The sequence below is a fragment of the Mucilaginibacter segetis genome (genome assembly GCF_016522075.1).
GTDB classification, from domain to species: domain Bacteria; phylum Bacteroidota; class Bacteroidia; order Sphingobacteriales; family Sphingobacteriaceae; genus Mucilaginibacter; species Mucilaginibacter segetis.
In genome coordinates, this window is record NZ_JAEHFW010000001.1 from 1,438,857 (window position 1) to 1,496,527 (window position 57,671).

A 57,671-nucleotide genomic window follows, 5' to 3' on the forward strand; every position below is an offset into this window, starting at 1 on the left:
AGATAACCAAACCCTTTGAAAACGGGGAATTCGAGGCTAAATTTAAACCAACCTTTAAAAACGAACTTACCAACTTTGGGTTCGGGTTATTGATCTATGCGGTTATTGATCTGATAATAGCTGCCATCATTAAAAAACGGCCACCAATGTTTGCCCCGGTTGTAGAAGATGATTTAGATACTGACCCGGTAGTTTAAATAAGAGTACTTTATACAGAAAAGCCGCTTTATGATTAATAAAGCGGCTTTTTGTATGCAATTGTATAGCTTACTCCAGGCAATTAATGGCATTGGTAATAGCCTCGATAAGTTTTTTATTTAACGAATTGCCGAGTACAATTTCCCATTTGCCGTCTTGACGCTGTAGCCAGTGTACTTGTGAGCCATTATTAATACTGCTTGTTAAAGCTATTTTGTAAATGCTTTCTGTATTGCTATAGATCACTTTTAAAACCTTGGCGCGGTAAGCCTTTTTTAAATGGCTGAATGATATGGTAAATACTTTGGATACCGACAAACTGTTACTGGTATTAGTTTGCCGTTCCTTGTTTACTCTGACAACTTTTAGTTGTACGGGTTTTGGTTTTTGTTGTGCTGTGGTTGACATATTATTGATAATAAGTTATTGCAGATTTTGTAATTCAGTTGTTTGGTATCGGGAAGTTATTATCAATTGCATGCGTTATATATATCTGAATTAAATATTAAACCACAGGTTAAATAATATGTTTTAAAAGCTGCTTGTTTTTTTCCTAATTCAAAAAAAAGGTCGGATAATCTTTATCCGACCTGCTGAGTAACTATTAAATATTAACTGGTTTGTATTATTTGCTTTTTTTGGTATAAATGTAAACTACGCCATATTTAGCTTTGTCGCCATATTTTTTTATAGTATCGGCACCGGTGGCAATATTCATCCTGTCTATATCAAAAGCAGATAATTTTTTAAGGTCTTTTATAGTTGCCTCCTTGCCATCAATAATGATCAACTTATCTGATATCCTGTTAACACCTGAATTATAATTTACGCCAACCACATGATCAGTAGATAATTTATATCCCTTAACAGTTACTGCGTTTAACGATGCTTTGCCATTAATCTTAATCGGATCTAAGTTTTTATCACTGCGGCTAATATATACCTGATCTCCCTCCATTTTATATCCCTGTACTACTACATCCGGCTTAATGGGTTTTAACTGCCCCTGAACGGTGTATAACATGTTACTATTGCCATCAAGCCGTAAAGTATCCCCTTTAACTCTGTTGAGCCGTAATCCGTTTACAGTATGAGATAAATTACCTCTTCCTGTTATTACGATATCAGTTATTTGGCGTTTATGACCCAGTTTTTCCAAGAGTTTTTTGCCTTCTTCAGATCCTTTGGTCGTAATAAACACCACTTTATTTTTGTTTTCGAATCTAAGCTCGCGGTCGGGGCCAAGTAAATTATCTAAACCATCAGCAGATACAATATTTATAGCCTCAATCTGGGTAGGGTCAATGGTTTTGAATTCGGTGCTGTTTATTTTTTTACCATTCAATACAAAATTCATAGAGTCGGTACCTGCAACATGATCAGTTAGAATTATCGACACTCTTTTAGCTGTATCTTTTGATAAACGCAGGGTATCCAGTTTAATGTTAAACTTCTGAATTTTCTTTTCATTGGATAACAATACCCTGAAGTTTTGAGTAACAATGGTATCGGCCTTAGCGATTGTATTTATAGTTGCCTTTTTTAGAGCCAGAGTAACAGGCTTAATAGCATGGTTGAGCCTGATAGATATTGGTTTTGCTACCTCAGCCTTTGTTAAGGTGAAAACTAATAACAATGCGGTTACCGCGGGTATTATTAATACATACCTAGTAAGATTGTAATTGGAAGATCTTTGAGTGTTCATCATAATTATACGTTTTTTTATTGTTGATATATTAAAGTGGTTTACTATGCCGGGGGTGCTATTATTAAAACTTACATTGAGCAGACTGTACTGATAAGCTTTGCTATCGAATCCTTTGTTAAGGATTTTTCTATCGGTTATAAATTCTATGTTTTCTCTTACGGCTTTCTTTATCAGCCAAATTCCCGGGTTAAACCAATAGAAGATACTGCTTAGCTCAGCTATCAGAATATCAATAGAATGCCATCCCTTTACGTGTACCTGTTCGTGTAATAAAATGGCTTTTATATCCTCAGGTTTATGGTTGGCCGGATTGATATAAATACTTCTCCAGAAAGAAAATGGCGCCGCTTTGCCACTTATTACCCTGATATTGTGTCCATGCAGATTGTCCGGTTGCGACTCATGGTATAATTTTAGTAAGGATAGTAACTGTATTGCAAGCCTGATAAAAAGAAAAGCCGCGCCAAGCCAGAAAATTATTGTTGCAACCAACCAATAATCAGGATGGGCTATTTGTTTTACCACATTTTGAGCGGGCAGCTGTAAATTAAGAATAGCATTTTGCACCGTACCGGTAATATCCTCATGTTTCTTTGCAAAGCCGGCGAGGTCTATTTTAGGATAAACCGATGCAAACAATATAGCCGTTACCAAATATACCCTGTTAAGCGAGTAAAAAGTTAAGCGCCTTAGTACAAAATAATAGCCTGCACAAAAAAGCAGCAGGGCAATATTTACTTTAAATAAAAATATAAATAAAGCTGGCATGTCTTAAGATTTAATGTTTCTCTATAAGTTTTATGATCTCTTTTAATTCTACTGCGCTGATCTTTTTTTCGTTAGCGAAAAATGTAACTAAGTCTTTATAAGAGTTTTTAAAATAGTCGCTTACAAAGCCGCTCATAAAGCGTTTTTTGTATTCCTCTTCGTTGATGGCAGGTGTGTAACGATAAGAGTTACCTAATTTTTCGCTTTTTAAAAAACCTTTACGTTCCAGGTTTTTTACAGTTGATGCCAGTGTAGTATAAGGTGGTTTCGGTTCATTTAACTGATCCAAAAAATCCTTAATAAAACCGCTTCCGGTTTGCCATATTGCCTGCATGGCTTCTTCTTCTTGAATTGATAATTTTTCCATCTTTCTACGAATATTTCGTAAATATACGACGTGTTCGTAATAATCCAAATTATTTAACATTTTTTAAGAAAATATGCGCATTACCAGCTTACGTAACTACATAATCAACTTGGTACTTATTCAGATTAATATTAGTTTTGAGGTGAGCTAAAACTTATTAAAACTACTTATCATGCCCTATATAACTACGGTAATAACAGGTGCTACGTCTGGTATAGGCAGAGAAACAGCTTTAGCACTGGCAAAAAAAGACCATGCAGTATACATGCTTGTTCGTGATGTAAAAAAAGGGGAGTTGTTAAGAGATGAAATAACAGGTATAACAAAAAATTCACATGTATATGTAATTGAGTGCGATCTTGCTGATATGCAGAGTATAAATTCAGCTGCCAATACCCTTAAAAGTGGTTTAATGGCAATTAATGTGCTGATAAACAACGCCGGAGGTATTTTTGCACAACGGCAGGAGAGTAAAGACGGTGTTGAACTGACCCTGGCTGTGAATCATTTGGGTCACTTTTTACTTGTACAAAATTTATTGCCCCTGCTGGAACGCGGACAGGCACGCGTAATTAATATAAGTTCGGAAGCGCACCGTATGGGTAAACCAAATTTCAGGGATATACAATCTACTATCGCATATTCGGCATTTAAAGCATATGCCATGAGTAAGTTATTCAATATTTACTTTGCGCGCTCTTTAGCCATAAAATATGGTCCAAAGGGAATATCATCATTCGCCTTGCATCCGGGTGTAGTGAATACTTCTTTTGGTGCCGACCTTAAGGGCCTGGGGAAAATCTTGTTATGGTTTATGCGTCCGTTTATGCTTTCAGCGGAACAGGGTGCGCAAACAAGTGTTTATTTAGCTACCGCGCCACGTATTGATGCGAAAAGCGGCAATTACTTTAAAAATAAACATGTAGTAAATCCTGCGAACATAGCAACCAAAGAAAAAGCCCGAGATAAATTATGGGATATAAGCATGGAAATGGTTGGCCCGTTTTTACAATAAGGGATCAAATTGTAACATTTTTAAGAAGGGTTGCAGTTTTAAATAAATTAAATTAGCTTAGTTGTATTAAATCCTTACCTTGATGAATATAAACAAGAAATTATTAGCTACACTCAGTTTGCTGTCCATAGTGATATTTATGGCTATGTCGCCGCCACAGGCGGAAGAAAAGTTTAAAAATTTAAAGGTTCTTCCTAAAAATATTTCTCATGATGATTTACACCGCGTTATGGACGAATGGGAACACTCATTAGGTGTACATTGTAGCTTTTGTCACGCACGTAATGAAGAAACCAAGAAAATGGACTTTGCAAGTGATGCGAAGCCTGAAAAAGAAATGGCAAGGCATATGTATAAGATGATGACCATGCTCAATAAAAAGTATTTTAAAGCTCAAAAGGATAGTATCGGCATGTATACGGAAACAGGTGTTAATTGTTATACCTGTCACCGTGGAGATGCTCATCCGGAAGTGGTTAGCCCGCCAGAAGAGAAGCGAGGCCCGCGTGGTAATGCTCCCGAAGGAAATCGGCCGCCGCCACCTCCACCCGTAGCGCCAGCTAATTAAATTAAAAGATAAGATATTTCCCCGCCTAAAACGCGGGGATTTTTTTTATTTTCATAGTAAATTACAATCCATCCTTTAAAAATCATTTTTGTTATGAAAAGAGATCATTTATATACGGTATCAAATAACGCTGTATACGACAGAAGAAAATTTATAACGAATACCATTACTATAGCCGGCGGATTAACGCTGTTAGGTACCAATATCTCCTGTGCGGCAAACGGTTATTCGGGTAAAATATATACCGTACAACAGATTATAGATCTGATATTGAAGGAAGGAAACTTGTTGCCAATACCAGATACAGTAGACACTATAAAAGCCGGAAGCGCTGATATGAAGGTTACAGGTATAGTTACAACTATGTTTGCAACAGTAGATGTGATAAAAAAAGCGGCAAAACTAAACGCGAATTTTATTATAGCGCATGAACCTACATTTTATAATCACCGCGACGATACGGATTGGGTGAAAAATAATTCAGTAGTTAAACAGAAGGAGGATTTATTAAAGAAACTTAATATTACTGTATGGCGTTTTCATGATTACATTCATTCATTAAAACCTGACGCGATATATTACGGTGTAGTAAAGAAAGCCGGATGGCTGCCGTATTTTAAAGCAGGCGAGTTGGAGTTGGATATCCCTGCTATTTCGTTACAAAAGCTGGTAGAGCATTTAAAGACATCGTTAAACATATCGCATTTACGTATCATTGGTGATCCGCAACAGATATGCAAAAAGATCGCGTTGTTTCCCGGTGCACCGGGAGGGCAGCGTCAGCAGGCGCTGGCCGAGTCAATAAAGCCAGATGTGTTGATAGTAGGAGAATTGTCGGAATGGGAAACAGCCGAATATATAAGGGATGAACAATTATTGGGTGGTAAAACCTCGCTTATTATTTTAGGCCACGCGGCAAGCGAAACACCCGGAATGGAGTATTTTGTTGATTGGTTACAACCCAAATTGCCTGATATGAAAATCACCTACATCGCATCCGGTGATCCGTTTACCTGGTTGTGATTATAAATTTTGCGCTATTACAAATCCGCTTGCCCAGGCCCACTGGAAATTGTAGCCGCCCAACCAGCCGGTAACATCAACACATTCGCCACCAAAAAATAGTCCGGATATTTTTTTTGCTTCGAGGGTTTTTGAGGATAACTCATCGGTATTAACACCGCCGCTCATTACTTCGGCCTTGTCATAGCCTTTTGTACCTGCGGGTTTTACCTTAAATTCATGTATCAAACTACCAAGACCATCTAACTCTGCTTTTGATAACGATGCCAGGTTTTTTTCTGCTGGTACATAATCGCTTAATGCCTCGGCGAATTTGCGGGTAAATAATCCGGACAGATAAGCAAGCAACATCTTCTTGCCATTCTCTGCTCTTTCTGTTATTATCATGTCAATAATGTCCGCACCGGGCAGCAGGTCTATATAAATATATTCTCCGGGTTTCCAGTAGGATGATATTTGTAAAATAGCCGGGCCGCTTAAACCCCAATGGGTAAATAAAATGTTCTCTTCAAAACTCGCCCTATCATTCCATACCCTGCAAAAAACGCTGTTACCTGATAGCTTTTCGTACCAGGGCTGATCTTTGCCCGTGATGGTAAGCGGGACAAGCGCCGGGTTGGTCTCTGTAATATCTAAGCCAAATTTACGTGCAGTTCTTAAACCGAAATCTGTTGCGCCCATTTTGGGTATTGGTAATCCGCCTGATGCGATCACCACTTTTTGGCAGGTAATATTTTGCTGTTCACCGTTTTTATTAAATTTTACAATAAATCCGTCTTCAATTTGTATAATATCGGTTACCTCGGTGTCGCACCAAATCGGCTGCTCCATATCCCGGCATAGGTCGGTAAATACCTTTACAATATCTTTAGACTTATCACTAACCGGGAAAAGCTGTCCTAATGTTTTTTCTTTGCCGCTGATACCGTAGGTTTCAAAAAAAGATATGGTATCATCCACTGTCCATTGTGCAAAGGCCGATCTGCAAAAATGTTCGTTTTGTGATAGAAATTGCGCCGGTGTAGCATACAGGTTGGTATAATTACATCTGCCGCCTCCGCTTATTAATATTTTGGCACCGGGTTTATCATTTTTTTCGAGTACCAAAGTTCGCTTGCCTAAAAATCCTGCCTGCACGGCACACATTAAGCCACAGGCGCCTCCGCCAATAATTATAGCATCAAAATGGGTTTGTTTTGTTAAATTTGCTGTCATGGATGATGTTTCGCAAATATCAGAATTTGGAAAGATATTTATCTTTTTAATTACAGGTGCTATTTTGGTGGGACTTTTGTTCTTCACCAACAGGATATTGGCGCCTCGTAACCCTACATTTGAGAAACAAACTACCTACGAGTGTGGCGAAGAACCCACCGGCAATGCATGGCTGCCCTTTAATTCGCGGTTTTATGTAATAGCACTGGTGTTTTTGTTGTTTGATGTGGAGATGATCTTCGTTTTTCCATGGGCCACCGTTTTTGGAAATCGTGAGTTATTGGCAAATGACGCCAGATGGGGCTGGTTATCGCTTACAGAAATGTTTGTTTTTTTAGGGATACTGATATTAGGGCTTGTATACGTATGGCGCAAGGGAGACCTTGACTGGATAAAACCCAAACCTGTTTTGCCGATATCAGGAACACATATCCCACAATCTCTGTATGATCAAATAAATATGGATCAAAGTACTTTTAAGGTTAGGGAGTTTGCTTTAGAAACATCGCAGCCTATAACTGAACAACCGGTAGCTGCTAAAACTCCTACACGAAAGCCCATGTTTAAACCAACCTTTAAAAAGCCGGATAATGACGCCTGATATAACTAACGAAAGCGGCGGCGTAGTTGTCACCAAGATGAACGATTTGCTTAACTGGGCGCGCTTATCATCCTTATGGCCGTTAAGTTTTGGCATAGCCTGTTGTGCCATTGAAATGATGGGCTCTATGGCATCTACATATGATCTGGACAGGTTTGGTGTGTTTCCCCGGCCTTCAGCCCGGCAGGCCGATGTTATTATTATTGCCGGAACGGTTACCTTTAAAATGGCGGAGCGTATAAAAAGGCTTTATGAGCAAATGCCCGAGCCTAAGTATGTCATATCAATGGGATCGTGCTCCAACTGCGGAGGCCCGTACTGGCAGCATGGCTACCATGTAGTGAAAGGGGTAGACAGGATAATTCCGGTGGATGTGTATGTACAGGGCTGCCCGCCCCGCCCCGAAGCCCTGATAGGTGCTATACTGGAACTGCAAAAGAAAATAGAGCAGGAGCAACCTGCATAACTTATTTCATAATTGAACTTTCCTGAAACCCAATGCCGCTATTAATGTTTAATTAATAAATTAAACTAATTAGCTATGTTGTTACCATTCGCCTTTATGATCATCGCCGTATTTGTGGTGCTTGCCATCTACTTAATTATCAGAAAATCTAACGGAAAAAAGGAAAAGCGTTAGGCTTTCTTCACCTTAAAGGTATTATTGCTATTATCGGCATCTATAAATATTCCGCCGTCAGCAGCAACGGATACTACAGTTTTATTGTTTTTTAAATTGACAATGGCCTGCTTTTGATTTGTTTTCCATATAGCCGGGTTCATGTGAATGGTTCCTGTAGTGCCATCGCTGTAGGTAAGCTTAACATCAAACGGAATGGCAAAGCCGCCAATATTATCAATAACTATTTTATAACCCATCCCAATTTTGGTTACGTTTTTTATGGCAAGATCAATATAGCTATAGGTAAAGAACCAATTGTTAAAAAACCAGTTCAGGTTTTGACCTGTTGCTGTATTAATAGAATTGAAATAATCCCAGGGGATAGGGTGCTTGCCATGCCAGTTATTCATATAAGCATGTAAGGCTTCTTTAAACATTTCATCGCCAAGCAAATCTTTCAGCGCAAGATAGCTTAAAGATGCTTTGCCGTAGGCATTGTGCGCGTAACCATCCTTTAATTCGCTTGTTGGCGTTATCAAAGGCAGATCTTCCGTTTCTGAATAATCTTTCATCCATCCGGCTATTCTGAACTTTTTATAAACCTCCTGCGCTTTTTCTTTGCCTACCTCAGTTTCGTTAATAAAATGTTCAAAAGTCGTTGCCCATCCTTCGTCCATATAGCCAAAACGGGTTTCATTAATACCCATATAAAACGGGAAATAAGTGTGTGCCATTTCATGATCCTGTAATAATTGCGCATCGGCTAAATCAGGGTCATGGGAGTCGTTAACCATCATTGGGAATTCCATATCCGCGAAACCTTCAAAAGCGGTCATTTTTGGAAAAGGGTAAGGTACACCCGGCCAATTGTGCGAGAAATAATCAAGCGAATGCAACCCGAATTTAACCGATTGATGAAACTCCGGAGAGGTGTCATTATAGGCTGCCTGCATACTGGCACGTCGTCCGGTTGCATCATCAACAACAACGCTGGCGCCATCCCAGTCGTAATGGTTACTTATACCAAATGCCATATCGCTGATGTTATCAGCCTTCCATATCCAAGTATTGGTTTCGTTTTGTGCGGTAATGTTGTTTTTTGCAATATCCGCCTGTGTAACAATATGGATCACCGAGTCGCTGCTGAGTGAGGTTTGCAGCTTTTTAGCATATTCAGGCTGTAAAACCTGTTGGGGATTCTGTAATGTGCCTGTAGCCCAAACTATATAATTTTTAGGTACGGTGACATTTAACGTATAGTTATTGAAGTCGTTGTAAAACTCCTGCCGATCGTTAAATTCGAGTTTATCCCATCCATTATAGTCATCATATACCGCGACACGCGGGTAAAAATAAGCTATGTAAAAAGTAGATGGATCTATAACTCCTTCACGACCAGCCCCCGTGGCCAGCTCATAATGCCATGTAATGTTCAATTTTATAGAACTGTGAGGTAGTAAAGGCTTGGATAAACGTACCTCATAGTTAGTTAAATGTGCCTTTTCGTTATCCCAGGGCTTTTTTTGGCCATCGGCAAATATCGAATCTACCTGTATGCCGGATGTTATATAATCCGGTGTAGTCGCTCTGAATCTGGTAGCGCCTGCGCGATGCACATTCAATATCAGTTTCATATTAAGTTGCTTAAGCGTATCCGGACTGTTATTAAAATAAGTGATCTCTTCTACGCCTTTAACCGTGCGGTCGGGCGGCATTACTGTAACTGATATGATATAGTTACTGGTGTTTTGCCAATATTTAGGGCCGGGCTTACCGTCCATAGATCGGGTTTTATTATTATAGGCTTTTTGAATATCGCGTGGGATATTAACTATCTCTTGCGCATTTGCCTGAGTAACAAAAATGAATAATGCCGCGGAAATAAGGAATGATTTGAACATAACGGGGAAATTTGAAGCCAATAGATAGTTAATACGCTAAATATAGGAAACATGTATTAAACGCAATGTAATTTTTAGGCGATAAACTATATAGTACAAAATGAAATGCGGATGGTTCATTATTTTGTGCTTTCCGCAGAATAATTACATTTGTTATCTATGCAAAAAATACTGGTAGCAAACCGCGGCGAAATAGCATTGCGTGTAATGCGTTCTGCCCGAGAAATGGGTATTAAAACTGTTGCGGTATACTCCGCGGCCGATCGTGATGCTTTACATGTGCGCTATGCCGATGAAGCCGTTTTTATTGGCGAGGCGCCTTCTAATCAATCATATTTGGTTATCGAAAAAATTATTGATGCCTGTAAAAAAACAGGTGCCGAAGGTATTCATCCGGGATATGGATTTTTAAGTGAGAATGCAGAATTTGCAAGAAAGGTACGCGAAGCCGGCCTGATACTCATAGGCCCGTCACCGGAAGCTATGGAGATAATGGGTAATAAATTATCCGCAAAAGCTGCTGCCTTAAAATACAATATACCTATGGTGCCGGGTACCGAAGAGGCTATTACCGATATAGATGAGGCAAAAGCACGAGCTGTAGAGGTTGGTTTCCCGATATTGATAAAAGCAGCAGCAGGGGGTGGCGGCAAGGGTATGCGCATAGTTGATACCGCAGCTGATTTTGAAGAGCAAATGAACCTGGCTGTATCCGAGGCCACATCAGCCTTTGGCGATGGTTCGGTTTTTATTGAAAGGTATGTGTCGTCACCACGACATATTGAAATTCAGGTACTGGGAGATACACATGGTAATATTGTTCATCTGTTTGAGCGCGATTGCTCGGTACAACGGCGGCATCAAAAGGTGATTGAAGAAGCCCCATCATCAGTACTTACACCCGCAATCAGAGAGCGAATGGGCCGTTGCGCTGTAGATGTTGCCCGTTCGGTAAATTATACGGGAGCAGGAACAGTAGAGTTTATTATGGATGAAAAATTAAACTTCTACTTTCTGGAAATGAATACCCGCCTGCAGGTGGAGCATCCGGTAACGGAGCTGATTACAGGCATTGATCTGGTAAAGGAGCAAATACAAATTGCAAGGGGAGAGGCCATTAGTTTTAAACAGGAGGATCTGGCGATAAACGGCCACGCCATGGAACTAAGGGTTTACGCGGAAGATCCTGCTAATAATTTTCTGCCGGATATAGGAACATTGCAAACCTACCTTACGCCAAAGGGGCCGGGAGTTAGAGTTGATGATGGTTTTGAACAAGGCATGGAAATTCCGATATACTATGACCCTATGATAGCCAAGCTGATAACCTATGGCAAGGACAGGACTAAGGCTATAGAGCGCATGATACGTGCTATTGATGAATATAAAATTACCGGCATAACTACTACACTGGGGTTTGGCAGGTTTGTTATGCAGCACGAGGCGTTTATATCGGGAAACTTTGATACTCATTTTGTTAAGAAATATTTTACGCCGGAAGTTTTAGAAAGTACAGATGAGAGCGAAATGGAAGTAGCCGCATTGATCATGGAAAGATTGCTTGCCGCAAAAAAATCAGTATTAACTACAACTACGACATCTGATATTTCAAACTGGGTAAAAAACAGAAGTAATAATTTATAAACTCTTTTAAGAGGCAGATAAAAGCTGTTCTAATTCGTCAATGAAAGGTATTTGCGCGGGCAATATTTTTTGTCTTGCCATTTTCAGGTCGAACCATTCGGCACGGTCAACTTCGGGGAAACTGGCCATTTTGCCGGAGCGCGGCGGCCACTCCATTTCAAAAAAATTACTTTTAACAAGGCCGGGTTCTGGTTTTCCTTCCACAGCCCAGGCATTTACAATTTTTCCGCTTTTATATTTTATGGGTTGCAGTGTTATAAAGTCCCCGTCGATGGTTTGCCCGGTCTCTTCTTCAAATTCACGCTGCGCAGCTTTAAGCGGATCTTCTGAGGTGTCATATTCTCCTTTTGGTACCGACCAATTCCCATTATCCTTATTTCGAAAGAAAGGGCCCCCGGGGTGTACCAAAAAAACCTGTACAAGATTATTTAAGGTACGATATACTAATATTCCGGCACTTTGTTTTGGCATATATTTGGTAACGGCAAAGTAGCTAAACATAAAGTATTATCATTAGTTTTATATCAAATTTTCAATAAATGGATACCAGGTGGCAAAAGTTTAAGGTGACCGGAGATTACCATGTGAATATGCGAGCCCTTTACCTGGCATGGGCAACTCCTGCCGGTCTTGAAAAATGGTTTCTGCGTAAGGCTGATTTTTATACTGTGCCTAAACGTTTAAGAGCTGCTGATGAGGAAGTAATGAAAGAAGATACCTATGAATGGTACTGGCATGGATATAATAATAGTTTAGTGGAAAAAGGGGCTATTTTAGAAGCTAACGGTAACGACCTGATCAAATTTACCTTTGCCGGAAATTGTATAGTAACCGTTAGATTTTCAACCACTAAGGGGCTCACGATTATTGATCTGATACAGGAAAATATTCCACCCGAAACCGATCCTGAAAAAAATTTATTTGTGCAATGCCAGTTAGGCTGGGTTTTCTACCTTACAAATTTAAAATCTGTGTTTGAGGGAGGGAAAGATCTGCGCAATAAACGGGTTGACCTGACCAGTAATTTTAAGTAAAAAGTAACATCATTATAGGGGAATTTCGTATTAAGCTATATAAGCTTAAAGTATTGATTAAGTTCATTTTAACCTTGCCCCGTATACAGAATTTATTTTTTAACTGCTATTGTTTATTGTTTTAATTGCTCTATTTTAGCGGCCAAATAAAAGGACGATTTATGTTAAAAAGAACACGATTAAAAAGCGTATTTATTTTACTCACAGCAGTAGCTTTTACCTATACATCATGCCAAAAGGCTGCAACAAATACTAATTCTTCTAAGCCGGATAACGCAACTATCAGCGCGCAAATAGCACTTAATCTATATAATTCCATAAACGGAACTTACGGAGGTGTAAATGTTGGAGACGGCCTTCCGGTTATTCACGGTGCATCATCAAATGGTTTAAAGGTAAATGATATCAGTTGTGGTACAACTACTGAATCTCCCATAAGTTATACAACCAATTCAGGCGATACTGTAAAATCAACAGTTACAGGGCATAGCAGCTACACTATCAATTGTGATGAGACCAACTTCAGCATACTTGGTTATACACTTGTTGATAGCACAACTACTATAGGCACTGCCCCCGGATATAATTTTCATTATATTATAAAGGAAAATTATGATGTAGCAACTCTTAATTCAACCTATACGCTGGTTTCTTTGAAGGGAACGCAAACATCTGTTATCAGCACAGCATCCACTACGTCGGCAGATGAATCAACATCGCAAACTAACGAATACACATTAAAAGATTTTCAGATAAAAGGTCATGACGGTAATCCTACAACCATTATAGCAGGAACCGCGCTGTTTGTTGTAAACGGTACAAAAAATGGTGAATCATATAGTTTTACCGGCAGCATAGAATTTATGCCGACTGATAAAGCAAAACTATCTTTTGATGGTAAGGTGTTCATGGTTAACCTGCTTACCGGAAAGTCAACCCAGATATAAAATTACAGAACGATTAGTTTTTGGAAAGCGGATAGAAATATCCGCTTTTTTTATGATGTTTTAATAACACAAGGCAATAGCAAAACCTGTATTTTTGCGGAATATGTTTACCGGTATAATAGAAATTTTAGGAAAGGTAACTGATCTGACAAAGGAGAATGGCAATTTGCACATTACAGTGGAATCGGCTATAGCTCATGAATTAAAGATCGATCAGTCTATAGCGCATAATGGTGTTTGCCTTACTGTAGTTGCTTTGGCTGATGGCACTCATACCGTTACGGCCATTGAGGAAACCCTGAGTAAAACTAACTTAGGTGGGCTAAAAATAGGAGAACCTGTAAACCTGGAACGTTGCATGCAAATGAACGACCGGTTAGATGGTCATATTGTGCAGGGGCATGTAGACCAGACCGCTACCTGTACAAAGTTTACCGAACTTGATGGCAGTTGGGAATATACCTTTACTTATGATGCGTTAGCGGGTAACGTTACGGTGGAAAAAGGATCGATATGTGTTAATGGCATCAGTTTAACCGTGGTTAATTCCATAGCTAATAATTTTTCTGTCGCCATTATTCCTTATACCTATGAACATACCAACCTGCATAACGTGCGTGAAGGATCAGTCGTTAATCTGGAATTTGATATCATAGGGAAATACGTTGCACGCCTCATGCAACGCTAACGCCTTAATGCGGCCACCCTGCTTTTACAATATTTGATCAGGTCTTTTTGCTCTTCGGGCGGATGAGAGGACAGGTATTTCCTGTAATATTTAAGCGCATTTGCCCTGCTTTTGATGTGTTCATCATACAATAATGCTATGGAATAGAAAAGCAACGGACTTTCTTTAAACTGCAACCCTTTCTGATAAGCGGTTAGTGCGTTACGGTATCGTTTTAGCTTTTCGTTACTATTGGCTATTTCTCCGTAGTAGGACGCTATACTGGGCGATATGCCATCAACTATTGCCTTGTTTAAATAGTAGATAGCCATTTTTTGATCATTTAAAGCCTTATAGCACATCGCAGCATAGTAAAAACTAAATTCGTTTTGAGCATTAGGCTCTATATCAGCAAAGGTTTCCGCACCGCAGGCAAAGTTCTTAAGATTATAATACGCCACACCTAATTTGGTTAGTACCATTCCCGAAGTATTGCCATTTTGCATCAATTTCTGGCATAGGTCTGCGGTTTGCTGCCATTTTTTTTGTGCGTAGGTGAGCTTCATCAGGCTCAGCATTAGTACTGTATTTTCCGGGTCGGCCTCTATCGCCTTATTTAATACTTTTTCTGCCTGATCGTTTTGTTGCAGGCTAATGTATATTTCACTCAAATCAGATGCCACATCCGGGTCGGTGGTATTTAACTGATTTGCTTTTTGCAAATTGACCAGATAAGAAGCAATGTTACCATTGTCTTTGCTTATTTGTGCGAGTTGCTTATATACCATAAAATTAGTACTGTCTCTTTCTGCTATTTTTTTATAATAAATCTCTGCCTTTGCTGAATTACCCCGCCTTAAATTAATACTGCCTAAACTGAAAAGAACACCTGTGTTGGTTGAATCATTCTCGTATATCCGCTGGTAATATTTTTCTGCATCCGCCAACCTTCCAGACATTTGAGAAGTATAGGCAAGTTGCGCTAAAGCTTTAGGATTGCTTACGGGTTCAGTATAGATCTGCTTCAGATAATCGGCAGCTTCGGTAAAACGTTGGTTTTGGTAATAGTCAAGTAATAAATCCTGATCTATTTGTTTTGGTTGCTGTGCAAAGCAGGTAAATGCTTCAAAAACTAAAAGTAATGTGAATATACATTTCATTCAACTAAATTATTAGTTATAAATGAAATATCCAAATAGTAAACAAAATTATGTTTTTGGGTGTTATAATAACTTAACAACAATTATGATATTATGGATAAGATAAAGAAATATGGATTGATGGAGAAGATTGTCCATGAATTGGAAGATTTAAAAAACAGTCAGCAGGCAATTATCCAGAAACTGGGTAAAATAGAGGTTGACAATATGGAACTTAATGATAAGGATCTGGAGAAAGAACTTCCGGATATGCATCAGCGGGTTTCTGACAATTTAGATTCCATCGCATCGTTATTACAAGCATTTGAAACCAAGAAAGATGCTTACAGCGATAAGAATAATATTGATGCTCTCAGAGAACAGGAAGCTATTAATAAATTATAGGAAAAGGCCCGTTAACGGGCCTTTTTTTAGTTTAAGATTTCCTTGAAGAATTTTACTGCCAATGACCCCACCTTAGTGTGAACAGCATGCCTGTCAACCGTTGGGTCGTCATTAAATATAGGTTCGCCACTTTGCTTTAGCATAGGTGTTGCTTCGTTTAAAAAAACGTAATGTCCTGCTTTTCCCGGTAAAACATACAGTTTTGAAAACAGCATCATTTTATGATAATGTGCGGCATTAGTTTCTACCGGTGTAATTTTATCAGATTCTGCATCTACTATATATAAAGGAACATTAACTTCTTTAAATTGCTTTTTTTCGGGAAAACCCTGGCCAATAGCAGGACACATGGCAAAAACTGCTTTAATTCTTTTATCTTTAAGGGGCGGACTTTTTGTAAATGAAGCCATTACAGAATCCCGGTTTATTGAGTTTGCCAATTCAGGAAACTCGGGAATATCCATTTCCTGTTTACCCTTTGCAGATTGCATGAAATTATCTAATGCCTGCAGGTTAAGTTTAGCTCCGGCCAAAGCTATCACTGTATATCCGCCTATTGAAAACCCCGCTGCTCCAATTCTATTTTGATCAATACATGCATTGGTTTCAGGTTTATTTAAAAGTTGAGTAAGTACAAAACTAATATCTTGTGCCCGTTCCCATGGGGTTACAAAGTCAATGGCTATTTTATTATCATACGTATTTCCCCAGTGATCTACAGCCGCTACTATAAATCCATTTTTAACCAGGTCATCAGCCAGCCATTCTAATGTCATGCGGCTACCACCTGTACCATGAGAGATAATGATGAGTGGCTTCTTGTTAACAGGAAGTTTTGCGTTCCAGATAGTAGGGGCAACTATATACGGAAAGTTCTTTTTTGGTTCAGGCGAACGCTCATCGGTAGTGGGGTACCATATTTCGGTAATTAACGGGCGTTTTCTTGTTGTGTCGTTAAAATGAAATGTTTGCTCACCAATATTTATTGTTTTTGTTTGTGCAATTCCGGCGAAAGGTAATATTAACAGAATTAAAAGATTTCTTACTCGCATAATTTTATTTTATATGCAAAGCAAATCATTTAACAGATAGAGATTGTTGACATTTGTCAATAATTTATTTTTTTGATTTTAATCTGCTCAGTGTTTCCTGTGAAATGCCGAGGTAATCAGCAATTATTTTGGATGGTAAACGCTGTACAAGGGTAGGATTGGTTTTAATTAATAACTGGTAACGTTGTTTAGCATCCATAGTGATAAGGCTTTCTATACGTTTTATTGATGCTATGTAATCTGCCTGCAGACCAAGTCTGGTGGAACGCTCCCAACCGGGCACGATATCGAATAACGACTGATAATCAGAATAACTGATATAAAGTAATTGAGAAGGTTCAATACTTTCTATGTAAGCTAAAGAGGGTTCTTGCAAAGTAAAGCTGGGAAATGCTGTTCCGAATCTGTTTTCTGTTATTAAAAAACGGGTGAATTCCTTACCGGCAGCATCAAGCAGATATACACGGAGACAACCTTGATTTACAAAATAAATATACGGGCACACTTCATCGGCATGTAATAGTATCTGATTGCGCCTGGTTGCTTTATATCTAAATTTATTACATATCAAAGCTAACAACTCGTCCTCAATAGTTATTTGATTGGTAATGAACTTTTTAAGCTGAGTATGCGTGTCGGACATTGCAACCATTCTATAAAATTATGCAAATAGCACTTATCCCACAACCCGGAAATAATTACTGGTATTGAATATAAATAGGGGCGGGTGTTAGCTTAAGCACTTCTTCGGGAGTCATTAGGCGGTGCGGTGCATTTTTAATATCGTTCTTATAAAAAAGCTTAAAGCCGGTAAATTGTACCGGCTCATTTGCTACAAAGTATTTATAAGTACCTTTTTTTAATTCCGGGCCACCCCAGCCATCCATATCCATCACAAATTGCACTTCGGAGTGTAATTTAATATCCTGATAATTAGTAACCATGTGCTTAGTGAAACGGTGTACAACAAATACTTTAGGAGGCAAATTGTATTTCTTGCACAGAGTGCTTAGATAATCGGTTACGTAATTGATGTCTTTAGCATCAAATGTGCCAATTCGTTTTCCGGGTACACTCCCGCCCTTCATAGAAAATTCAGGATCTATCCCAAAGTGAACGTTAGGCAGTTTCAGGTATTTTTCTAATAGCGGGAGCTCAGTTTGTACGGTGCTTAAACCAACCTGAATGTCTAGAAATACCAGCGCGTTTATTTGTTTGGCCATTTTAAGCACGCTATCAATCTGGCTGAAAGGCATCCTTAAACTATAGGTGTTGTTTCTGCCCGGTGAACCTTGCGCGGTAACGCAAATATAATGCAGGGCCGGTTTAACGGGTATCAATGTGTCTGCAGCCTCCCAGTTTTTAACTTCCAACTGCAATTTGGCAAGCATTTGTTTGGGCGGCAACTGGCCTAATATTCCCATATTTTTTGAATACATATTGCCGTAAAAAGCAACTATACGGTTAAATGGAAGTATGGCACCGGGCAGGGGATAAGGGGCATTTTTTACGGGCCATTTACCTGTTTTATCGCCGTTAGCCAAGTGCAACATCAACGAATCATAGAGCATGGTATCCAATACCGGTTTATTAACAGTACCAGTATCTGTTAAAATAACACGAGGTCGAATTTTTGCTTCGGTATTAAGTGTTATTGTGATAAATGCAGTAAGCAATACCGCGCAGAAAAATGTTTTCAATTGATAGGATTTAGTTTATGCTTTTGCCTTTCATGGCGGTACTGATAGCTTCGTCCATTACACGCTCGGCAAAGGGGCGGGTAAAGTCATTCAAAGCATCTACTTTTTTTAATATCAGATCCTTGTCACCGCTATGCAGGGTTTCCTTAAGGGCGTTAAGGTGTTTTACTGTTTCAGCATTTTCTTCTATAGATAATAGTATGCCATTCTTTTGCAGAAACCGTTCAACTGTGTAAACCATTTGTTCACCTTCGGTACGTGCTTCTATCAGCATGCGCTGACTTACATCATCTTGAGCATGGGTTATGCTATCCATAAGCATTTGTTCTACCTGTTCATCAGTAATACCATAAGTAGGTTTAACTTCTACCTCTTGTTTTACACCAGAGCGTAACTCCATAGCCTGTATCTTTAAAATACCATCGGCATTCAGCAAAAAGTTAATATCTACCTTAGGGAAACCTGCAGGCATCGATGGAATTCCTTTTAGTTCGAACTCCGCCAATTTGCGGTTTTCCTTGATCAGATCGCGCTCACCCTGGTAAACAGCTATCTTCATATTCACTTGTCCGTCAATGGAGGTAGTATATTGCCGCCCGGCCTTTGTAGGAATTTTTGAATTGCGTGGAATAATGGTATCCATCAGGCCACCCATAGTTTCAATACCTAATGAAAGAGGTGTTACATCCAGCAACAGGATGTCCTTACGGTTGCCTGCCAAAATATCAGCCTGTATAGCTGCACCCAGAGCTACCACCTCATCAGGGTTTAATTCATTATGTACCGCACGTCCAAAAAACTCAGATACCATTTTAATAACAAGCCCCGTGCGTGTGCTACCGCCTACCATTACTACTTCATCTATCTGATCAACAGTAAGTTTAGCGTCCTTAAGCGCGTTTTGGCAACTGGTTATGGTTTGCTGTACTTTAGGTAATATCAAACTCTCGAAAGTATTACGATCTATGGTGCACCAGATGTCACCTATCTTTTCGTTAAAAATACTTTGGTGAGCGAATGCTTTTTTGGCTTCTTCGGCCTTTAGCCTTAGTTGCTGTGTAAGTTCACGGTCAGTAGCCACAGCCGTTTTATCCAACTTGTTTTTTTCTATCCAATAATCAGCAATGGCGCGGTCAAAGTCATCGCCTCCTAAAAAAGTATCGCCATTGGTAGAAAGTACTTCAAATATTCCACCTTGTATTTGTAAGATAGATACATCGAATGTACCACCGCCCAAATCATAAACAGCTATAGTTTTAGTTTCTTCCTGATTTAGCCCTATACCATAAGCAAGGCTGGCGGCAGTAGGTTCGTTAACTATACGTAAAACATCCAGTCCGGCAAGTTTCCCTGCATCGCGGGTCGCCTGGCGCTGAGAATCATTAAAATAAGCAGGTACTGTAATAACCGCCCTGTTAACAGGTGTTTTTAAAGCATGCTCAGCACGTTCTTTTAATTCCTTTAATATCATACCCGAAAGTTCGATAGGAGTATAATATTTATCACCAACATTTATTTTAACCAGACTTTCGGTATCATCATCAATTATTTTGTAAGAGAAAAAGTCCTGATAATTCTTTACATCTGCATAAGAACGGCCTAATAAACGCTTAACTGAAAATACCGTGTTTTTGGGATCGGTAATTAAAAACTCTTTTGCCTCATTGCCTACTTTTATCTCACCCGCTTCGCCAAAATGCACAACCGATGGTACCAAAACACCTTTTCCGGTATCGTTTATAACTTTCGGATCTTTATCAGGGTTAATAAATGCTACCAGTGAGTTGGTGGTACCTAAGTCAATGCCTACAATAATATCTTCTTTTTGTATGGAACCTGTTGCCAGGTTGATAGAAACTTTAGCCATAGTAAATTATAACGAGTGGCAAAGGTAATTAGTTTTAAGGCAAGGTGTGTCATATTACAGTTCAATTTAGGATTAAGCTATAGTAGTTATCCCCTGGTTTGGCTCCGTAATTAATGATTCCCGTACCCAACTACGCTCATCATAAAAGAAATAGCATTAGAAGAATGAAGTAATTCGGTTGATTTTAATGACATATCTGCGGCTTCGGAGGCACGCGAACGCATTTGTGTCTCATAGGATTCAATAGCAGATATTAAATCAGGATGATCTTGACTGGTTAAATTTTTACTTAATTCTAATGCGTCCAGCATTGCCATATTTACACCTTCGCCGGCATAAGGCGGCATTAGGTGTGCAGCATCGCCCAACAGGGTTATATTGCCTTTTGATTTCCATGTTTGATCTATGGGCATACTATAAATGGGGCGGGGAATAAAGTTACCACTTGCGTTTTCAAAAAGGTCCAGCCAAATATCTTCCCATCCTGCATATTCCTGTTTAAACCAAGCAAGTACCTCAGCTTTCTTGGTAAAATCAATTCCTGCGGTTTTGCTCCAAAATTCGTCTGTTTTGCAGCCGGTGTAAAATACTAAACTGCCATCTCCTTTTGAACTTACTATCAGCGTTTTTTCATCGCCCATAGCAAATATTTTACCTCCGTTCAGTAATTTATGCATTTTCGGGATGGCGGATGCCGAATCATTCACATAACCCTCAATTCCTGTGACACCAGCGTAAAATGGTTTAATATCGGTAAGGTAAGGGCGCAACCTGGAGTTGGCGCCGTCGGCGGCTATCACTATATCAGAAAAAACCTTTTTGCCATTCTTGAATTCTATTCTCCAACCTTCATTCATAGGTGATATACTCACGAATTGGCTGTCCCAAATAACTGTGCCTGGTGTAAGAGAATCTAATAATAGATTTTGTAATGGCCCGCGGTCTATCTCAGGTCTTATAGTTTCAAGCCTTGGATTTTCGGCATCATCCAGCAGGATAGTTCCGTGTTTATCAATAATGCGCAGCATGTCGGCTCCGGGGCGATAGCTGGCATTAAACGCATCCATGAGTCCGGCTTCCTGCAGCGCCAATAACCCAGATTCTTCATGCAGGTCAAGCGTGGCACCTTTTGGGCGGGCATCTTTGTGCGCATCTCTTTCATAAACCGTTACCTTGGCGCCTTTCATCTGTAAAAGCCGGGCAAGTGTTAAACCACCCGGACCGCCACCTATAATTGCTATTGTTTTGTTTTCAATGTTATTCATCATAGTTGTTTTATAATTAGTAATGTGTTTAATAGGATAGACGATCCAGAAGCTACATCCTTTTAAACAGATAAAATTTTTATACTGAACAGCAACGCTGCTTTTGTAGATGTATAAATTCAGAGCATATTTGAAATTCGGGAAGAAAACATTTTTACTTACTTTCATGCCGATGAAACGCGTGTTGCTGCCAATTTTACTTTTTACGTTTACGTCGCTTAAGGCGCAGCAATTTGGCGGCAACCCACCATCAATAAAATGGCGGCAGGTTAATATACCGGCAGCCCGAATTATATTTCCGACCGGACTCGATTCTTCTGCTACAGAAGTAGCTGATATTATTCACCGGATGAATAATGCCATAAAACCAACCATAGGCTTTAAGCAAAAAAAAATAAACATCGTATTACAGGATCAAACCATCATATCCAATGCTTATGTAGGGTTGGCCCCATTTCGTAGCGAGTTTTATTTAACACCCGAACAAAATAGTTTTGAACTGGGAAGCCTGCCATGGCCGGATCAGCTGGCAATACACGAGTTCAGGCATGTGCAGCAGTACAATAATTTTGATGTGGGCATTTCGCATTTATTGAGGGTTTTATTCGGCGAAGGAGGACAAGCTTTGGGCAATGACCTGGCTGTTCCGAACTGGTTTTTTGAGGGAGATGCTGTTTTTAACGAAACTTTAGTAAGCAACCAAGGCAGGGGAAGGCTACCATTATTTCTCACGGGCTATCGTGCTTTGTGGATGGCTGATAAACAATACAGTTGGATGAAGCTGAGGAACGGGTCGTATGCTGACTATATACCCAACCATTACCCTTTAGGTTATATGCTGGTGGCCTACGGCCGAGAAAGGTATGGCAATATGTTTTGGAAAAATGTTACTCATGATGCCGCGGCATATAAGGGGGGATTTTATCCATTTCAAACAGCAATTAAAAAATATGCGGGAATAAGTTATAAGGATTTCAGAAATGATGCTTTAAAATACTTTAAGCAACAGTTTGCATTGGATAGTAGCTTAATACAAGAGAATAGTAGTAACAAGCATTTTACAGCTGATCGTGAATTTCCGGCTTATGTAAATGACAGTACATTAGTTTATCTGAAAAGCACTTATGACCATGTACCCGAATTTGTAATAAAAACCGCAGGCAAGGAGCGAAAGTTAGCTGTACAGGATATCACCATTGATAATTACTTTTCTTATCACAATGGTAAAATAGTATATGCGGCTTACCGTCCGGATATACGGTGGGGTTACAGGAATTATAATGAACTGGTAGTGATAGATATAAAGACTGGCCAGGAAAAGCGTATCACCCGTAAAACAAAGTATTTTTCCCCGTCATTTAGTGACGATAGCAAATCAATAGTAGCGGTACAATTGTCACCAACAGGCAAATGTGAACTGCATGTGCTTAACACAATTGACGGTGAGCTGATAAAGGCGATTCCTAATAAACAACAACTTTTTTTTACTTGCCCTAAGTTTTATAAAGGCGGGAAAATAGTTTCGGCTGTGCGCAACAAAAAAGGGCAAATGACAATTGCCACAGTAGATGCCGCAGGGAAGGTTAATTATTTACTCCCCTTTACTTATGAACCCATTGGCTTTTTACTGGTTGATGGTGACGCAATATATTTTACCAAAACCTCCGGCAAAAACGACAGGCTTTATGTGCTGTCGGTAAGTTTGAACAAGGTGTTTGAGTTGAAAAATACACCTAAGAATGGCTCTATCGGTTTTTATCAACCAGCAATCAGCACAAATAAACTTTCGTGGGTTGGTTTTACGGCAAATGGTTATCAAATTAATGAGTTTGATCGTAAGTTACTGCAATTTGTACCCGTAGATATTAGTAAAGATAACCAGTTGGACGATTTGGGTGTGAGTGCTTTAACAACCGACTCTTCAGCAAACCTGCTTGCGTCTGTGGAACGCACCCCGTTAACCGTAAAAAAATACAGCAAGGTGCACGGCTTGTTTAACTTTCATAGTATCATTCCAGATATTAACGATCCTAATTTCTCCATTGCTTTAGAGGGGGAGAATATTTTGAATACTTTTCAGTCGCGTTTATCGCTTAATTATAACCGGGATGAAGAGTATAAACGTATTGGTTATTCTGCAATATACGGAGCTTTGTTTCCCTACTTGTCGGCAGGTGTAGATTACACTTTGGACCGTAAGGGATTTTATAAGGGCAATAGTATTTATTACAACGAGACCGATTTACATGCGGGATTCACTGTGCCGTTAAATTTAACAGCAGGTAAGTATATTACATCAGTTTCTGCCGGTTCTGCTGTTTATTATAGTCAGAGTACTTTTCAACAGGCTTATCGTAATTTATTTGCCGACAAACATTATACTTACGTTAATAATAGTATTAGCTTTAATAATCAGACACAACAAGCCAAACAGCAAATTAACCCGCGATTTGCTCAAAGCATAAGTATTAATTATAAAACAGCAATAGCCGGGCTAAATGCCAGTCAATTTTTAGTAAGTGGTGCATTTTATTTTCCCGGCATTGGTATAAACCACAGTTTGGTTATCAGTGCCGCGCATCAGCAAAAGGGACAAAATAACGCTATCGGTTTTTCGAATGATTTTCCTTTCTCTAAGGCGTATACCGCACAAAATCTGGATAACATGAATAAGATAGGGGCGAGCTATCATTTCCCTATTGCATATCCGGATGCAGGTTTTGGTAACCTGATTTATCTGCTCAGGCTGAGGGGATATTTATATTACGATTATACTCACGCAACCGCGAATAATTTTTTTGCTGATGGGAGTAATTTTAAGCGGAATTTCCGTTCGATGGGTGCGGCGCTGTTTTTTGATACTAAATTCTTTAATCAATCATCCGTTTCATTTGGCATACGATACAGCTATTTGCTCGACCCGGACTATTTTGGGGGAAGTGGAAGAAATAGGATAGAATTAGTATTACCGGTTAGCATTTTTTAACCGATCAGCCATTAGCTGCTTTTATGATAGCTTTTACTCTTTCGGCACCTGTTTGTTGAATAGTATATTCATCTCCATAGCCGTTACTCATTAAAATGTGATCATTCCTGTAGTCCATTCTACCCGGCAAACTAACCCTTGCAGATGAGTGCACCTCCCTGACGCCTGTAAAATGCACAAGGTCGGCAACGTTTGTTTCAGATATACCACTTCCCGGCATGATAGATATTCTTCCGGCTGCTTTTTCTACTAAGTGTGTTATAACATTTGCGCCCTCCATGGCTGTACTTTTACCTCCCGATGTTAAAATACGGTCGCATCCGATCGCTATTATATCTTCAAGGGCCTGATATTGGTCAGCGCACATATCAAATGCGCGATGGAATGTAACCCCCACTCCCCATTGCCGTGCGGTACGTACCAATTCGGTGCAACGTTCTTTATCAACAGTGCCATCCGGATTAAGTATTCCTATTACAATACCATCGCAACCGGCTTCTATACAATTCCTTATATCGGCCTGCATTACCTCAAACTCCAGATCGGTATATAAAAAATCGCCGCTTCTGGGGCGTATAAGGGTAAATAGTTTAATATGAAGATGCTTACGTGCAAGTAGGATCTGTCCGAATGATGGAGTAGTGCCACCTTCATCAAGATTTTCACATAATTCAACACGTGCTGCACCGCCTTCCTGTGCGGCAATAGCGGATGTCACCGAATTGGCGCAAACTTCTAATGTTATCATTCAGTAAAATAAGATTGAGGCCTTTGTGTATATAAAGTTAAGTATAACAACAAAGCAAAAGGAATTTGTTTTATCCTTTATAAATACTTTTTCCGGGTATAAGCAAATCCTGTTTTTGTGCGTTGCATACCGCGAATGAAAATCCCTGTTGTATGGCATAAGCCCCATATTCCCCCTTTTTGTTAATTGCTAAAAAGCCAACCTGTATTTTCTTAGCTGTTTCGGGTTTCTTTTTAATAATACGTTCAACAGCGGCCTTGCATGCCTCCTCCGGTGAATAGCCCTGACGCATAAGTTCAACAACTAAAAAGCTGCCTACGTTACGTATAACTTCTTCACCCACACCTGTTGATGTTGCGCCGCCAACCTCGTTATCTACGTAAAGTCCGGCACCTATAATAGGACTGTCGCCAACCCGGCCATGCATTTTAAAGGCCATACCACTGGTAGTACAGGCACCGCTTAAATTGCCTTTAGCGTCAATAGCCAGCATACCAATGGTGTCATGGTTATATTTACCACCCGGCCGGTGTTGCTGGTTCTCTATATTCATAACCGGTGAGTATTGTGCCGTTTTAAGCCATTCTTTCCAGGCTTTTTCTGATTCGGGAGTTAATAGTTTTTCCTTTTTAAAACCATTCTCTACCGCGAATTGCGTGGCTCCGTCACCAACAAGCATTACGTGCGGCGTTTTTTCCATTACCATGCGTGCAACCGAAATAGGATGCGCTATATATTCAATAGCACCAACTGACCCGCAGTTGCCAAATTCATCCATTATGCAGGCATCTAATGTTACATGTCCGTCACGGTCGGGGTAACCCGCACGACCAACCGTATGGTTATGCATATCAGCCTCTGGTATTCGCACTCCTGCTTCTACCGCATCAAGTGCCCTTCCGCCTGCAGAAAGCGTTTTCCAAGCTTCTTTATTAGCTACAATACCAAAATCCCATGTAGATATTACTATCGGTAAGGTGGGGGCCAAACTAAGATTGGCTGCACTTGCAGGTGTGTATTTTGAAAGCGCTGCCAGGGATGCTCCGGCAGCAGATATTTTAAGAAATTTACGACGGTTATACATAGGTGATAAATATAATTATAGCATTCAAAACAGATACAATTGTATCTGTTTTGATACAAGTATAAGTATTAGAGCTCAGGATGGCAATATTTATCTACTGTGTTTTTAGTTTATAGTTTACTGATATGCGTTTGATGTATGTATTTTTGGATGCTACTCTTTAAATGAAAAACAGGAAGTTGATATACTTTTACTTATTTTGATCTATGAACCGTATCGACCGCATATCTGCCATTTTAATTCAGCTGCAATCGCGCAGGATTGTCAAAGCTTGCGACATAGCGGAAAGGTTTGAGATAAGCTTACGAACCGTTTATCGGGATATCAGGACATTAGAAGAAGCCGGGATTCCAATTATTGGAGAGGCAGGAGTGGGGTATTCCCTAATGGATGGTTATCGTTTACCACCTGTAATGTTTACCCGCGAAGAAGCCACAGCTTTTCTGACTGCCGAAAAATTTATAGATAAACTTACTGATGCCTCAACCGCTGCTCAGCATAAATCGGCTATGTATAAGATAAGAGCGATATTAAAAACCGCTGAAAAAGATTTGCTGGATAGTATGGACAATAATATTGAGGTGTTTAAAAGCCGTATCCAGCGGCGCATAGACAATAACAATCATCTGCAGTCGATTCTTGATGGCATTGCTAATAAAAAAGTGCTTTGTATTGATTACATGGCGGGTTACAGTCAGCAAAAAACCAAAAGAGAAATTGAGCCGGTTGGAATATTTTACCTGGATAGCTACTGGCACCTGATAGCTTTTTGCCGCATGCGTAATGATTACAGGGATTTTAGAGCCGACAGGATAAAGTCACTATTGGACACCGGTAAAACTTTTGGGGGCAAACATCCTACTTTAAAAGCCTATATAGCCCAAACCGCTCAGGAGCATAAGCTTGAAACCATTGTAATTAAGATAGAAAGTAGTGCGGCACGGTTTATAGATGAACAAAAATATTATAACGGTTTTGTATCTGAACGGATAGTGGATACTTATACTGAAATGACTTTTTTAACCGTGTATAATGAAGGTTTTTGTCGCTGGTTTATGATGTTTGGCGATCAGGCCGAAGTAGTTAGCCCACCCTTTATTAAAGAACGTGTAAAAGCACTCGCTCAACTCGTACTGTTGAAAAATTAAACTTACCTACACCGCCTTAATGGCCTTTAGGCTTGCCTAAACTACACATTCATGGCAACGTTTTTGCTGATGTTAATAGTTATGTACTTAACATGTAAGTACTTATCAAATGATTTATTATAGTAAATAATTTACGCCAACAATAATAAAACCAGATAATAATTGAAAACATGGAATTAACAACCTCGATAATTATTGATGCTCCTGTAGCGGAAGTTTGGAAAGGCCTTACCGATCCGGTATTAGTAAAATAGTATTTTTTTGGAACTACTGTGAGTTCCGATTGGAAAAAAGGCAGCCCGATAACATTTAGCGGAGAGTGGGAGGGGAAGAAATACCAGGACAAGGGTACCATACTGGAAATTACACCCGGAAAATATGTAAAATACAGTTATTGGAGCAGCATGAGCGGCACCGAAGATAAACCCGAAAATTATGCCAATGTTAGTTACACGATTTCTCCAAAAGATGGGAAAACATTTTTAGAGCTTACACAGGATGGTATAAAGGATGAAGCTTCAAAAGAACATTCTGAAAATAACTGGCAAATGGTTTTTGGTGGTTTAAAAAAGATACTCGAAGAGGGCAAAAATTGATCGGTGAAGAAGAAAACTACCGGAACAGTATGGCTTATCCTGAACCTAACAGTTGATAACTGAACGAATTATGAGCGCGCTTTAAAGGTAAATTTTTTGTTTAATTATAATTATCATATAACTGATAATAAATGTTTTATCGATCATTATAACTTTTAATGATAATCAGTTTTGGCTGATTTACCTGTTAAATAATAATCTTTTGCCGTTTATACTTTCTATCAATTTTCCATTTGCATACACTACATTACCAGATACGATGGTATAAATTATACTTGAGTTGAAACTGGTATCTTCAAATGGCGACCAGCCACATTTATACAAAATATTATCACTGCTTACCTTCCAAGGTTTGTTCAGGTCAACAAGCACCAGATCTGCCCAATAACCCTCTCTGATAAAGCCGCGTTTTTCTATATTGAAACAAATCGCCACGTTGTGTGCCATCTTCTCCACTATTTGTTCAAGGGTGATTTTTCCCTGATGGTAAAGCTCGAGCACAGCTACCAAAGCGTGCTGCACTAACGGCCCACCTGATGGTGCCTTTAAATAGTTTTGTGCTTTCTCTTCTTTTGTATGCGGGGCATGGTCTGTAGCCAACACATCTATCCGGCCATCTAACAATGCTTGTAAAACACCCGCCCTGTCATTTGCGGTTTTAACCGCTGGGTTCCATTTAATGTAATTGCCTTTGGTTTCATAATCCTCGTCACTAAACCATAAATGATGAATACAGGCCTCGACTGTTATTCTTTTCTCGTTCAGTGGGATATCATTTCTGAACAGATGTGTTTCTATTTCTGTTGATATATGCAAAATATGTAAACGACTGTTGTTCTTTTTAGCCAGTTCAACCGCCATTGATGAGGATAGATAACAAGCCTCGGCGTTTCTTATTTTCGGATGAAGTTTAACCGGGATATTTTCACCAAGTAATTGCTTGTAATGTGCCAGATTGTTTCTGATTGTCGCTTCATCTTCGCAATGCACAGCTATCAGCATGGGCGATTTGGCAAATAGGTTTTCCAAGGTATCGGGATTATCTACCAGCATATTCCCGGTTGAGGAGCCCATGAATACTTTTACACCACAAACGTTTTTTACATCCGTTAAAAGAACCTCATCTATATTATCATTAGATGCCCCCATATAAAATGAATAGTTAGCCAGTGAGTTATGCGCGGCTATCTGATATTTATCTTCAAGTAATTGTTGAGTTAAGGTGTTGGGGATAGTATTAGGCATTTCCATAAAGGAAGTAATTCCTCCTGCTACCGCCGCTCGCGATTCGGTATAAATATCAGCCTTATGGGTGAGTCCCGGTTCACGAAAATGAACCTGGTCGTCAATAAATCCGGGGAGTAGGTACAAACCTTCTGCGTTTATGACTTTATCCGCAGTCACATCAATAGCGCTATCAATGCGTTCAATAAACCCATCTTTTATTAAAAGATCGGCAATAACTTGTTTATCCTCATTTACTATGGTGGCTGATTTTATAAGAATACTTGACATAATACAAAGATAGGTTTTAGGAAACAGTACCAAAGTATTTAAAAGCTAATGAACTATAATCTGTTAATTCGCCAACTTCATTTTATGTTTCCCATAAAACAAAAAGCTTATCTTTGCGCCCATGAGCGTATCCTTTGAAGATTTTAAATTTAACCGGCAGATATTGAACGCGATAAGTGATGCCGGTTATACCGAAGCTACGCCTATACAGCAAAAGGCCATCCCTCCAATATTAAATGGGCAGGATGTAATGGGTATTGCGCAAACGGGTACAGGTAAAACTGCTGCTTATGTGTTGCCTATTTTAATGAAGTTAAAATATGCACAGGGTGATAATCCACGTGGACTTATCATTTCACCAACGCGGGAGCTGGCTATGCAGATAGAGGAGAATATAAAAACCTTTGCTGTAAATACCGATTTAAGGGTAGTTGTACTGTATGGGGGCGTAGGTCCAAAAACTCAGATTGAACAAATAACAAAGGGAGTAGATATTATTGTGGCAACCCCCGGCCGCTTTATGGATATTTATCTGGCAGGTCATATTATTACCAAAACATTACAGGTACTTGTGTTAGATGAAGCTGATAAAATGATGGATATGGGTTTTATGCCACAGATAAACCGCATTTTGGAAGTGGTGCCCGTAAAACGGCAAAATTTATTGTTCTCGGCTACCATGTCAGATAAGGTGCATAGTCTATCGGCTAATTTTTTAGAATTTCCTATAGTGATAGAGATTACCCCGCAGGCAACTCCTGCACAAACGGTTAATCAGCAACTTTATCATGTACCTAATAATAAAACCAAGATACATCTGCTGAAAGCTTTGCTTGATAAAGAGGGGGACATTAAAAAGCTGATGATATTTTGCAAAACACGTATCGCGGCAGAGGATGTTTATAAATTTTTGGTACGGAAATTTGGTGAGAATGAAGTGAAAGTAATGCACGCAAATAAAGGGCAAAACACACGTATCAATTCCATCAATTCATTTAAGAACGATGAAGTAAAAATATTAGTGGCAACCGATGTAGCATCACGTGGAATTGATGTAAGTGATGTGAGCCATGTAATAAATTTTGATGTGCCTGTGGTTATTGAAGATTACGTACACCGCATAGGAAGAACGGGCAGGGCATATCAATCCGGCGAGGCTATTACCTTCTGCAGCCCGGCTGAGGAATACTACGTGCGGAAGATTGAAAAGCTGATAAGACAACAGATCCCGGTTTTTAATATTCCCGATGAGGTTTTTATAGAAGAAACGCCTTATGACGAGCGACAGGCACAGGCCAAAGAGATAGATATGCAGAAGCGCCGTGAGGATCCTGATTTTAAAGGAGCTTTTCACGAGAAAAAAACCATCAACCAAAAAAGAAAATTTGAAGCGGCGAAAGCCAAAAGATCACCTAACTCTAATAAACCAGCTAAACATGGCGGACAAAAAAGATCCGGAAGAAAACGCTAATCCGGACAGAAAATTCAGAATAAGTCCTTTAAATTTTGGTACGGCATTTTTTTTAATATTGGCCGTTTATATTTTTATGAATGGTGCTAAAATAACAGGTTCACCATATGAACATTGGAGTGGTACCATTACCTGGATTTTTATATTGTTTGCCGTAGTTGTGTCATTACTGGATATAATTTTCCGTAATTTCTTTGCAGAAACCAAAAAACTATGGATTGTAGAGGGAAGCTTTATAACTTTGGTGATCATAATATTTTTACTTGTTAAATAATTTTAAATGAAAAGAGCTGAAATAAAGCTGACCATTGACCTGGACGATAATAATGTACCCGAAAATATTCTATGGGAATCCACTGATGCCCAAAACAAAGAGGCATTGCCTGTAAAATCAATGATGCTTGCACTATGGGATCAGAGTTATAAGAATACCCTTCGTATAGACCTTTGGACAAAGGATATGCCTGTAGATGAAATGAAGCGTTTTTTTTACGAAACGCTGCAAACTATGGGCGATAGCTTTTTACGCGCAACGGGTGAAAAAAACATTGTTGAAGATCTGCGAGATTATTGTGCCCATTTTGCAGATAAAATGGAAATAAAAAAATAAGATGCGTCCGTCGCAACTATTAACGCTGTTAGGTTTTATCATCCTTATTGCGGCAACTTATTGCCCTATGCTACGGCCTTTCCATTTATTTAACTGGAATGTGTATCAGCTAAACCGTCCGTACGGGATAGTTATTATGCTCACAGGTGTTATCGGGATACTCGGGACAGTATTAGGTCAACAAAAATTAACACGTTGGTCAGCCTGGGCGGGTTTAATATTAGTGGGTGTATTATTTATAGCTGCTATACTAAAGGTAAAAACAACGTTTAGTTTTATACCCTTTAAATCGGTAAATGCCTATTTATCAAGACAAATAAAATTTAAATGGGGGTGGTATGCGCTGTTTTCTGGAGCATTAATTGCGCTCGCAGGTTCTCTTTTATCAAAAAAGCCAATCTTTAAAATACCAGTTAAATAACTTTTATAGCACAAATAGGTTTATTAGTTATTAATTATTTAACAACTATAAATTTTTAAACATATTTGTATTTTACAAACTACACTAAATATAAATGTTAAAGCTTTCTTTTCGCAACCAGGTATTAGCGGGTTTCGCTGTATCAATTATCCTTGTGCTTGTTGTGGGCATACTATCATATAACAGCATAAACCAGTTGGAAGATGATACTGTATGGGTTGATCATACCCAAAAGGTAATAAAAACCACTGATAATTTATTACAGTTACTTATTGATGGTGAAACCGGCATGCGAGGTTACGGAGCAACGGCCAATAAAACATTTTTAGATCCGTATAACGAAGCCGTTCCGCGTATAAATGAGAATTTGTTGCAGCTAACCAATTTGGTTGCAGATAATCCTATACAAGCTAAAAGGATAGACTCGCTCAAAACTATTGTCAACCGCCAACTTAACATCTTAAAAACTAATATCGAAACTCGCGAAACCAAAGGTTTGGATTATATGGTGGCAAATCACATGTTTTTTAATGGTAAAAAGAACATGGATAGCATACGCGAGATCAATGAAAGATTAGTTGACTCCGAAGCTCAACTGCTTGCAGAACGTAAAGCGAGTTCAAATGAGGCATCAAAAAAAGCAATAAAAGTAATTGTTTTCGGCACTATGGTGTTCCTGCTGATAATAGTTGTTCTATTTTACTATATACAAGCAACCTTTGAACGCCAAAAACGAATAGAAGATGAAATTAGGATAGCGAACCTCGAACTTGAGAAGGTACTTAAGGAAAACGAAGGTAAAAACTGGCTGCTGACAGGCACCGGCCAGCTTAACGAAAAAATGCAGGGCCAGCAAAGTGAAAAAGAATTAGCCGGGAATATACTAACGGAAGTTAGTCGTTATGCCGAAGCGCTGACCGGTACGTTTTATTTATACAATGATGCAGCGGAAACACTTGATCTGCATGCAAGCTATGCTTTTAATAATTCGGACGCTTTAAAAAAGCACATACCTGTATCTGAAGGTTGGATAGGCCAGGCAGCACGCGATGAAAGATCGGCTGTGGTTAAAGGTCGCTTAAATGATAAATTACAAATAGGTTCCTCTTTATTAGAGGACGAGTTGATAGAAACTTTTATAGTTCCGTTCTTTTTTGATAAAAAGCTAAAAGGAGTGATGGAGATAGGTTTCCGTAACGAGATACCTAATCACATCAAGGAATATATTTTACTGGTAGCTAATGATATTGGCATAGCGGTAAACACGGCGCAGGCCCGTACCATTATGCATGACCTGTTTGAAGAAACACAACAGCAGGCCGAAGAACTGGAAGCGCAACAGGAAGAAATGCGTGTAACCAATGAGGAACTGATGAACAAAACAGAAATGTTGCAGGCATCAGAAGAGGAGTTACGTGTACAACAGGAGGAGTTGCGAACCATAAACGCCGAATTAGAAGAAAAAGCGAGCTTGCTTGAAGAAAAAAATCAAGCTATTGAGGAAGCCCGGCAGTCCATTAATCTGAAAGTAACTGAACTGGAAACCACCGGTAAGTATAAGTCGGAGTTTTTAGCCAATATGAGTCATGAGTTACGCACGCCGCTTAATAGTATATTAGTGCTTGCACGTATACTAAAAGATAATAAGCCAGCCAATCTTTCAGAAGATCAGATAAAATATGCCAGCGTAATATTTAATGCCGGGAATGACCTGCTAACATTGATAAATGATATCCTTGACCTTTCAAAAATTGAATCCGGTAAATTGGATATGCAAAATGAGGACATACGTATATCCGAGATTTTAGGAGATATGCAGTCTTTATTTGCGGAGGTTGCCATTAATAAACAAATAAAGTTTACCACCAATACTGAAAACGTACCCGCTACAATTTTTACTGACAAAGTAAGAGTTGAGCAAGTGATCAAAAACTTATTATCCAATGCATTTAAATTTACGCCCGAAAATGGTTCTATATCAATTACTGTTGTGCCCGGCGTTCAGGAAAAAACGGTTAGTTTTTGTATAAAAGATACGGGTATAGGTATTCCTGCAGAAAAACAGAAACTTATTTTCGAAGCATTTCAACAGGCGGACGGTTCAACAAGTCGTAAGTATGGCGGTACCGGCCTCGGTTTATCTATAAGCAGAGAGTTAGCAGTATTGCTGGGCGGTTATATTTCACTAAAAAGCCAGCCTGGTGTAGGTAGTGAATTTATTTTAACCTTACCGCTTGAGGCGAAAATAGTTGATAGCGAAGAAGATAAATTACCAACTGTTGAAACCTTTACCCCACCAACTGAGTTTTTAAAAACAGCAGCAAAGAAATCTGTAGATAATGATCGTGACCCGCTTGTAGTAATTGTTGAGGATGATAAAAACTTTGCTAATATATTGGAGGATTATGCTAAACAACATGGTTACGATGCGTTTTTAGTAAATGAAGGCACAAACGCGGTTGAGTTAATTAAGGAAAAACAACCGGATGCTGTGATTTTAGATATTATGTTGCCGGGTAAAGATGGGTGGCAAATTTTAAAGGAACTGAAACAGGAAGAAGAAACAGTTCACATTCCTGTTCATTTAATGTCAGCGGGTGAAGCAGCAGCAAACCGGGTGCGAAAAGAGGGTGCCATTAGCTTCCTTAAAAAACCGGTAAACACCGAAACGCTTGATAAGCTTTTTGCTGATATAATGGTGAACAGCGGCACTAAATTTAAACAGATACTTCTTGTAGAAGATCACAAGGCACAGAGCCAGGCTTTAAAAGATCTGATGCAAAATCAGGGTATTACGGTTGATCAGGCATTTGATGGTGAATCGGCTTTTAGAATGTTGCATGAAAATGAATACCAGTGTGTTATTCTGGACCTAAATTTGCCTGACATATCTGGTCTTGACCTGCTCGATAAAATAAAAGAGGTAGACAAATTTGCATCACTACCGGTTATAATTAATACTGCTATGGAGTTGGATAAAACATCAGTAAACAGACTGATGCAATATGCCAACGCCATGGTTGTAAAAACCAGTAAATCTTCAGACAGGTTAATAGATGAAGTAAATCTTTTCCTGAATAAAATAAGTGAAAGCGGACAACAAACAGAAAGTAATCTCCCAAAAAATAAAATGATAACAAAAAGCAAAGATTCTATTAAAGGCAAAAAAGTATTGATTGTAGATGACGATATGCGTAACATTTTTGCCCTTAGCAGTGCATTGGAGAGTTATGAGTTTAATGTAGTTATAGCTAATGATGGCGAGGAAGCAATTGCAAAGCTGGAAGAAACCGATGATATAGATATTGTTTTAATGGATATAATGATGCCGAAAATGGATGGTTATGAGGCAACAAGATATATTCGTAAGCAAAACAAATGGTCAAAACTGCCTGTTATAGCCTTAACCGCAAAGGCCATGAAAGATGATCGTGATAAATGTATAGCAGCTGGCGCTAATGATTATATCACGAAACCTGTTGACATGGACAGACTTATCTCATTGATGCAATTGTGGCTAGATAGCTGATATGAAAGATACTTTAGGCAAGGATATTATAACACCGGCACAGTTAACAGAACTTATAGACCTTGTTAAAAAGTTACACGGTTTCGATTTTAGCGATTACACGAAGGCCTCTTTAAAAAGAAGGCTCGGTCGCATAATGATGCTTAAAAAGCTCGATTTTTATGATCTTAAGCATGTTTTAGTAAACAATCCTGATTTTTTTCAGGAGTTTCTTGAAGAAATAACGGTAAATGTTACCGAGATGTTTCGTGATCCGGCGTTTTATAAATCATTAAACAGATTAGTAATTCCATATCTGTCAACTTATCAGCACGCTAAAATATGGTGTGCAGGATGCTCTTCCGGTGAAGAGGTTTATTCTCTTGCTATTTTATTCAAGGAAGAAGGGCTGTATAAAAAATCGTTTATTTACGGCACTGATATCAATACAGAAGTTTTGAAAGAGGCCCGGAAAGGCATATATAGTTTACGCAAAATAAAAAGTTACGCGGAAAATTATTTGTTTACCGGGTTGCCGGGTTCCATAACCGATCATTTTACTATAATGTATGATGCCGCCGCCATACATAGTGAATTAAGGCAAAATGTATTATTTTCTGTCCATAATCTCATATCCGATACGGTTTTTAATGAATTTCAGATGATAACTTGTCGTAACGTTTTTATTTATTTCGAAACGGAACTACAGGAACGCATTCTTGATGTTTTTTACAGAAGCCTGTGTCCGCTTGGTTATTTATGTCTTGGTAATAAAGAAACCATACGGTCTGAGGGATTCAGGAAGAAATTTAAAGTGATCGATCAGAAAGAAAATATATATCAAAAAATTGGCTCTTGACGATAACATAATCAGCAGGTGGCAGCAATCTGAAACATTGCTATTGGGTGGTTCAGCAGGATCATTCAAGATACTGTTTCACCTCATCAAAATACTTCCTCACGATCTTAATAAAACTGTTATTATCATTATTCACCGAAAAAAAAACTTTTTTAGTGAAATAGAAAAACTGTTTGCTGAAAATAGCCGTATGTTTTTCCGTGAGATTAGTGACAAAGATAAAATAGAAAGCAATGCTATATATATTGCCCCGGCGAATTATCATACTCTTATTGAAAAGGAGGGATATTTTAGTCTGGATGTTTCAGAAGCCGTATGGTATTCCAAGCCCTCAATTGATGTAACATTCGAAAGCGCAGCAGAGGTTTACAGTACAAAATGTACGGCAATTTTATTTTCAGGAGCTAATCAGGACGGTGCGGGAGGTTTGTTAAAATTATACCAAAGTGGTGCGTTAACCATTGTACAGGATCCAGGCGAGGCTGAAATGGCAGAAATGCCACAATCAGCAATTAATTTAAATGCTGCCACATGTGTTTTAACAACCAAAGAGATTTTTGAGCTTTTACAGAACAGTACTTAACCTTACATTATTTAATGATCCCGGTAAACATCCTTATTGTTGACGACAGAGAGGAAAACATAATAGCCCTTGAAGCTCTTTTAAATCGCGATGATATTCGTTTATTCTCCACCACTTCGCCAAATGAGGCACTAAAAATTGCATGGGACAATCATATTTCAATAGCACTGGTTGATGTTCAGATGCCAGAAATGGACGGGTTTGAGTTAGTTGAAATGCTTAAATCAAACCCTCGCACAAAAGATATCATGGTTATATTTGTTACTGCTATTTCAAAAGAAAGCAAATATGCGGTAAAAGGCTTTGGGGCAGGAGCAATAGATTATCTTTATAAACCACTCGATCCGTATATAACATCTGCCAAGGTAGATTCATTTATTCAACTTGCCAGGCAGCGGGATGAGATAGTTCAGAAAAACGAAGAACTTAGAAATTATGCCATTGTTATAAAAAACAGTGCGGATATCATTTGTTCTGTCGATGCCAACAACTTTCGTATTAAAACTATTAATCCTGCTGTTGAAAAACTTTTAGGTTACACGCAAACGGAGATTTTGGGCACCAGTATTGTGAATTTGGCAATAGAAACCGACAGGGATACAATGCGAAAGAAATTGGGAGAGATAATTAAGGATAACCTCAATTTCAGCACATTTGAATTTCAGTTGCATACTTTTGATAAACATTCAATTTGGGCCGAGTTCAGGGCATCGTATCGTAACAAAGTTATTTTCTTTAATATTAGCGATTCAAGTCCGCAAAAGAGCTATTTACAGCAATTGATCAAATCAAAAGAGGCCGCCGAATATGGTAAGAAAGTAAAAGAAACTTTTTTAGCCAATATGAGCCACGAACTGCGCACACCCGTAAATGGTATTATAGGACTAACAAACTTGTTACGACGCACACCTGTTACAGAGCAGCAGGATAATTTGCTTAATATGATGGAAAGTTCATCACGCTCTTTATTGGGCGTTATAAACGATGTGCTTGACATCTCAAAAATAGAAGCAGGAAAATTCAGTATAATACGGGCTCCCAATAATTTACGTAGCATATTAGACTCAGTGTACGGGTTGCTTAAGTACAGCGCTGACGAAAAAAATATTGAGTTTCTTTTAGAAGTGAATGATGATGTACCAGACTCACTTTTGGTCGACTCGTTGCGTCTAAATCAAATTTTAATGAACTTACTAAGTAATGCAATTAAATTCACTCACCGGGGATACGTAAAATTGAAAGTTTCAGTACTTCAAAAATCATCAGATCGGGCAAAAATTAAGTTTTGCGTTGAAGATACCGGTATTGGAATAGCGGATAATAAAATGTCGAGGATTTTTGAATCTTTTGAACAGGCCGAAGACGAAACAGCCAGTTTATATGGAGGTACCGGTTTAGGATTGGCCATTGTTAAAAAGCTGGCAGAACTAAAGGGGGGAGAACTTACCGTAAGCAGTGAATTAGGAAAAGGGAGTGTGTTTAATTTTATTAACTGGTTCACTATTGCTGATGAGCAAACCGCTACAAAACATCAACAACCAGGTAAAAGATTACGTCCGTTCGTAAATATTTCAGTTTTAGTAGCAGAGGATAATATGATCAATCAATTTATGCTGGTCAAAATGCTTAATGACTGGAAGGTAAATGTTGAGGTAGCAGATAATGGAGGCGCAGTTATAGAGAAATTCCGCGAAGGTGATTTTGACTTGATATTAATGGATACGCATATGCCGGTACTGAATGGCTACCAAACCGCAAAGGCAATAAGAATGGATTTTGAAGAACCTAAACGCAGTGTGCCTATTATTTCGTTATCTGCCTCTGCTTATGATCATGAACATCAGGAGGCTTTGTCAGCCGGCATGAATGACGTTTTATCAAAGCCATTTGAACCGCAGGAACTGCATGCAAAAATTTCCGCGTTAACAGGAAATCAGATATAGCCGGTTATATATTATCAGTTTGTTTTTATATAAAGCTATATTTGCCGTATGAAACTCATGGGGCAAACCATTCATCTTTTAAAAAAAGAGATTTTATTAGAGTGGCGTTCAAAATATGCCTTTAATGGTGTATTGCTATATATTGTTTCAACTGTATTTGTATGCTATATATCCTTTAATCTTAATCCGGGCTTTAAAGGTAGCAATGGATATCCTATAGTTTGGAATATTTTGTTTTGGATAATAATGCTTTTTGCATCCGTAAATGCCATAGCCAAAAGCTTTCTGCAGGAAAACAAGGGGAGATTGCTTTATTACTACACCATAGCATCGCCGCAGGCCATTATACTTTCCAAAACAATTTATAACGCACTGTTAATGGGGTTGCTAAGCGTGCTGGCACTTGTAGTATACATGCTCTTTTTTACTAATACGGTTAACGATCTTTTATACTATTTTATGATCGTGTTATTAGGGAGCCTCAGTTTTTCAACTGTTTTTACCATGATCTCTGCTATTGCTTCAAAAGCCGGCAATAATGGAACGTTAATGGCTATTTTGAGTTTCCCTGTTATTATCCCTGTAATTTTGTTACTGATAAAATTAAGCAAGGCGGCAATGGATGGTTTAGACAGGAGTTTAAGTTATAGTAACATTGGTATTTTAGCGGCAATAAATGTTATAGTAGTAGCATCATCATTGCTATTGTTTCCATATTTGTGGCGCGACTGATATATCCATAAAATTATCCGTTTGTTAGCAGTTAAGCTTTACAAGACAAATTAAAAATTTAATACGTGTAAATTATTATGCATAATTTCAGCAATTCAGCATAACAATGTACATTTGCCCCTGATTATGAAATTCATTTATCAAACCTGGTGGAAGGTAATAGCGGTCTTATTGGTGTTATCTACATTGATTACCGGTTTACTCTTTGATGTGCCCAGGTTGCCTATTATTCACGAAACCATTCGTAACCTGTATTTTCACGTACCCATGTGGATGGGGATGTTAACCGTTTTTGTAGTATCTGTATTTTATAGTGTGAAATATCTGCAAACCGGCAAAGAAGAACATGATCTTGCGGCAGTAGAATGTGTAAATACCGGGTTAGTATTTTATACTTTAGGACTTTTAACAGGGATGCTTTGGGCCAAATATACCTGGGGTGAATTTTGGAGTGGCGACCCTAAGCAAAACAGCGCCGCTATAGCTTTTTTATTGTATTGTGCCTATCTGGTATTAAGGAATTCTATTGACGAAGAACAAAAGCGCGCCAAAATATCAGCCATTTACAACATCTTTGCTTTTCCGGTTATGGTAGTGCTCATATTTGTTTTGCCACGAATGACAGACTCCCTTCATCCTGGTAGCGGCGGAAATCCTGCATTTGGTAAGTACGATTTAGATAACGGCATGAAACTGGCTTTTTACCCGGCTATGTTAGGGTGGAGTTTTATAGCACTTTGGATAGCTACACTACGCTACCGCATCCGTTTAATTGAAAATAAAAAGAACGCCATTTAATTTGATATGAGAAAATTAACTCTTTTAATACTTTTGTTGTGCTGCTTTTTTGGTGCTTTTGCTCAACAGACACAAACAGTTGAAATGGCCGATGTAATGCGTAGCTCTGGAAAAATATATGTAGTTATTGCTGTAATAGCTATAATTTTTGCGGGCATTGCTATTTACCTATTCTCTATAGACAGAAGATTAAAAAGGATCGAAAAGGAGAAATAAATCTAAACATCTACCCATGTGTTTTAAACGTAGGTTTCGGTAATTGAGCCTTAAAATATGGCAGAAACACATTTTTTTAATAATTTGCGCAATTCGTAAAAAATATGCCAAATTTGTGCACTTTTTTAAGAGAATAATTATTTATCCAACCCTAAATTATGAATATTAATAATCCAACTGCAGATCAGGATACTCACTTTTTTGGTGATGTGTGTAAGAATTTCGATTATGCGGCGCAGTTTACCAAGCATGATGCTGGTTTATTAGATCAGATAAAATCATGCAATAGTGTTTATCGTTTTCGTTTCCCCATTCGCAAAGGAAACGGTTTTGAAGTTATTGATGCCTGGAGAGTTGAGCACTCCCACCACCAGTCACCAACTAAAGGCGGTATCAGGTATAGTGAAATGGTTAACGAGGACGAAGTGATGGCACTTGCTGCACTTATGACCTATAAATGTGCCATTGTTAATGTACCCTTTGGCGGTGCAAAGGGTGGTATAAAAATTAATCCTAAAAATTATACCGTAGGCGAATTAGAAAATATTACCCGCCGCTATACCGTAGAATTAATAAAAAAGAACTTTATAGGCCCAAGCATTGATGTACCTGCCCCGGATTATGGGTCTGGCGAAAGAGAGATGAGCTGGATCGCTGATACGTATGCTACCATGAACCCGGGCCAGTTAGATGCTTTGGGTGCTGTTACGGGTAAACCCATTGCATTGCATGGTATAGCAGGCAGGCGCGAGGCTACCGGCCGTGGTGTGGCTATTGCTGTACGTGAGTGTGTAAGTTTTGGCGAGGATATGCAAAAACTGGGTTTATTGCCAGGGCTTTCCGGTAAAAAGATCATTGTTCAGGGTATGGGTAACGTTGGTTTTTATTCGGCCAAGTATCTTTCAGAATTTGGAGCTACCATAGTAGGTATCTGTGAATTTGAAGGCGCTATATATAACGAGGATGGTTTAGATGTGGAATCTGTTTTTCAGCATCGCAAAACTACCGGATCTATATTGGGGTATGCAGGCGCAAAAAAGGAATTCAAAAATACCATGGATGGTATGGAACAGCCTTGTGATATATTGGTGCCGGCCGCATTGGAAAATCAGATAACGTTAGAGAATATTAAAAATATTAAAGCTAAAATTATTGCCGAAGGTGCCAACGGGCCAACTTCTCCGGAAGCTGAGGCCGTTTTTTATAAAAATGGCGGGTTAATTATTCCTGATATGTACGCTAATGCCGGCGGTGTTACCGTGTCGTATTTTGAATGGCTTAAGAACCTTTCGCATGTCGCGTTTGGTAGAATGAACAGACGTTTTGAAGAAAACTCCAGTCTTAACCTTGTTAATATGGTGGAGGGAATTACGGGTACAGCTTTAACTCCAATGCAACGTGCTACTATAGTTAAGGGAGCATCAGAGCTGGAGTTAGTTAATTCAGGCCTGGAGGATACCATGATACGTTCTTACTACGAAATAAGAGAAATTTATAAAAATAACCCTAAGGTAGAAACCCTGCGTAACGCAGCTATGGTAGGGGCTATTAATAAAATAGCGGTATCATACATGAATTTGGGTATTTGGCCGTGATATGCTATCTGTAAATCAATAAAATTAAAAGGTTGGAGTGTTGAGTTCCAACCTTTTTTGGTAATTACTATATGCTCTTATCTGTTGGCAATAAATGGCGCTTTCATAACAAATTCGTCGCTCTTTAATTGCGCTATTATGAAATTTGCTAAACTGGTAGCGCTAATAAAGTCGCCGGGGCAGTCCGTAATATCTATGTTTATCGGGGTGTTTTCATCAGTTTGCTGTATTATGGGCAACCGTACCAACGTCCATTTAATATCACTGTTTACCAGTAAATTGTATTCCAATTGTTTGTCGGCAGTTGTTTTTGGATAATTTTGGTACATCCATTCTGTCCCGAATTTAGTTTCAGGACTTTTGTTATCCAAAGGTGTATCCACATTCAATCCGGTAATTGCAATATACCGTCTGATATTGAAATGTCGCATGGCATGCAATACATTTTTGGTAGCTATGCTAAAGATAGATGGTTCGCCCACAGGCTGGCCAATGGTGCTTATTACCGCATTGCAGCCATCTAACAATCTTTCTATAGCTTCATAATTGCGTGCGTCACCCTTCACTAATTCCATAAATGGATGTTGCAGTTGTAAACTGTCGGGGTTTCTGTGAAGTAACTTGAAGGAAATCTCCCTGAATATTAATTGTTTAACCAGGTATTTACCGGCTTTTCCGGTGCCACCTATGATGGCTAATTTTATATTTGTTTTCATGTGTTCTCTTTAAAAAATAAATAAAAATGTACAGTTATGCCCGGGAGGCATATCGGCGTCGTGGTTTAACGCATTGCATTAAATATTTTATAAAGAGATTTTAATACACAAACCTACATAAACATTTTGACTAACACTGTATTATGTTATTAATAATAGTTCTAAATAACATATATCCCATGTAATAAACATTATTAGCTTTACGTTTTGTATTTTTGCAATCTGTAATTCTGATAAAACCAATAAATGAAGAAAAGCGCAATATTTGGAATAGTAGTTATAGCTGTAGCCATAGCCGTTATTATAAGTGCCTATTCTAATACAAGTTCATACGGCTCGTTTACCGACGCTCAAAAAAATAATACCGAACTACACGTAGTAGGGCACCTGAATAAGAAGAAAGAGCTGATTTATGATGCCACTAAGGATGCTAATTATTTTTCTTTTTACATGCTTGATAAGGATGGTAAGGAATGTAAAGTGGTTTATCCGGGTACCAAACCTCAGGATTTTGAACGTTCCGAGCAAATTGTACTTACCGGTAAAATGAAGGGTAGTGAATTTCATGCATCAAAAATATTGATGAAATGCCCTTCTAAATACACCGACGAGAAGTTGAATGTTACCGAAGCTACCGCGCAAAAAAGCGCGAGTTTATAACTTAGATAATTTTAATGGATATAGCTTATAAAGGCGAACACCTGCTCCCGGGTAATTTGGGCCAGTTTTTTATTGTTCTTGCATTCGGTTCCGCTCTTTTTTCATTCATCTGCTACTTTTTTGCCACGCAGGAAAAAGTTGCTAAAAGTGACAACTCCTGGCTACGTTTAGGCCGTATAGGTTACTGGCTAAACACGGTATCTATTATCGGGATGGGTACCTGCCTGTTCTATATCCTTTATAATCATTATTTTGAATATCATTACGCATGGTCATACACCTCGCGCTCATTGCCTACCTACTATATAGTATCAGGTTTCTGGAACGGGCAGGAGGGTGGCTTTTTGCTGTGGATGTTTTGGGAAGCTGTATTAGGTAATATATTAATATGGCGTGCAAAGTCATGGGAAAAACCGGTAATGACCACGCTGGCACTTTCGCAGGCGGTATTGGGTACCATGGTGCTTGGCCTGCAAATAGGTAGTGCTCACGTAGGCAGTTCGCCATTTTTGCTGTTACGTAACTCGGGAATGCAAGCCCCTATATTTCAAAATCCGGATTATCTAAGTTTCATAAAAGACGGTAAAGGGATGAATCCTTCACTGCAAAACTATTGGATGATCATCCACCCGCCAACCTTATTCCTTGGGTCGGCATCTTTGGTAGTACCGTTTGCATACGCAGTAGCCGGTTTATGGAAAAAGCGTTATAAAGAGTGGATACAACCAGCAATACCTTATGCCTTGTTCTCATGTATGGTGTTGGGCACGGGCGTGGTTATGGGGTCTTTCTGGGCCTATGAGTCGCTTAACTTTGGTGGCTTTTGGGCATGGGATCCGGTAGAGAACGCTTCTATATTTCCGTGGCTGATGCTGGTAGGCGCATTACACGTAATGATTGTTTATAAAAATACAGGCCATTCTTATTTTACGGCTACATTTTTAGTAATGATCAGTTTTGTACTGGTTTGGTATTCATCGTTCCTGGCAAGGAGCGGGGTACTGGGCGAATCATCAGTGCATGCATTTACAGATCTGGGCTTATTTTGGCAGCTTGTAATAGGAGTATTAATTTTTCTGGCTATATCTGTTTATCTGCTTGTTTCCCGCTGGAAAGAATTGCCTATCACTAAAAAAGACGAAGAAACCTATTCACGCGAGTTTTGGATGTTTGTAGGTGCTGTATTTTTGGGCCTTTCCTGTTTTCACCTTATCGTGGTAACATCAATACCTGTTTGGAATTTGATGTTTGGTACCAAAATGGCTCCACCTACTGATCCGGTTAAACACTATAATGTTATACAGGCATCGTTTGCGGTAGTTATTGCATTATTAAGCGGTTTTACCCAATTTTTAAAATACAAACGGACTGATATTACGCGCTTTTTTATCACCACGCTTATATACCTGGCCTTTGCAGCATTAATTACTGCCTTAGTAGTTTACGCCACCGGATTTTATAAACTGCATGTGGTATTTATTTTGGTAATGTTATGTTCTGTATATAGCGTTGTAGCAAATGCGAAAATATTGGCTGACTCTTTTAAAGGGAAATATAAACTGGCAGGTTCAGCAGTTGCACATATTGGTTTTGGATTACTACTGGTAGGAGCACTGATATCTTCGGGTACAAAAAAGGTGGTATCGGAAAATATTACAGGTGAGCAGTTTAGTGCAGAGTTTGCTAAGGATGAGGATCCTAAGGAGAATTTACTGCTGTATAAAAATGAGCCGCTTAGATTGGGCGATTATATGGTAACTTTTACAGGTGATACCGTTGAAGGGGCAAGTCATTTTTTCAATATCGACTACAAGCGAATGAAGGATGGCAAGGTAACAGAAAGTTTTACACTGCGTCCTAATGTAATACAGGCACAGGGTGGCATGTCTTCTACACCTGATACGAAGCATTATTTATTTCATGATCTGTACACCCACATTACTATGACCAATCTTATCAGCACTCAGCCTGCGGCAGAAGAGGCACAACACGGTGCGACTGATGATGATAAGAACTATGACGCGCCGGTAGCCCATGAGGTTGCTGTTGGCGATACTATACCGTATCGCGATGGTGTTATTGTGTTGAAAAAATTGAATCGCTCAGTTAAATTACAGGATATACCTATTACTGACAAGGATATAGCTCTTGGCGCACAGTTAGAAGTTATCACCCACGGCAAAACCTATGAAGCTGAACCTGTTTACATGATAAAGGGCAACAGTCAGTTAGATTTTGGTAAGAAACTGGAAGATGCGGGTTTAAAGTTGCGTTTCACTAAAGTTATACCCGACGATAATAAGATAGAGATCACCGTTTACCAACAACCGGAGAGCAAGAAAAAGTTTATCGTATTAAAGGCAATAGAATTCCCTTATATCAACCTGTTTTGGGCTGGTACTATTATTATGGTGATAGGGTTTTTATTATCTATTTTTAGAAGGAATAAGGAGTTTAAAGCTATTTAATATTACAATCACTATTAATTTAATAAGCCGATTGTAAATCTCCATACATCCCAAGACAAATAATATATTTTAACATCATATTATTAAAGCTATTATTTTATTGTAATATTATATTTGTCCACTATTATCCAATATTAAAGAATATTGACTTACTAACGTCAGGTTTCGTAAACAGAAATCGGTAAATTGCAGCCACCTTATTGAATTATATGGATACTCAGGAAATCATATCTATTACAATTGTACTTGCAGCGGTTTTCGCTTATATCAATCATCGTTTTATAAAATGGCCGCCAACCATTGGTATCATGATACTTTCATTAGTGTCGTCTATTTTTCTGGCTACGTTGGGTAACTCTTCTATTCTGTCAGAAAAAGCAGTAAAGCTTGCTTTCTCAGTTGATTTTCAGGATGTGCTGATGAATTTTATGCTGAGCTTTTTATTATTTGCAGGTGCTATACATATTGATGCCAGCAAGTTAAAGCAAGAGCGTCTGCCGGTAATTATGCTGGCCACGCTAGGCATAATAATGTCTACATTTATAGTTGGGGGTATGGTATGGTTGCTTTTTACCCTCTTTCATATCCCAGTAGAATTTATATACTGTTTGCTTTTCGGAGCGCTTATTTCACCAACCGATCCTATTGCCGTGTTAGGGATACTAAAAAAAGCAAATATTCCTTCGTCTCTTGAAGTTAAGATTTCCGGAGAATCTTTGTTTAATGATGGTGTAGCTGTTGTTATTTTTATAAGCATAGCCGAAGTTGCCCGTTCCGGAGATTTTTCGGCAATCTCAGTAGGAAAGCTGTTTTTACAGGAAGCTGTTGGGGGATTGTTGTTTGGCGGCTTACTCGGGTATATTGGTTTTTGGGCTTTACGCTCTATTGATGATTATAAAGTAGAAGTATTAATTACCCTCGCAATAGTAATGGGAGGTTATTTTGTTGCTGGTCATTTACATATTTCAGGTCCGTTAGCAATGGTTGTAGCCGGATTAATTACAGGTAATAAGGCTAAACGCGAAAGTATGTCTGACCGTACACGCGATTATCTTGGTAAGTTTTGGGAACTGATTGATGAAATTTTGAACGCTGTATTATTTTTGTTCATCGGGCTGGAAATGCTGATTATAAAAATAGAGCCTATTGTATTAATTATAGGCGTCATAACCATATTTATAGTACTCATATCCCGCTGGGTATCTGTAAGTGTACCTGTTTTTTTGCTTCGTTATAAAATTAAATTTGAAAAACACGCCATACTTATACTTACATGGGGTGGCCTGAGGGGTGGGATCTCGGTAGCTTTAGCCTTATCATTATCAGGAGGCATGCATCGCGATGAATTTTTGCTGATAACTTATATAATTGTAGTGTTCTCTATATTGGTACAGGGTTTAACCATTGGTAAACTGGCAACAAAATTGCAGCAACCTGCGGCAAGCTAATGTTATGGATAGGATACTACGTGAGATCAGGCGTTTTATAATCAACCGTTTTAGTTTAAACGAAGACAAAGCCGATGAGTTGCTTATTATAGAATCGATACGAAAAAATGTAGAATTTCGTGGCGCTAATTTATGGGCACTTATTTTTGCTATAGTAGTAGCCTCCATTGGTTTAAATGTAAATTCAACGGCAGTTATCATCGGTGCTATGCTTATTTCGCCTATAATGGGGCCGGTTATGGGTGTTGGATTAGGTATCGGGATAAATGATTTCGATCTGGTAAAAAAGGGGGGTAAAAACCTGCTGGTAGCTTCTATTATCGGTATCATAAGTTCTACAATATATTTCCTCGTTACCCCATTGCATGAAGCACAATCTGAATTGCTGGCAAGAACATCGCCGTCAATATGGGATGTTTTTATTGCGTTTTTTGGTGGACTTGCCGGAATGGTTGCCGCCTCAAGAAAAGAAAAGAATAATGTAATACCCGGGGTGGCTATAGCTACCGCCTTAATGCCTCCATTATGTACAGCGGGGTTTGGTATAGCAATGGGTAATTGGTACTTTTTTTTGGGTGCAATATATCTTTATTTTATAAACAGTGTATTTATTACAATCGCTACCTATTTAGTTGCCCGTTACCTTAAAATGACAAGACATCATTTTGATGATGCGGTCAACGAAAAAAAGGTGAATAGATATATTATCATAAGCGTGGTGGTAACTATAGTGCCCAGTATTTTTATGGCCTATCGTATTGTTGATAAAAGCATATTTGAAACTAACGCCCGTAAGTTTGTAGATGAGCAGTTTAAATTTAAAAACACACAGGTAGTATCAAAATCATACGTGTATAGCACTAAGGATAAAGCTATCGACTTGTTACTTATTGGAAATGAATTAGATAAAAAGGTATTAGATACACTTAACCGTAATTTAGCTAAATACAGTTTAAAAAATGTAGAATTAAATATACGGCAGGGTTTAAATGCGAAACAGCAAATTGATTTTTCACAGATCAAAGCCAGTATCCTGGAGGATGTATTTAGCCGGCAGCAAGTACTGGATACTACAAAAGTAGAAGCATTGAAAGTGATAACACCTGATACCGCTGTATTAGCAGAGCTTAAAGTGTTATATCCTGCAATAACCTCATTCGGATTTAATGATTTTACAATTTATCATACAGATACTACGCTAACTGATACCATAAAAGTTGCTATCGCAAACTTTACTGTACCTATCAGGAAAGTGGATCAAAGCAAATTGCAGGAATGGTTAAGGAAACGTTATCAGTCAAATAATCTTAAGCTTATTGTGCAGTAATTTGCATTATGCTTGAAAGGCATATTTTACATCTTCCCAAAACTCATCTAAAGCAATAATACGTGGCTTAAAAAAGGAAATTAATTGGGGCCAGTCGTGTTGGTTATAAACACTTACGTTTTCCAGTTCGGTGTAAATACGGCTTATAGTTTTACCGTATTCATCGGCAGTATGCAACTGCCATATCCATGCTTCTTTAAGCGCACTATTCAAAATGTTTTTATAGCTGGCAAATTGCTCAAAAAATAATTGCTGCAACTCTTTATCAGCATGGGTAATCTCTATGGCTATAACAGCATTTTTATTATCAGCCTGCAATTTAAAGTATAGATGTTTTACACCTGTTTTGTAATTAATCCAATTAATTTTTAATCCCGATGTGGAAATTACAGGCCGCATATATTGCCCGAAACTTGTCCAGAATGTTTGCCGAAGGTGTGCTGCCTGCTCTTTTGAATACATGGTTTATTCTTACTTTAAAATCTCAAAAATAAAGGTTTAATTTTTTGACAGATTAAATCAGCCTGTTTATTTACTTTAGCAAAACCAATAGCCGGTAATTAACATGAGGTATCTGTTATTTTTTATACTGCTTCCTTTTTTCGCTATAGCGCAACCTGCACCAAAACCATATGGCCCTTTACCCACGCAAGGGCAGTTAAACTGGCAGGAAACTGAAATGTATTGTATAATTCATTTTGGCCCGGCCACTTATACCGATAAGGAGTGGGGATATGGCGATGAGGGTGCTAAAATAGTGAATCCAACCAGGTTTGATGCCATGCAGATTGTAGAGGCAGCTAAAGCCGGTGGCTTTAAAGGTATAATTGTAGTGGCGAAACATCATGATGGATTTTGCCTTTGGCCTACTAAAACCACCGATTATAATATAAGTAACAGTCCGTATAAAAACGGTAAAGGCGACCTGGTAAGGGAATATAAGGACGCCTGCGATAAATTGGGAATGAAAATGGGTATTTATTGTTCACCGTGGGATAGAAATAATGCCTTATATGGCAAACCTGAGTACGTTACCAACATCTATCGTGAACAGCTAAAGGAACTATATACTAATTATGGCCCGCTGTTTATTTCGTGGCATGATGGCGCAAACGGTGGCGACGGATATTACGGTGGCGCACGCGAGGTACGTAAAATAGACCGTTCTACTTATTATGATTGGGATAATACCTGGGCCATTACCCGTAAGCTACAGCCTAATGCGGTAATATTCGGAGATGTTGGCCCTGATGTGCGTTGGGTGGGTAATGAGAGGGGTGAAGCCGGATTAATAAGTTGGGCCACCTACACACCGCATGCACCGGATGAGGGAAAAGAACCAGGCAACGGTTATGTTAAAGATTATGAGGGAACCGAAGGGCAGCGCGACGGAAAATACTGGATGCCGGCAGAGTGTGATGTTTCATTAAGGCCGGGTTGGTTTTACCATGCCAGGCAGGATGATTCATTAAAAGCGCCTGTACAATTAATGGATATTTATTACAAAAGTGTTGGTCGGGGAGCATGTCTGGATTTAGGGCTTTCGCCAGATAGATCTGGTAGGTTAAGTGATGGAGATGTTTCTCAATTAAAGTTTTTTGGAGATATATTGAAACTTACGTTCGAGAATAACTTAGCTAAAGGAGCCATCCTTGAAGCAAGCAACATACGTGGTGGTAATAAATTGGAATACGGCCCGACCAATTTATTAGATAATGACCGTTACAGTTATTGGGCTACAGATGATGGAGTAACTAAGCCGCAATTGATATTGACCCTTGCTAAAAGCAGCACTTTTAATATAATTCAACTACGCGAAAATATTAAACTTGGTCAACGCATTGATGAAATAGCCATTGATATATACAAAAACGGTAAATGGCTGCAAATAGCCAAAGCAACAAGTATTGGCGGCAACCGTTTAATAAAATTGAGTAAACTTGTAACTACAAAAAAAGTTAGACTTAGAGTTATTAAAGCCCCGGTATGTATTGCTTTAAGCGATCTTGGTTTATATAAAGAACGCTTTTTCCCACCCGCTAAACGACATGATAGTGACTAATTTAAATAAATATCTATTCTTCTTTTTTTTATTGTTTGTTGTAAAGGATATATCTGCACAATCAACAGATCTTTTTGACGCTGATGTAAAACCTAAACTCATTTCCCGGCAATTTACTTTTACTGAAGGCCCTGCGGTAGATAAAAAAGGTAATATATTTTTTACCGATCAGCCGAATAACAAAATTTGGGAATACGATATCAATGGTAAGCTATCTGTATTTATGAATAATGCCGGCCGGGCAAATGGGATGTATTTCGATAAAAAAGGTAACCTGATAGCATGTGCGGATGAGCATGATCAGTTATGGAAAATAAAAAAGGATGGAAAGGTTAAAGTACTGGTGAAAGATTTTAAGGGCTTGCGCCTTAATGGGCCTAATGATGTATGGGTGCATCCAAATGGAAATATATATTTTACCGACCCTTATTATCAGCGACCTTACTGGACACGCACCAAGCCTGATATGGACAATCAAAAAGTATTTTATTTGCCAAAAGGTAAAGATCAGCCGATAGCTTTAGAGGATAGCCTGGTAAGACCTAATGGTATTGTTGGTACTCCTGATGGTAAACGTTTGTATGTGGCAGATATTGGCGGTAACAAAACTTATAGCTATACTATCAATACTGATGGTACATTAAGTAATCGGCGGGTATTTATAGAGCAAGGAGCTGATGGTATTACGCTGGATGAACGGGGAAATCTGTATCTTTCTGGTAATGGCATTACCATTTATAACCCTGAGGGGAAAAAAATAGGTCATATTTCAATTGATGAACCCTGGAGTGCCAATGTGTGTTTTGGAGGCAAGAATAAAAATGTACTTTTTATTACAGCATCAACAGCTATTTATACTGTGCAGATGAATGTAAAGGGAGTAGAATAGGTTTATTGCTTACGTTGAACTTTTTCCCAAACAGAACTTTGCTTTTTAGTATAATATCTAATTAAGCCGGCTATTACCGCATAATTCATTATACAAAAATAATAAGGTACAAACAGCACCTTTATCCGAAGGTGGCGTTTCTCCAACATATATCCGAATATAGCTAACAGATAAAATAATACCTGCAAGCTAAAAATTACCTCATAAAATATGCTGATCTCCGCGAATGCCAAAGCAAGGTTTGTTATAAAAGCCAATATCAAAAAAAATGGCGTTACTGTCCACCTTAAAACCCGGTGACTAACATATTGAAAAGATAATACCGGATATTTTGCAGACCATAACAACTCTTTTAGCCTTACAATAGATTGTATGCCACCTGCTGCTATTCTTCTTTTACGTTTTAATTCTTCCGATACATTTTCTGAGGCGGTTTCTAAAGCATAGGCTTTAGGTTCATATATAATACGATATCCCCTGGCAGCTATCAGCATAGATATCATAAAATCATCAAGTACCGTATCAGCGGGTACGTCCTCGTAAAGCTCGCGTCTCACGCTAAACAGCTCGCCGGCAGCACCAATCACTGAATACAACTCTGAATCCCATTTTTTTAAGGTTGATTCATATTTCCAGTAAAAACCTTCACCTGCAGCACTTGCATCTGCATTCGTATCAATTTTTACACGTTTTTCTCCTGCAACAGCCCCAACGGTTTCGTCGGTATAATGTCGGCAAATATTAATTATTGCTTCCGGATTTAGAAAGGTATTAGCATCCGTAAAAACCACAGTATCGGTTGCAACGTGCTCCATCGCTCGGTGTATAGCAGCAATTTTACCTGCACGTTGAGGCTGGTGTAATAATTGAATTTGTGGGTATTGCCTGATTATCTCAGGCGTGTTATCCGATGAACCATCGGTTACAAAAATAAATTTCAACTTATTTTGCGGATAGATAAGCTGTAAGCTATTGGCTATTTTTTGTGAAATAAAATCTTCTTCATTATAAGCTGCTACCACTAATGTACAGGTAGGAAGTGTATTGTCAGTTACAATTGGAATTATAGGTTTGCCTTTAACGCTTCTTTTTAATTTGATAATGAAATACAATAGTATTCCGTAACCAATAAACGTGTAAAAAACAACGAAAAAGCTTATCCAAAAAGCAATTATCATGAAACCTTATTTACCGTAAAACCCAACTCTTCGCTGTTTTTACTATGGGTAATATTCCACCAAACAGCGCGGAATAAAATACTGATGAAGTTGTATTTCTTTTCTTTTATATAGCTAACTATGTTGCGTGGCACTACTAATATTACAAAATACAAATAAAATACTAACGCTTTTAAAGGCGGAGCATTGTGACGTATGAACAATATACGATTACGGTTCATAAAATACTCTTTAAAAGCGCTCTTTTTTCCTACGGTCATTGATTCTTTATGATAAATAACTGCGTCGCCACGTACCCACGCCTGGTATCCCGACTTATTAATGCGCTCGCCCCAGTCTACCTCTTCATAATAAATAAAAAAGTTATCTGCCATTAAACCGGCTTTGTGGCAAGTTTCACGTTTAACCATCATTGCTCCGCCATGGCAATAACCGGTTTGGCCTAACAGGTTGTCGTATTGACCTATGTCTTTTTCGAACCTGCCTACAGCTTTATTACGGCAAGTATAATAGTCAACCTGGGTAAAGCCCACATATTGTATTAAGCTTTTGTCGCTAAAATAATTAAGTTTGGGCGATACAATACCAACCTGCGGATGTGTATCTAAAACATCCACCAGCTTTTGAACAAGTCCTGTCGTAAATTCTGTGTCATTGTTCACCAAAAAATAATAATCCCCTGTTGCCTCTTTAATACCAATATTATTACCGCCGGAGAAACCCAAATTGATTTCTGAACGTATAAACTTAACATCAGGAAATTTCAGAGTCCATTTTGGGATAGGATTAACAGTACTGCCATTGTCAACCACAATAATTTCTATATCTTCATACGTATTAGTTTCAGCTATAGATATTAACAGTTCTTCCGTTATCTGATCCTGATTGAAATTAATAGTTACAACAGAAACTCTTTTCATATAAAAAATTTGATGTTTGTATTAAACGTATAATATTAATAAAAGTTAAGCATTTACCAGCCATTTAAAAAATTTGAAAGATAAACAAACCGTTGATGATGTTAATTTGCTGCAAATAAAAGCAAATGAATTGGTGGTATTACTCAAAAAGGGAGAAGCCGATGCTAAATTGGTAAGGGCAATAAAGCAGCAGGTGGTAGAAGCTTGTGATGAAGCTTCCTTACCCAAAAAATTGGAGGCTTTTAATGAATTGAATATAGAGCAGGACAGGCTCGACCTTTTGAACGGTTTCGAGTTTTTACTGACGCATCATCAATTGGATAGTAACGAATCAAAGAAATATCTGCACCATGAACATATTAAAAAAAGTGTGATCGTTATTATTTCCATAATCATGATCACGCTCGGAATGGCCATGATAATAATGCCCGCGCCTCCATACTTTGAAATGTTTACAGTATTTTATTTTAATAAGAATGATGGGGTCACCATAATGGATATCATCTCATTGCTTATCGTTTTTACAGGTGTATATTTGTTTTTAAACGCTATTCTCAAAAAAAAATCCACATAGTTGCCATACATGCCCCAATCAAAAAAGATTTTGCTGGTTGATGATAATGCTTTTGTTTTACAGATGATGAGCAAGGCTTTGATTAAGGAAGGGTTTTCCTGCAGGAAGGCTACTTCTGCAGCAGGAGCAATGGAAATTCTAAAGCATGATATACCAGATGTTATTTTGTCTGATTATCACATGCCGGATGTTGATGGGTTTGCTTTCCGCCAGGAGTTGATCGATTTGCCGGAGTATAAAGATATTCCATTTATGTTTTTAACGTCTGAGGTAGATAATAAACTGATGCTTGAGGGTATAAATCTGGAAGCGGTTGATTATATATTAAAGGATACACCCGTACCTGTTATCGTATCAAAGATCAATAATTTTTTAAATACCGTACGTGAAAGGCATGAACGTACAATAAAGGAACTAAGCGTTGCAGCTATGGCGCTTAATCTGCATTCGGTTCCGCAGCAGTTACCGGTTATCAAAGGGTTCGAAGTAGATTTTTGGCATAAATCTTTTCAAAATTATCCGGGGGGAGATTTTATTGATTTTATTACTATTGACGACCGTTATACGTTTATAGTTTTAGGTGATGTAATGGGTAAGAAATGGGGCGCCTGGTATTTTTCCTTTGGCTTTTTAAGTTATGTACGTGCAGCTGTACGTATCTGTATCTCTAATGGTAACTTCTCAACCAAAAGCATTTTACAAAAAATCAACGCTGTGGTTTATCATGATCCGGTGGTTAATGATGTACTTTCCAGCCTGTCACTGGTTATGATAGATGCAGCTAACGGATCTGTAAAATATTCGGGTGCCGGAGATCTGCCTTTGTTGTATTATAACAGCAATACCCGTAAGGCCAATCGAATTACATCTTCGGGAATGCTGTTGGGTTTAATGATAGATGGTGACTTTAATGAAACTGAGTTAATATTAAATAAGAATGATATTTTATTTACGCTTACTGATGGAATAATTGATTTTGAAACCCCACAGGGCAAAAGGACAGATTATGATGTTTTTGAAAAAGCAGTTGAGGCTTTTTTTGACCGCCCCTTCCGTGAATTTAAAGAAGGCGATTTTTTAAAAGAAAAGGCCCTGGAACATGTTGACGATTGTAGTTTAATATATTTAAAAAAAACCACCGATGATACTTTTAACCAATAACTATAAAAACGCTTTAGTTGCCGAGATACAGATTAAAGAAGCAAATTTGACGATTTCTGAACAGTTTAAACAGCAGATGATAGAACTTATAGAACAAGGCAACAGCTATATTATTGTAAATTTTGTGAAGGTAATATATGTTGACAGTTCATTTTTGGGTGCATTAGTAGCCGCCCTTAAATACGCTATACCACATAAGGCGGAGGTAGTGGTTTGCGGATTAAATAAAGATATTTTAGGACTATTTCAGCTAATACGGCTGGATAAGGCCTTTAAGATATTTGGTAACGTGGATGATGCGGCGGTAAATGGTATAAATTAATTATGAGGGTTGAGGTATCCAAAGAGTTTATTTTTAATAACCAGGCCGGGGAGATTTACACATTAACCAGTGCTGTAACTGACCATTTACTGCATAATGTGCCTGTAAATGATGATATCGTAATCAGGCTGAAAATGATATTGGTGGAATTACTTACCAACTCAGTGAAGCATTGCGGAAACAACCATACTTCCCTGCTGGTGACGCTTATTGATAATAAAATTATATTAAAAAAGACTGACACAGGTAATACATTCAATATACGCTCGGGCGGAATGCTATATTCCTGGCCATTGCCAGGCATACATCATAATGATAAAGTGATAGATATATACAGCAACAACAACTGTGAATTAAAGGCTATGGTAAAAAACAATTGCTGCCTTAATTTCTTTGTGAAAGAGGTTGGTGATACAGATGATATTGAACATGATTTAAACACGTTTTCGGAGCATTTTGGATTGATGATTATTACTAAGGCATGCGACGTGTTTGAATATGAGTTTGACATAGGGCATTGTACTAATAATTTTGTGGCTACTCTGCATTTGAGGGCCTAAACACGAAATATTGTAGATTAATGGGTAGTGAGAACGCTGTTTCGGATAAAAAAAGATCATATGTATACTTTCCCAACCTCGACGGGATCAGGGCCATTGCGGCATTAATGGTTGTGGTATCGCATATCGAATACCATAAAAATCTTTTTAACCTGCAAAGAATTGGCATACCTAACCTGCAAAATATGGGCAAGGTAGGGGTTACTATATTTTTTGCTTTAAGCGGATTTTTGATAACCTATCTCTTAATGGTAGAAAAGGGCGAGTTTAACAGAGTAGGGTTAAAAGATTTTTATATACGCCGAATATTAAGGATATGGCCCCTATATTTTTTGATAGTGATAGTTGGTTTTTTTGTTTACCCACGTGGTGCATCAAAAGAGGCTTTGTGGTTAAGTGTTTTTTTTATGCCTAATCTGGCATTTTGCTTACAGATGCTGCCTTCTATATTCGATCCCATTTGGTCAATAGGTACAGAAGAGCAATTTTACATATTCCATCCGCATATTTTCCGTATTAAAAAACCTGAAAATATACTATATGCGCTCGTTGGTATTACTTTGGCATTAATAACAATCAACATTATTGTAAGGAGCATACAAAATCATAATCAGTTTTTGTCAGATCTGAGCTTGTTTTTATATTATGCACGTTTCCATAACATGATGGTTGGTGCCATTGTTGCTGTTTTATATTACAATACCAAACATCCTTCCTTCAAGTTTAAGTTACAGAGTGCTTTTGAGTTGATGTTCAATAAATATGTACAGATAGTTATATGGATATGCTTTATTTTATTCGTATACCTGTATACGCTCAGTGAAATACCACAAGGAGATATTGTAATTTCCGTTTTAGCAGCGTTGA

55 protein-coding genes and 1 pseudogene (2 of these 56 cut by a window edge) are annotated in these 57,671 nt (G+C 38.5%); 37 read left to right on the forward strand and 19 right to left on the reverse strand.

Features of this window, described 5'->3' with window-relative positions; genetic code table 11:
• Positions 1–197: the end of a DUF4199 domain-containing protein gene (locus I5M19_RS06575; protein ID WP_200065408.1), read on the forward strand. 406 nt of this gene lie to the left of the window's left edge; the window shows 197 of its 603 coding nt (coding positions 407–603); its start codon lies off the left edge, out of view; the stop codon is at positions 195–197.
• A 70-nt stretch (positions 198–267) separates the two neighbouring features.
• Here the strand turns inward: I5M19_RS06575 and I5M19_RS06580 are convergent, their stop codons facing one another.
• The 3 genes from I5M19_RS06580 to I5M19_RS06590 form a co-directional block, all read right to left on the reverse strand.
• Complete coding sequence (locus tag I5M19_RS06580; RefSeq protein ID WP_200065409.1) at positions 268–606, reverse strand: hypothetical protein; 339 nt, start codon at positions 604–606, stop codon at positions 268–270.
• Positions 607–823: 217 nt separating this feature from the next.
• On the reverse strand, positions 824–2,674 hold the full coding sequence (locus I5M19_RS06585; protein WP_200065410.1) for a M56 family metallopeptidase: 1,851 nt from the start codon (positions 2,672–2,674) through the stop codon (positions 824–826).
• A 10-nt stretch (positions 2,675–2,684) separates the two neighbouring features.
• A complete protein-coding gene (locus I5M19_RS06590) occupies positions 2,685–3,041 on the reverse strand; it encodes a BlaI/MecI/CopY family transcriptional regulator (RefSeq protein WP_200065411.1) in 357 nt (118 codons plus the stop codon).
• A 172-nt stretch (positions 3,042–3,213) separates the two neighbouring features.
• Here I5M19_RS06590 and I5M19_RS06595 point away from each other — a divergent pair, with 172 nt between their 5' ends.
• From I5M19_RS06595 to I5M19_RS06605, 3 genes are all read left to right on the forward strand, one after another.
• Positions 3,214–4,056 (forward strand): SDR family NAD(P)-dependent oxidoreductase, encoded by an 843-nt coding sequence (locus I5M19_RS06595; protein ID WP_200065412.1) that lies wholly within the window; start codon positions 3,214–3,216, stop codon positions 4,054–4,056.
• 82 nt (positions 4,057–4,138) lie between these two features.
• Positions 4,139–4,624: a c-type cytochrome gene (locus tag I5M19_RS06600; RefSeq protein WP_200065413.1), complete on the forward strand. Its 486-nt coding sequence runs from the start codon at positions 4,139–4,141 to the stop codon at positions 4,622–4,624.
• A gap of 93 nt (positions 4,625–4,717) precedes the next feature.
• Complete coding sequence (locus I5M19_RS06605) at positions 4,718–5,647, forward strand: Nif3-like dinuclear metal center hexameric protein (RefSeq protein ID WP_200065414.1); 930 nt, start codon at positions 4,718–4,720, stop codon at positions 5,645–5,647.
• Here the strand turns inward: I5M19_RS06605 and I5M19_RS06610 are convergent, their stop codons facing one another.
• Complete coding sequence (locus tag I5M19_RS06610; RefSeq protein WP_200065415.1) at positions 5,648–6,862, reverse strand: BaiN/RdsA family NAD(P)/FAD-dependent oxidoreductase; 1,215 nt, start codon at positions 6,860–6,862, stop codon at positions 5,648–5,650.
• On the opposite strand from I5M19_RS06610, the gene I5M19_RS06615 reads away from it, so the two are divergent.
• Positions 6,861–7,463 carry an NADH-quinone oxidoreductase subunit A gene (locus I5M19_RS06615; RefSeq protein ID WP_200065416.1) on the forward strand — a complete coding sequence of 201 codons (603 nt, stop codon included), beginning with the start codon at positions 6,861–6,863 and terminating at the stop codon, positions 7,461–7,463. The genes I5M19_RS06610 and I5M19_RS06615 overlap by 2 nt on opposite strands.
• Positions 7,453–7,929, forward strand: coding sequence for an NADH-quinone oxidoreductase subunit B (locus I5M19_RS06620; RefSeq protein WP_200065417.1), 477 nt, complete (start codon positions 7,453–7,455; stop codon positions 7,927–7,929). Before I5M19_RS06615 ends, I5M19_RS06620 begins: the two co-directional genes overlap by 11 nt.
• 170 nt (positions 7,930–8,099) lie before the next feature.
• Here I5M19_RS06620 and I5M19_RS06625 read toward each other — a convergent pair whose 3' ends face one another.
• A complete protein-coding gene (locus tag I5M19_RS06625) occupies positions 8,100–9,986 on the reverse strand; it encodes a M1 family metallopeptidase (RefSeq protein WP_200065418.1) in 1,887 nt (628 codons plus the stop codon).
• A 159-nt stretch (positions 9,987–10,145) separates the two neighbouring features.
• On the opposite strand from I5M19_RS06625, the gene accC reads away from it, so the two are divergent.
• A complete protein-coding gene (accC, locus tag I5M19_RS06630; RefSeq protein ID WP_200065419.1) occupies positions 10,146–11,630 on the forward strand; it encodes an acetyl-CoA carboxylase biotin carboxylase subunit in 1,485 nt (494 codons plus the stop codon).
• Positions 11,631–11,636: 6 nt separating this feature from the next.
• Here accC and I5M19_RS06635 read toward each other — a convergent pair whose 3' ends face one another.
• Positions 11,637–12,101, reverse strand: a complete 465-nt coding sequence (locus I5M19_RS06635; RefSeq protein WP_235985776.1) for an NUDIX domain-containing protein — start codon at positions 12,099–12,101, stop codon at positions 11,637–11,639.
• A gap of 68 nt (positions 12,102–12,169) precedes the next feature.
• On the opposite strand from I5M19_RS06635, the gene I5M19_RS06640 reads away from it, so the two are divergent.
• The 3 genes from I5M19_RS06640 (at position 12,170) to I5M19_RS06650 (ending at position 14,299) form a co-directional block, all read left to right on the forward strand.
• Positions 12,170–12,664, forward strand: coding sequence for an SRPBCC family protein (locus tag I5M19_RS06640; RefSeq protein ID WP_200065421.1), 495 nt, complete (start codon positions 12,170–12,172; stop codon positions 12,662–12,664).
• Between the two features lie 161 nt (positions 12,665–12,825).
• Positions 12,826–13,611, forward strand: coding sequence for a hypothetical protein (locus I5M19_RS06645; protein ID WP_200065422.1), 786 nt, complete (start codon positions 12,826–12,828; stop codon positions 13,609–13,611).
• A 103-nt stretch (positions 13,612–13,714) separates the two neighbouring features.
• Complete coding sequence (locus tag I5M19_RS06650; RefSeq protein WP_200065423.1) at positions 13,715–14,299, forward strand: riboflavin synthase; 585 nt, start codon at positions 13,715–13,717, stop codon at positions 14,297–14,299.
• Here the strand turns inward: I5M19_RS06650 and I5M19_RS06655 are convergent.
• Positions 14,296–15,438 carry a tetratricopeptide repeat protein gene (locus I5M19_RS06655; protein ID WP_200065424.1) on the reverse strand — a complete coding sequence of 381 codons (1,143 nt, stop codon included), beginning with the start codon at positions 15,436–15,438 and terminating at the stop codon, positions 14,296–14,298. The genes I5M19_RS06650 and I5M19_RS06655 overlap by 4 nt on opposite strands.
• A 93-nt stretch (positions 15,439–15,531) precedes the next feature.
• Between I5M19_RS06655 and I5M19_RS06660 the strand changes: the two genes are divergently transcribed.
• Positions 15,532–15,822, forward strand: a complete 291-nt coding sequence (locus I5M19_RS06660) for a hypothetical protein (RefSeq protein WP_200065425.1) — start codon at positions 15,532–15,534, stop codon at positions 15,820–15,822.
• 26 nt (positions 15,823–15,848) lie between these two features.
• Here the strand turns inward: I5M19_RS06660 and I5M19_RS06665 are convergent, their stop codons facing one another.
• The 5 genes from I5M19_RS06665 to I5M19_RS06685 form a co-directional block, all read right to left on the reverse strand.
• Positions 15,849–16,874 carry an alpha/beta hydrolase family protein gene (locus tag I5M19_RS06665; protein ID WP_200065426.1) on the reverse strand — a complete coding sequence of 342 codons (1,026 nt, stop codon included), beginning with the start codon at positions 16,872–16,874 and terminating at the stop codon, positions 15,849–15,851.
• Positions 16,875–16,938: 64 nt separating this feature from the next.
• Positions 16,939–17,517: a Crp/Fnr family transcriptional regulator gene (locus I5M19_RS06670; RefSeq protein ID WP_200065427.1), complete on the reverse strand. Its 579-nt coding sequence runs from the start codon at positions 17,515–17,517 to the stop codon at positions 16,939–16,941.
• Positions 17,518–17,572: 55 nt separating this feature from the next.
• Positions 17,573–18,574, reverse strand: coding sequence for a hypothetical protein (locus I5M19_RS06675; protein ID WP_200065428.1), 1,002 nt, complete (start codon positions 18,572–18,574; stop codon positions 17,573–17,575).
• 10 nt (positions 18,575–18,584) lie between these two features.
• The gene (hscA, locus tag I5M19_RS06680; protein WP_200065429.1) at positions 18,585–20,441 is read right to left on the reverse strand and encodes a Fe-S protein assembly chaperone HscA; all 1,857 of its coding nucleotides are present in this window, start codon (positions 20,439–20,441) and stop codon (positions 18,585–18,587) included.
• A 110-nt stretch (positions 20,442–20,551) separates the two neighbouring features.
• A complete protein-coding gene (locus tag I5M19_RS06685) occupies positions 20,552–21,709 on the reverse strand; it encodes an FAD-dependent oxidoreductase (protein WP_200065430.1) in 1,158 nt (385 codons plus the stop codon).
• Between the two features lie 163 nt (positions 21,710–21,872).
• On the opposite strand from I5M19_RS06685, the gene I5M19_RS06690 reads away from it, so the two are divergent.
• The gene (locus I5M19_RS06690; RefSeq protein WP_200065431.1) at positions 21,873–24,692 is read left to right on the forward strand and encodes a TolB family protein; all 2,820 of its coding nucleotides are present in this window, start codon (positions 21,873–21,875) and stop codon (positions 24,690–24,692) included.
• Between the two features lie 4 nt (positions 24,693–24,696).
• Here the strand turns inward: I5M19_RS06690 and I5M19_RS06695 are convergent, their stop codons facing one another.
• Positions 24,697–25,440, reverse strand: a complete 744-nt coding sequence (locus I5M19_RS06695) for a copper homeostasis protein CutC (protein ID WP_200065432.1) — start codon at positions 25,438–25,440, stop codon at positions 24,697–24,699.
• 70 nt (positions 25,441–25,510) lie between these two features.
• A complete protein-coding gene (locus I5M19_RS06700; RefSeq protein ID WP_200065433.1) occupies positions 25,511–26,524 on the reverse strand; it encodes a N(4)-(beta-N-acetylglucosaminyl)-L-asparaginase in 1,014 nt (337 codons plus the stop codon).
• Positions 26,525–26,730: 206 nt separating this feature from the next.
• On the opposite strand from I5M19_RS06700, the gene I5M19_RS06705 reads away from it, so the two are divergent.
• The gene (locus I5M19_RS06705; protein ID WP_200065434.1) at positions 26,731–27,672 is read left to right on the forward strand and encodes a helix-turn-helix transcriptional regulator; all 942 of its coding nucleotides are present in this window, start codon (positions 26,731–26,733) and stop codon (positions 27,670–27,672) included.
• A 269-nt stretch (positions 27,673–27,941) separates the two neighbouring features.
• A pseudogene (locus I5M19_RS06710) lies at positions 27,942–28,268 on the forward strand (SRPBCC family protein); the annotation flags it as partial.
• Positions 28,269–28,448: 180 nt separating this feature from the next.
• Here I5M19_RS06710 and I5M19_RS06715 read toward each other — a convergent pair.
• Positions 28,449–29,783 (reverse strand): dihydroorotase, encoded by a 1,335-nt coding sequence (locus I5M19_RS06715; RefSeq protein WP_200065436.1) that lies wholly within the window; start codon positions 29,781–29,783, stop codon positions 28,449–28,451.
• A gap of 121 nt (positions 29,784–29,904) precedes the next feature.
• Between I5M19_RS06715 and I5M19_RS06720 the strand changes: the two genes are divergently transcribed.
• From I5M19_RS06720 to I5M19_RS06775, 12 genes are all read left to right on the forward strand, one after another.
• Complete coding sequence (locus I5M19_RS06720) at positions 29,905–31,254, forward strand: DEAD/DEAH box helicase (RefSeq protein WP_200065437.1); 1,350 nt, start codon at positions 29,905–29,907, stop codon at positions 31,252–31,254.
• Positions 31,220–31,528 (forward strand): hypothetical protein, encoded by a 309-nt coding sequence (locus I5M19_RS06725; RefSeq protein WP_200065438.1) that lies wholly within the window; start codon positions 31,220–31,222, stop codon positions 31,526–31,528. The genes I5M19_RS06720 and I5M19_RS06725 overlap by 35 nt, the downstream gene beginning before the upstream one ends.
• A 6-nt stretch (positions 31,529–31,534) precedes the next feature.
• A complete protein-coding gene (gene gldC, locus I5M19_RS06730) occupies positions 31,535–31,864 on the forward strand; it encodes a gliding motility protein GldC (protein ID WP_200065439.1) in 330 nt (109 codons plus the stop codon).
• A 1-nt stretch (position 31,865) separates the two neighbouring features.
• The gene (locus I5M19_RS06735; RefSeq protein WP_200065440.1) at positions 31,866–32,285 is read left to right on the forward strand and encodes a hypothetical protein; all 420 of its coding nucleotides are present in this window, start codon (positions 31,866–31,868) and stop codon (positions 32,283–32,285) included.
• Between the two features lie 94 nt (positions 32,286–32,379).
• A complete protein-coding gene (locus I5M19_RS06740; RefSeq protein WP_200065441.1) occupies positions 32,380–35,814 on the forward strand; it encodes a response regulator in 3,435 nt (1,144 codons plus the stop codon).
• A 1-nt stretch (position 35,815) separates the two neighbouring features.
• A complete protein-coding gene (locus I5M19_RS06745) occupies positions 35,816–36,652 on the forward strand; it encodes a CheR family methyltransferase (RefSeq protein WP_200065442.1) in 837 nt (278 codons plus the stop codon).
• On the forward strand, positions 36,642–37,235 hold the full coding sequence (locus I5M19_RS06750) for a chemotaxis protein CheB (protein WP_200065443.1): 594 nt from the start codon (positions 36,642–36,644) through the stop codon (positions 37,233–37,235). Before I5M19_RS06745 ends, I5M19_RS06750 begins: the two co-directional genes overlap by 11 nt.
• A 14-nt stretch (positions 37,236–37,249) precedes the next feature.
• Positions 37,250–39,178, forward strand: coding sequence for a response regulator (locus tag I5M19_RS06755; RefSeq protein WP_200065444.1), 1,929 nt, complete (start codon positions 37,250–37,252; stop codon positions 39,176–39,178).
• Between the two features lie 48 nt (positions 39,179–39,226).
• A complete protein-coding gene (locus I5M19_RS06760) occupies positions 39,227–39,910 on the forward strand; it encodes a heme exporter protein CcmB (protein WP_200065445.1) in 684 nt (227 codons plus the stop codon).
• Between the two features lie 114 nt (positions 39,911–40,024).
• Positions 40,025–40,708: a cytochrome c biogenesis protein CcsA gene (ccsA, locus tag I5M19_RS06765; protein ID WP_394370707.1), complete on the forward strand. Its 684-nt coding sequence runs from the start codon at positions 40,025–40,027 to the stop codon at positions 40,706–40,708.
• A gap of 6 nt (positions 40,709–40,714) precedes the next feature.
• Positions 40,715–40,924, forward strand: a complete 210-nt coding sequence (locus tag I5M19_RS06770; protein WP_200065446.1) for a CcmD family protein — start codon at positions 40,715–40,717, stop codon at positions 40,922–40,924.
• Positions 40,925–41,082: 158 nt separating this feature from the next.
• A complete protein-coding gene (locus I5M19_RS06775; RefSeq protein WP_200065447.1) occupies positions 41,083–42,519 on the forward strand; it encodes a Glu/Leu/Phe/Val family dehydrogenase in 1,437 nt (478 codons plus the stop codon).
• A gap of 77 nt (positions 42,520–42,596) precedes the next feature.
• Here I5M19_RS06775 and I5M19_RS06780 read toward each other — a convergent pair whose 3' ends face one another.
• Positions 42,597–43,235 carry an NAD(P)-dependent oxidoreductase gene (locus tag I5M19_RS06780; RefSeq protein WP_200065448.1) on the reverse strand — a complete coding sequence of 213 codons (639 nt, stop codon included), beginning with the start codon at positions 43,233–43,235 and terminating at the stop codon, positions 42,597–42,599.
• Positions 43,236–43,481: 246 nt separating this feature from the next.
• Here I5M19_RS06780 and I5M19_RS06785 point away from each other — a divergent pair, with 246 nt between their 5' ends.
• The 4 genes from I5M19_RS06785 (at position 43,482) to I5M19_RS06800 (ending at position 49,138) form a co-directional block, all read left to right on the forward strand.
• On the forward strand, positions 43,482–43,895 hold the full coding sequence (locus I5M19_RS06785; RefSeq protein ID WP_200065449.1) for a cytochrome c maturation protein CcmE domain-containing protein: 414 nt from the start codon (positions 43,482–43,484) through the stop codon (positions 43,893–43,895).
• Between the two features lie 14 nt (positions 43,896–43,909).
• A complete protein-coding gene (ccsA, locus tag I5M19_RS06790; protein ID WP_200065450.1) occupies positions 43,910–46,363 on the forward strand; it encodes a cytochrome c biogenesis protein CcsA in 2,454 nt (817 codons plus the stop codon).
• A gap of 209 nt (positions 46,364–46,572) precedes the next feature.
• On the forward strand, positions 46,573–47,811 hold the full coding sequence (locus I5M19_RS06795) for a cation:proton antiporter (protein ID WP_200065451.1): 1,239 nt from the start codon (positions 46,573–46,575) through the stop codon (positions 47,809–47,811).
• Positions 47,812–47,815: 4 nt separating this feature from the next.
• Positions 47,816–49,138: a TIGR00341 family protein gene (locus I5M19_RS06800; protein WP_200065452.1), complete on the forward strand. Its 1,323-nt coding sequence runs from the start codon at positions 47,816–47,818 to the stop codon at positions 49,136–49,138.
• Between the two features lie 6 nt (positions 49,139–49,144).
• On the opposite strand, the gene I5M19_RS06805 is transcribed toward I5M19_RS06800, so the two are convergent.
• Positions 49,145–49,600 carry a DUF4268 domain-containing protein gene (locus tag I5M19_RS06805; RefSeq protein WP_200065453.1) on the reverse strand — a complete coding sequence of 152 codons (456 nt, stop codon included), beginning with the start codon at positions 49,598–49,600 and terminating at the stop codon, positions 49,145–49,147.
• A gap of 103 nt (positions 49,601–49,703) precedes the next feature.
• Between I5M19_RS06805 and I5M19_RS06810 the strand changes: the two genes are divergently transcribed.
• The gene (locus I5M19_RS06810; RefSeq protein ID WP_200065454.1) at positions 49,704–51,200 is read left to right on the forward strand and encodes an alpha-L-fucosidase; all 1,497 of its coding nucleotides are present in this window, start codon (positions 49,704–49,706) and stop codon (positions 51,198–51,200) included.
• The gene (locus I5M19_RS06815) at positions 51,187–52,089 is read left to right on the forward strand and encodes an SMP-30/gluconolactonase/LRE family protein (protein ID WP_200065455.1); all 903 of its coding nucleotides are present in this window, start codon (positions 51,187–51,189) and stop codon (positions 52,087–52,089) included. Before I5M19_RS06810 ends, I5M19_RS06815 begins: the two co-directional genes overlap by 14 nt.
• A 2-nt stretch (positions 52,090–52,091) precedes the next feature.
• On the opposite strand, the gene I5M19_RS06820 is transcribed toward I5M19_RS06815, so the two are convergent.
• Both I5M19_RS06820 and I5M19_RS06825 read right to left on the reverse strand, forming a co-directional pair.
• Entirely contained in the window at positions 52,092–53,267 is a 1,176-nt protein-coding gene (locus I5M19_RS06820) for a glycosyltransferase family 2 protein (protein ID WP_200065456.1), read from the reverse strand.
• The gene (locus I5M19_RS06825) at positions 53,264–54,187 is read right to left on the reverse strand and encodes a glycosyltransferase family 2 protein (RefSeq protein ID WP_200065457.1); all 924 of its coding nucleotides are present in this window, start codon (positions 54,185–54,187) and stop codon (positions 53,264–53,266) included. The genes I5M19_RS06820 and I5M19_RS06825 overlap by 4 nt, the downstream gene beginning before the upstream one ends.
• A 73-nt stretch (positions 54,188–54,260) precedes the next feature.
• On the opposite strand from I5M19_RS06825, the gene I5M19_RS06830 reads away from it, so the two are divergent.
• The 5 genes in view from I5M19_RS06830 to I5M19_RS06850 are tightly spaced (at most 20 nt apart) and all read left to right on the forward strand, a layout consistent with a single transcriptional unit that may run on beyond the window.
• Complete coding sequence (locus I5M19_RS06830) at positions 54,261–54,761, forward strand: hypothetical protein (RefSeq protein ID WP_200065458.1); 501 nt, start codon at positions 54,261–54,263, stop codon at positions 54,759–54,761.
• 9 nt (positions 54,762–54,770) lie between these two features.
• Positions 54,771–55,922 (forward strand): fused response regulator/phosphatase, encoded by a 1,152-nt coding sequence (locus I5M19_RS06835; RefSeq protein WP_200065459.1) that lies wholly within the window; start codon positions 54,771–54,773, stop codon positions 55,920–55,922.
• Positions 55,903–56,244, forward strand: coding sequence for an STAS domain-containing protein (locus I5M19_RS06840; protein ID WP_200065460.1), 342 nt, complete (start codon positions 55,903–55,905; stop codon positions 56,242–56,244). The genes I5M19_RS06835 and I5M19_RS06840 overlap by 20 nt, the downstream gene beginning before the upstream one ends.
• Positions 56,245–56,246: 2 nt before the next feature.
• The gene (locus tag I5M19_RS06845; RefSeq protein WP_200065461.1) at positions 56,247–56,804 is read left to right on the forward strand and encodes a hybrid sensor histidine kinase/response regulator; all 558 of its coding nucleotides are present in this window, start codon (positions 56,247–56,249) and stop codon (positions 56,802–56,804) included.
• 20 nt (positions 56,805–56,824) lie between these two features.
• A protein-coding gene (locus I5M19_RS06850) for an acyltransferase family protein (protein ID WP_200065462.1) crosses the window boundary here: on the forward strand, positions 56,825–57,671 show its 5' portion. Its footprint extends 311 nt past the window's final position; the window shows 847 of its 1,158 coding nt (coding positions 1–847); its start codon is at positions 56,825–56,827; its stop codon lies off the right edge, out of view.

Coding starts and splice junctions, on each gene's coding strand:
- I5M19_RS06705 (WP_200065434.1), top strand. CDS start 26,731: ATGAACCGTATCGACCGCATATCTGCCATTTTAATTCAGCTGCAATCG.
- I5M19_RS06740 (WP_200065441.1), top strand. CDS start 32,380: ATGTTAAAGCTTTCTTTTCGCAACCAGGTATTAGCGGGTTTCGCTGTA.
- I5M19_RS06845 (WP_200065461.1), top strand. CDS start 56,247: ATGAGGGTTGAGGTATCCAAAGAGTTTATTTTTAATAACCAGGCCGGG.
- I5M19_RS06595 (WP_200065412.1), top strand. CDS start 3,214: ATGCCCTATATAACTACGGTAATAACAGGTGCTACGTCTGGTATAGGC.
- I5M19_RS06815 (WP_200065455.1), top strand. CDS start 51,187: ATGATAGTGACTAATTTAAATAAATATCTATTCTTCTTTTTTTTATTG.
- I5M19_RS06780 (WP_200065448.1), bottom strand. CDS start 43,235: ATGAAAACAAATATAAAATTAGCCATCATAGGTGGCACCGGAAAAGCC.
- I5M19_RS06735 (WP_200065440.1), top strand. CDS start 31,866: ATGCGTCCGTCGCAACTATTAACGCTGTTAGGTTTTATCATCCTTATT.
- I5M19_RS06725 (WP_200065438.1), top strand. CDS start 31,220: ATGGCGGACAAAAAAGATCCGGAAGAAAACGCTAATCCGGACAGAAAA.
- I5M19_RS06745 (WP_200065442.1), top strand. CDS start 35,816: ATGAAAGATACTTTAGGCAAGGATATTATAACACCGGCACAGTTAACA.
- I5M19_RS06690 (WP_200065431.1), top strand. CDS start 21,873: ATGCCGATGAAACGCGTGTTGCTGCCAATTTTACTTTTTACGTTTACG.
- I5M19_RS06770 (WP_200065446.1), top strand. CDS start 40,715: ATGAGAAAATTAACTCTTTTAATACTTTTGTTGTGCTGCTTTTTTGGT.
- I5M19_RS06665 (WP_200065426.1), bottom strand. CDS start 16,874: ATGCGAGTAAGAAATCTTTTAATTCTGTTAATATTACCTTTCGCCGGA.
- I5M19_RS06720 (WP_200065437.1), top strand. CDS start 29,905: ATGAGCGTATCCTTTGAAGATTTTAAATTTAACCGGCAGATATTGAAC.
- I5M19_RS06785 (WP_200065449.1), top strand. CDS start 43,482: ATGAAGAAAAGCGCAATATTTGGAATAGTAGTTATAGCTGTAGCCATA.
- I5M19_RS06820 (WP_200065456.1), bottom strand. CDS start 53,267: ATGATAATTGCTTTTTGGATAAGCTTTTTCGTTGTTTTTTACACGTTT.
- I5M19_RS06580 (WP_200065409.1), bottom strand. CDS start 606: ATGTCAACCACAGCACAACAAAAACCAAAACCCGTACAACTAAAAGTT.
- I5M19_RS06700 (WP_200065433.1), bottom strand. CDS start 26,524: ATGTATAACCGTCGTAAATTTCTTAAAATATCTGCTGCCGGAGCATCC.
- I5M19_RS06715 (WP_200065436.1), bottom strand. CDS start 29,783: ATGTCAAGTATTCTTATAAAATCAGCCACCATAGTAAATGAGGATAAA.
- accC (WP_200065419.1), top strand. CDS start 10,146: ATGCAAAAAATACTGGTAGCAAACCGCGGCGAAATAGCATTGCGTGTA.
- I5M19_RS06605 (WP_200065414.1), top strand. CDS start 4,718: ATGAAAAGAGATCATTTATATACGGTATCAAATAACGCTGTATACGAC.
- I5M19_RS06755 (WP_200065444.1), top strand. CDS start 37,250: ATGATCCCGGTAAACATCCTTATTGTTGACGACAGAGAGGAAAACATA.
- I5M19_RS06600 (WP_200065413.1), top strand. CDS start 4,139: ATGAATATAAACAAGAAATTATTAGCTACACTCAGTTTGCTGTCCATA.
- I5M19_RS06840 (WP_200065460.1), top strand. CDS start 55,903: ATGATACTTTTAACCAATAACTATAAAAACGCTTTAGTTGCCGAGATA.
- I5M19_RS06810 (WP_200065454.1), top strand. CDS start 49,704: ATGAGGTATCTGTTATTTTTTATACTGCTTCCTTTTTTCGCTATAGCG.
- gldC (WP_200065439.1), top strand. CDS start 31,535: ATGAAAAGAGCTGAAATAAAGCTGACCATTGACCTGGACGATAATAAT.
- I5M19_RS06775 (WP_200065447.1), top strand. CDS start 41,083: ATGAATATTAATAATCCAACTGCAGATCAGGATACTCACTTTTTTGGT.
- I5M19_RS06645 (WP_200065422.1), top strand. CDS start 12,826: ATGTTAAAAAGAACACGATTAAAAAGCGTATTTATTTTACTCACAGCA.
- ccsA (WP_200065450.1), top strand. CDS start 43,910: ATGGATATAGCTTATAAAGGCGAACACCTGCTCCCGGGTAATTTGGGC.
- I5M19_RS06670 (WP_200065427.1), bottom strand. CDS start 17,517: ATGTCCGACACGCATACTCAGCTTAAAAAGTTCATTACCAATCAAATA.
- I5M19_RS06795 (WP_200065451.1), top strand. CDS start 46,573: ATGGATACTCAGGAAATCATATCTATTACAATTGTACTTGCAGCGGTT.
- I5M19_RS06620 (WP_200065417.1), top strand. CDS start 7,453: ATGACGCCTGATATAACTAACGAAAGCGGCGGCGTAGTTGTCACCAAG.
- I5M19_RS06625 (WP_200065418.1), bottom strand. CDS start 9,986: ATGTTCAAATCATTCCTTATTTCCGCGGCATTATTCATTTTTGTTACT.
- I5M19_RS06695 (WP_200065432.1), bottom strand. CDS start 25,440: ATGATAACATTAGAAGTTTGCGCCAATTCGGTGACATCCGCTATTGCC.
- I5M19_RS06635 (WP_235985776.1), bottom strand. CDS start 12,101: ATGCCAAAACAAAGTGCCGGAATATTAGTATATCGTACCTTAAATAAT.
- I5M19_RS06615 (WP_200065416.1), top strand. CDS start 6,861: ATGGATGATGTTTCGCAAATATCAGAATTTGGAAAGATATTTATCTTT.
- I5M19_RS06650 (WP_200065423.1), top strand. CDS start 13,715: ATGTTTACCGGTATAATAGAAATTTTAGGAAAGGTAACTGATCTGACA.
- I5M19_RS06685 (WP_200065430.1), bottom strand. CDS start 21,709: ATGATGAATAACATTGAAAACAAAACAATAGCAATTATAGGTGGCGGT.
- I5M19_RS06760 (WP_200065445.1), top strand. CDS start 39,227: ATGAAACTCATGGGGCAAACCATTCATCTTTTAAAAAAAGAGATTTTA.
- hscA (WP_200065429.1), bottom strand. CDS start 20,441: ATGGCTAAAGTTTCTATCAACCTGGCAACAGGTTCCATACAAAAAGAA.
- I5M19_RS06835 (WP_200065459.1), top strand. CDS start 54,771: ATGCCCCAATCAAAAAAGATTTTGCTGGTTGATGATAATGCTTTTGTT.
- I5M19_RS06640 (WP_200065421.1), top strand. CDS start 12,170: ATGGATACCAGGTGGCAAAAGTTTAAGGTGACCGGAGATTACCATGTG.
- I5M19_RS06800 (WP_200065452.1), top strand. CDS start 47,816: ATGGATAGGATACTACGTGAGATCAGGCGTTTTATAATCAACCGTTTT.
- I5M19_RS06610 (WP_200065415.1), bottom strand. CDS start 6,862: ATGACAGCAAATTTAACAAAACAAACCCATTTTGATGCTATAATTATT.
- I5M19_RS06825 (WP_200065457.1), bottom strand. CDS start 54,187: ATGAAAAGAGTTTCTGTTGTAACTATTAATTTCAATCAGGATCAGATA.
- I5M19_RS06590 (WP_200065411.1), bottom strand. CDS start 3,041: ATGGAAAAATTATCAATTCAAGAAGAAGAAGCCATGCAGGCAATATGG.
- I5M19_RS06805 (WP_200065453.1), bottom strand. CDS start 49,600: ATGTATTCAAAAGAGCAGGCAGCACACCTTCGGCAAACATTCTGGACA.
- I5M19_RS06655 (WP_200065424.1), bottom strand. CDS start 15,438: ATGAAATGTATATTCACATTACTTTTAGTTTTTGAAGCATTTACCTGC.
- I5M19_RS06585 (WP_200065410.1), bottom strand. CDS start 2,674: ATGCCAGCTTTATTTATATTTTTATTTAAAGTAAATATTGCCCTGCTG.
- I5M19_RS06660 (WP_200065425.1), top strand. CDS start 15,532: ATGGATAAGATAAAGAAATATGGATTGATGGAGAAGATTGTCCATGAA.